54 protein-coding genes and 1 pseudogene (2 of these 55 only partly in view) are annotated in these 55905 nt (G+C 71.0%); 27 read left to right on the top strand and 28 right to left on the bottom strand.

All coding sequences use genetic code 11. From position 1 onward, the window contains the following. A protein-coding gene (locus GGQ54_RS15970; protein WP_179446251.1) for an ATP-dependent DNA ligase crosses the window boundary here: on the top strand, window positions 1-591 show its 3' portion. 504 nt of this gene lie to the left of the window's left edge; the window shows 591 of its 1095 coding nt (coding positions 505-1095); its start codon lies beyond the left edge, outside the window; it ends in the stop codon at window positions 589-591. Here GGQ54_RS15970 and GGQ54_RS15965 read toward each other — a convergent pair. Genes GGQ54_RS15965 through GGQ54_RS15950 form a run of 4 tightly spaced genes read right to left on the bottom strand, consistent with a single transcriptional unit; the run spans window position 578 to window position 5103 of the window. Next, window positions 578-1381, bottom strand: coding sequence for a GolD/DthD family dehydrogenase (locus tag GGQ54_RS15965; protein ID WP_343046000.1), 804 nt, complete (start codon window positions 1379-1381; stop codon window positions 578-580). The genes GGQ54_RS15970 and GGQ54_RS15965 overlap by 14 nt on opposite strands. Further along, on the bottom strand, window positions 1378-2469 hold the full coding sequence (locus GGQ54_RS15960) for a substrate-binding domain-containing protein (protein WP_179446669.1): 1092 nt from the start codon (window positions 2467-2469) through the stop codon (window positions 1378-1380). The genes GGQ54_RS15965 and GGQ54_RS15960 overlap by 4 nt, the downstream gene beginning before the upstream one ends. A gap of 37 nt (window positions 2470-2506) precedes the next feature. Next, a complete protein-coding gene (locus tag GGQ54_RS15955) occupies window positions 2507-3532 on the bottom strand; it encodes an ABC transporter permease (RefSeq protein WP_179446250.1) in 1026 nt (341 codons plus the stop codon). After that, window positions 3529-5103, bottom strand: coding sequence for a sugar ABC transporter ATP-binding protein (locus GGQ54_RS15950; RefSeq protein ID WP_179446249.1), 1575 nt, complete (start codon window positions 5101-5103; stop codon window positions 3529-3531). The genes GGQ54_RS15955 and GGQ54_RS15950 overlap by 4 nt, the downstream gene beginning before the upstream one ends. A 103-nt stretch (window positions 5104-5206) precedes the next feature. Between GGQ54_RS15950 and GGQ54_RS15945 the strand changes: the two genes are divergently transcribed. After that, window positions 5207-6160 carry a sugar-binding transcriptional regulator gene (locus tag GGQ54_RS15945; RefSeq protein WP_179446248.1) on the top strand — a complete coding sequence of 318 codons (954 nt, stop codon included), beginning with the start codon at window positions 5207-5209 and terminating at the stop codon, window positions 6158-6160. Window positions 6161-6172: 12 nt separating this feature from the next. On the opposite strand, the gene GGQ54_RS15940 is transcribed toward GGQ54_RS15945, so the two are convergent. From GGQ54_RS15940 to GGQ54_RS15925, 4 genes are all read right to left on the bottom strand, one after another. After that, window positions 6173-8272, bottom strand: coding sequence for an immune inhibitor A domain-containing protein (locus GGQ54_RS15940; RefSeq protein WP_179446247.1), 2100 nt, complete (start codon window positions 8270-8272; stop codon window positions 6173-6175). Between the two features lie 96 nt (window positions 8273-8368). After that, complete coding sequence (locus GGQ54_RS15935; RefSeq protein WP_179446246.1) at window positions 8369-9451, bottom strand: DNA polymerase domain-containing protein; 1083 nt, start codon at window positions 9449-9451, stop codon at window positions 8369-8371. Between the two features lie 26 nt (window positions 9452-9477). Then, window positions 9478-10143 (bottom strand): response regulator, encoded by a 666-nt coding sequence (locus tag GGQ54_RS15930; RefSeq protein ID WP_179446245.1) that lies wholly within the window; start codon window positions 10141-10143, stop codon window positions 9478-9480. Beyond that, window positions 10140-11300, bottom strand: a complete 1161-nt coding sequence (locus GGQ54_RS15925) for a histidine kinase (protein WP_179446244.1) — start codon at window positions 11298-11300, stop codon at window positions 10140-10142. The genes GGQ54_RS15930 and GGQ54_RS15925 overlap by 4 nt, the downstream gene beginning before the upstream one ends. A gap of 126 nt (window positions 11301-11426) precedes the next feature. Between GGQ54_RS15925 and GGQ54_RS15920 the strand changes: the two genes are divergently transcribed. From GGQ54_RS15920 to GGQ54_RS15900, 5 genes are all read left to right on the top strand, one after another. Next, on the top strand, window positions 11427-12329 hold the full coding sequence (locus GGQ54_RS15920; RefSeq protein WP_179446243.1) for an ABC transporter ATP-binding protein: 903 nt from the start codon (window positions 11427-11429) through the stop codon (window positions 12327-12329). Continuing rightward, window positions 12326-13114, top strand: a complete 789-nt coding sequence (locus GGQ54_RS15915) for an ABC transporter permease (RefSeq protein WP_179446242.1) — start codon at window positions 12326-12328, stop codon at window positions 13112-13114. Before GGQ54_RS15920 ends, GGQ54_RS15915 begins: the two co-directional genes overlap by 4 nt. Before the next feature lie 2 nt (window positions 13115-13116). Beyond that, complete coding sequence (locus GGQ54_RS15910) at window positions 13117-13884, top strand: ABC transporter permease (RefSeq protein ID WP_179446241.1); 768 nt, start codon at window positions 13117-13119, stop codon at window positions 13882-13884. An 88-nt stretch (window positions 13885-13972) separates the two neighbouring features. Continuing rightward, on the top strand, window positions 13973-14407 hold the full coding sequence (gene msrB, locus GGQ54_RS15905) for a peptide-methionine (R)-S-oxide reductase MsrB (protein ID WP_179446240.1): 435 nt from the start codon (window positions 13973-13975) through the stop codon (window positions 14405-14407). 91 nt (window positions 14408-14498) lie between these two features. Beyond that, the gene (locus tag GGQ54_RS15900) at window positions 14499-15494 is read left to right on the top strand and encodes a DUF368 domain-containing protein (protein WP_179446239.1); all 996 of its coding nucleotides are present in this window, start codon (window positions 14499-14501) and stop codon (window positions 15492-15494) included. A 33-nt stretch (window positions 15495-15527) separates the two neighbouring features. Here GGQ54_RS15900 and GGQ54_RS15895 read toward each other — a convergent pair whose 3' ends face one another. The 3 genes from GGQ54_RS15895 to hemE are packed head-to-tail and all read right to left on the bottom strand — an operon-like array spanning window position 15528 to window position 18182. After that, window positions 15528-16403, bottom strand: coding sequence for a ribonuclease HI family protein (locus GGQ54_RS15895; RefSeq protein ID WP_179446238.1), 876 nt, complete (start codon window positions 16401-16403; stop codon window positions 15528-15530). 19 nt (window positions 16404-16422) lie between these two features. Continuing rightward, window positions 16423-17109, bottom strand: coding sequence for a hydrogen peroxide-dependent heme synthase (hemQ, locus tag GGQ54_RS15890; RefSeq protein WP_343045998.1), 687 nt, complete (start codon window positions 17107-17109; stop codon window positions 16423-16425). Then, a complete protein-coding gene (gene hemE / locus GGQ54_RS15885) occupies window positions 17106-18182 on the bottom strand; it encodes a uroporphyrinogen decarboxylase (RefSeq protein ID WP_343045997.1) in 1077 nt (358 codons plus the stop codon). Before hemE ends, hemQ begins: the two co-directional genes overlap by 4 nt. Before the next feature lie 86 nt (window positions 18183-18268). Here hemE and GGQ54_RS15880 point away from each other — a divergent pair, with 86 nt between their 5' ends. Together GGQ54_RS15880 and GGQ54_RS15875 are read left to right on the top strand one after the other, a co-directional pair. Continuing rightward, entirely contained in the window at window positions 18269-18880 is a 612-nt protein-coding gene (locus tag GGQ54_RS15880) for a DUF3000 family protein (RefSeq protein WP_179446237.1), read from the top strand. Further along, window positions 18877-20235 carry an HRDC domain-containing protein gene (locus tag GGQ54_RS15875; protein ID WP_179446236.1) on the top strand — a complete coding sequence of 453 codons (1359 nt, stop codon included), beginning with the start codon at window positions 18877-18879 and terminating at the stop codon, window positions 20233-20235. Before GGQ54_RS15880 ends, GGQ54_RS15875 begins: the two co-directional genes overlap by 4 nt. Here the strand turns inward: GGQ54_RS15875 and GGQ54_RS15870 are convergent. Continuing rightward, window positions 20232-21107, bottom strand: a complete 876-nt coding sequence (locus GGQ54_RS15870; RefSeq protein ID WP_179446235.1) for an MBL fold metallo-hydrolase — start codon at window positions 21105-21107, stop codon at window positions 20232-20234. The genes GGQ54_RS15875 and GGQ54_RS15870 overlap by 4 nt on opposite strands. A 47-nt stretch (window positions 21108-21154) precedes the next feature. Here GGQ54_RS15870 and GGQ54_RS15865 point away from each other — a divergent pair, with 47 nt between their 5' ends. The 9 genes from GGQ54_RS15865 (at window position 21155) to GGQ54_RS15830 (ending at window position 31060) form a co-directional block, all read left to right on the top strand. After that, window positions 21155-21532, top strand: a complete 378-nt coding sequence (locus tag GGQ54_RS15865) for a helix-turn-helix domain-containing protein (RefSeq protein ID WP_179446234.1) — start codon at window positions 21155-21157, stop codon at window positions 21530-21532. A gap of 1 nt (window position 21533) precedes the next feature. Further along, window positions 21534-22055, top strand: coding sequence for a DUF1697 domain-containing protein (locus tag GGQ54_RS15860; protein WP_179446233.1), 522 nt, complete (start codon window positions 21534-21536; stop codon window positions 22053-22055). Window positions 22056-22115: 60 nt separating this feature from the next. Beyond that, window positions 22116-23315 carry a thiolase family protein gene (locus tag GGQ54_RS15855; protein WP_179446232.1) on the top strand — a complete coding sequence of 400 codons (1200 nt, stop codon included), beginning with the start codon at window positions 22116-22118 and terminating at the stop codon, window positions 23313-23315. Next, window positions 23312-25465, top strand: coding sequence for a 3-hydroxyacyl-CoA dehydrogenase NAD-binding domain-containing protein (locus tag GGQ54_RS15850; RefSeq protein WP_343045996.1), 2154 nt, complete (start codon window positions 23312-23314; stop codon window positions 25463-25465). The genes GGQ54_RS15855 and GGQ54_RS15850 overlap by 4 nt, the downstream gene beginning before the upstream one ends. 114 nt (window positions 25466-25579) lie before the next feature. Continuing rightward, complete coding sequence (locus GGQ54_RS15845; protein WP_179446231.1) at window positions 25580-27301, top strand: ABC transporter substrate-binding protein; 1722 nt, start codon at window positions 25580-25582, stop codon at window positions 27299-27301. A gap of 25 nt (window positions 27302-27326) precedes the next feature. Further along, the gene (locus GGQ54_RS15840; protein ID WP_179446230.1) at window positions 27327-28301 is read left to right on the top strand and encodes an ABC transporter permease; all 975 of its coding nucleotides are present in this window, start codon (window positions 27327-27329) and stop codon (window positions 28299-28301) included. After that, window positions 28298-29257, top strand: coding sequence for an ABC transporter permease (locus tag GGQ54_RS15835; protein WP_179446229.1), 960 nt, complete (start codon window positions 28298-28300; stop codon window positions 29255-29257). The genes GGQ54_RS15840 and GGQ54_RS15835 overlap by 4 nt, the downstream gene beginning before the upstream one ends. Beyond that, entirely contained in the window at window positions 29247-30128 is an 882-nt protein-coding gene (locus GGQ54_RS16765) for an ATP-binding cassette domain-containing protein (protein ID WP_218843905.1), read from the top strand. The genes GGQ54_RS15835 and GGQ54_RS16765 overlap by 11 nt, the downstream gene beginning before the upstream one ends. Continuing rightward, window positions 30125-31060 (top strand): ABC transporter ATP-binding protein, encoded by a 936-nt coding sequence (locus GGQ54_RS15830; RefSeq protein WP_343045995.1) that lies wholly within the window; start codon window positions 30125-30127, stop codon window positions 31058-31060. The genes GGQ54_RS16765 and GGQ54_RS15830 overlap by 4 nt, the downstream gene beginning before the upstream one ends. Here the strand turns inward: GGQ54_RS15830 and GGQ54_RS15825 are convergent. The 6 genes from GGQ54_RS15825 to GGQ54_RS15800 all read right to left on the bottom strand — a co-directional run bounded on the left by GGQ54_RS15825 (window position 31053) and on the right by GGQ54_RS15800 (window position 37936). Continuing rightward, the gene (locus tag GGQ54_RS15825; RefSeq protein ID WP_179446227.1) at window positions 31053-31610 is read right to left on the bottom strand and encodes a hypothetical protein; all 558 of its coding nucleotides are present in this window, start codon (window positions 31608-31610) and stop codon (window positions 31053-31055) included. The two genes, GGQ54_RS15830 and GGQ54_RS15825, sit on opposite strands and share 8 nt — an antisense overlap. Further along, entirely contained in the window at window positions 31607-32728 is a 1122-nt protein-coding gene (locus GGQ54_RS15820; protein ID WP_179446226.1) for a cytochrome ubiquinol oxidase subunit I, read from the bottom strand. Before GGQ54_RS15820 ends, GGQ54_RS15825 begins: the two co-directional genes overlap by 4 nt. Before the next feature lie 161 nt (window positions 32729-32889). Then, window positions 32890-33576: a response regulator gene (locus GGQ54_RS15815; RefSeq protein ID WP_343045994.1), complete on the bottom strand. Its 687-nt coding sequence runs from the start codon at window positions 33574-33576 to the stop codon at window positions 32890-32892. 3 nt (window positions 33577-33579) lie between these two features. Then, entirely contained in the window at window positions 33580-34734 is a 1155-nt protein-coding gene (locus tag GGQ54_RS17510; protein WP_179446225.1) for a histidine kinase, read from the bottom strand. A 13-nt stretch (window positions 34735-34747) separates the two neighbouring features. Further along, window positions 34748-36646: a 1-deoxy-D-xylulose-5-phosphate synthase gene (dxs, locus tag GGQ54_RS15805; RefSeq protein ID WP_179446224.1), complete on the bottom strand. Its 1899-nt coding sequence runs from the start codon at window positions 36644-36646 to the stop codon at window positions 34748-34750. Window positions 36647-36745: 99 nt separating this feature from the next. Beyond that, a complete protein-coding gene (locus GGQ54_RS15800) occupies window positions 36746-37936 on the bottom strand; it encodes an acyl-CoA dehydrogenase family protein (protein WP_179446223.1) in 1191 nt (396 codons plus the stop codon). A gap of 130 nt (window positions 37937-38066) precedes the next feature. Here GGQ54_RS15800 and GGQ54_RS15795 point away from each other — a divergent pair, with 130 nt between their 5' ends. The 5 genes from GGQ54_RS15795 to GGQ54_RS16755 all read left to right on the top strand — a co-directional run bounded on the left by GGQ54_RS15795 (window position 38067) and on the right by GGQ54_RS16755 (window position 41723). Continuing rightward, the gene (locus GGQ54_RS15795; protein ID WP_179446222.1) at window positions 38067-38828 is read left to right on the top strand and encodes a metallophosphoesterase; all 762 of its coding nucleotides are present in this window, start codon (window positions 38067-38069) and stop codon (window positions 38826-38828) included. A 9-nt stretch (window positions 38829-38837) separates the two neighbouring features. After that, window positions 38838-39251, top strand: coding sequence for an HIT family protein (locus tag GGQ54_RS15790; RefSeq protein WP_179446221.1), 414 nt, complete (start codon window positions 38838-38840; stop codon window positions 39249-39251). After that, window positions 39248-40096, top strand: a complete 849-nt coding sequence (locus GGQ54_RS15785) for a neutral zinc metallopeptidase (protein WP_179446220.1) — start codon at window positions 39248-39250, stop codon at window positions 40094-40096. The genes GGQ54_RS15790 and GGQ54_RS15785 overlap by 4 nt, the downstream gene beginning before the upstream one ends. Before the next feature lie 155 nt (window positions 40097-40251). Further along, window positions 40252-40833 carry an alanine:cation symporter family protein gene (locus GGQ54_RS17505; RefSeq protein ID WP_218843904.1) on the top strand — a complete coding sequence of 194 codons (582 nt, stop codon included), beginning with the start codon at window positions 40252-40254 and terminating at the stop codon, window positions 40831-40833. Between the two features lie 11 nt (window positions 40834-40844). Then, window positions 40845-41723 carry an alanine:cation symporter family protein gene (locus tag GGQ54_RS16755; RefSeq protein WP_218843903.1) on the top strand — a complete coding sequence of 293 codons (879 nt, stop codon included), beginning with the start codon at window positions 40845-40847 and terminating at the stop codon, window positions 41721-41723. A gap of 21 nt (window positions 41724-41744) precedes the next feature. On the opposite strand, the gene GGQ54_RS15775 is transcribed toward GGQ54_RS16755, so the two are convergent. Beyond that, the gene (locus GGQ54_RS15775) at window positions 41745-42668 is read right to left on the bottom strand and encodes an aldo/keto reductase (RefSeq protein ID WP_179446219.1); all 924 of its coding nucleotides are present in this window, start codon (window positions 42666-42668) and stop codon (window positions 41745-41747) included. Between the two features lie 62 nt (window positions 42669-42730). On the opposite strand from GGQ54_RS15775, the gene GGQ54_RS15770 reads away from it, so the two are divergent. After that, complete coding sequence (locus tag GGQ54_RS15770) at window positions 42731-43096, top strand: MerR family transcriptional regulator (protein WP_218843902.1); 366 nt, start codon at window positions 42731-42733, stop codon at window positions 43094-43096. A 110-nt stretch (window positions 43097-43206) separates the two neighbouring features. On the opposite strand, the gene GGQ54_RS15765 is transcribed toward GGQ54_RS15770, so the two are convergent. The 5 genes and pseudogenes from GGQ54_RS15765 to GGQ54_RS16745 form a co-directional block, all read right to left on the bottom strand. Further along, window positions 43207-46032, bottom strand: coding sequence for an aconitate hydratase (locus GGQ54_RS15765; protein ID WP_179446218.1), 2826 nt, complete (start codon window positions 46030-46032; stop codon window positions 43207-43209). A 118-nt stretch (window positions 46033-46150) separates the two neighbouring features. Further along, a complete protein-coding gene (locus GGQ54_RS16750; RefSeq protein ID WP_218843901.1) occupies window positions 46151-46378 on the bottom strand; it encodes a hypothetical protein in 228 nt (75 codons plus the stop codon). Window positions 46379-46943: 565 nt separating this feature from the next. Further along, window positions 46944-47135: pseudogene (locus tag GGQ54_RS17785) on the bottom strand (NAD-dependent epimerase/dehydratase family protein); the annotation flags it as partial. Window positions 47136-47205: 70 nt separating this feature from the next. After that, window positions 47206-48615, bottom strand: a complete 1410-nt coding sequence (locus GGQ54_RS15755; RefSeq protein ID WP_179446217.1) for a sulfatase family protein — start codon at window positions 48613-48615, stop codon at window positions 47206-47208. After that, complete coding sequence (locus tag GGQ54_RS16745) at window positions 48612-49361, bottom strand: helix-turn-helix domain-containing protein (RefSeq protein ID WP_218843900.1); 750 nt, start codon at window positions 49359-49361, stop codon at window positions 48612-48614. The genes GGQ54_RS15755 and GGQ54_RS16745 overlap by 4 nt, the downstream gene beginning before the upstream one ends. Before the next feature lie 81 nt (window positions 49362-49442). Here GGQ54_RS16745 and GGQ54_RS15745 point away from each other — a divergent pair, with 81 nt between their 5' ends. After that, on the top strand, window positions 49443-50630 hold the full coding sequence (locus tag GGQ54_RS15745; protein ID WP_179446216.1) for an MFS transporter: 1188 nt from the start codon (window positions 49443-49445) through the stop codon (window positions 50628-50630). 6 nt (window positions 50631-50636) lie between these two features. Here GGQ54_RS15745 and GGQ54_RS15740 read toward each other — a convergent pair whose 3' ends face one another. Together GGQ54_RS15740 and GGQ54_RS15735 are read right to left on the bottom strand one after the other, a co-directional pair. Beyond that, entirely contained in the window at window positions 50637-51734 is a 1098-nt protein-coding gene (locus GGQ54_RS15740) for a class I SAM-dependent RNA methyltransferase (protein ID WP_179446215.1), read from the bottom strand. After that, window positions 51731-53752: an amino acid permease gene (locus tag GGQ54_RS15735; RefSeq protein WP_179446214.1), complete on the bottom strand. Its 2022-nt coding sequence runs from the start codon at window positions 53750-53752 to the stop codon at window positions 51731-51733. The genes GGQ54_RS15740 and GGQ54_RS15735 overlap by 4 nt, the downstream gene beginning before the upstream one ends. A 99-nt stretch (window positions 53753-53851) precedes the next feature. Here GGQ54_RS15735 and GGQ54_RS15730 point away from each other — a divergent pair, with 99 nt between their 5' ends. Both GGQ54_RS15730 and GGQ54_RS15725 read left to right on the top strand, forming a co-directional pair. Continuing rightward, a complete protein-coding gene (locus GGQ54_RS15730; protein ID WP_246293518.1) occupies window positions 53852-54499 on the top strand; it encodes a potassium channel family protein in 648 nt (215 codons plus the stop codon). A gap of 55 nt (window positions 54500-54554) precedes the next feature. Beyond that, window positions 54555-55229 (top strand): potassium channel family protein, encoded by a 675-nt coding sequence (locus GGQ54_RS15725; protein ID WP_179446212.1) that lies wholly within the window; start codon window positions 54555-54557, stop codon window positions 55227-55229. A 24-nt stretch (window positions 55230-55253) separates the two neighbouring features. Here the strand turns inward: GGQ54_RS15725 and GGQ54_RS15720 are convergent, their stop codons facing one another. Together GGQ54_RS15720 and GGQ54_RS15715 are read right to left on the bottom strand one after the other, a co-directional pair. Continuing rightward, window positions 55254-55652: an OB-fold nucleic acid binding domain-containing protein gene (locus GGQ54_RS15720; protein WP_246292665.1), complete on the bottom strand. Its 399-nt coding sequence runs from the start codon at window positions 55650-55652 to the stop codon at window positions 55254-55256. A 31-nt stretch (window positions 55653-55683) separates the two neighbouring features. After that, on the bottom strand, window positions 55684-55905 hold the final stretch of the coding sequence (locus tag GGQ54_RS15715; protein WP_179446211.1) for a DUF3710 domain-containing protein. Its footprint extends 660 nt past the window's final position; the window shows 222 of its 882 coding nt (coding positions 661-882); its start codon lies beyond the right edge, outside the window — the gene reads right to left on this strand; the stop codon is at window positions 55684-55686.

Raw genomic sequence — 55905 nt, 5'->3', positions numbered from 1 at the left:
TTCGAGGGCAATGGTCTGGACGGCGTGATCGCCAAGTCACCGGACGGCCCCTACCTGCCGGGCGTGCGCGCGATGACGAAGATCAAACATCGCCGCGACGCCGACACCGTGATCGGGGGGTTCCGCCTGCACAAGAACTCCGCGCCCGGCCGACCGCTGCTCGGCGTGCTGCACCTCGGCCTGCACGACGAGCGGGGGCGGCTGGCCTGGGTCGGTGCCTGCTCCGGTTTCTCCCGCGATGCCCGCGAGCGGCTGCTCGAGGTGTTGCTGCCGCTCGCGCTGACGCCGGGTACGCCGGCCCACGCCGAGCATCCCTGGGCCCCCCCGACGCTGCCCGGGGATGCTCGGCGCCCGCAACCCGGTCCGCGCAGCGGCGGCCCGGACGAGGCCACCTATCTGCTCGCGCCCGAACTCGTCTGCGAGGTCTCCTACGACCACCTCGAGGACGACCTGCGCTTTCGCAGCAGCCCGGCCTTCGTCCGGTTCCGCCCCGACCGGCTGCCCGCCGAGTGCACGTTCGCCCAGTTGGAGGCGCGTCCGAGCACCGACCTGCGCTCGGTGCTCGGCGCCGGACCGGTCACCAGATCGTGAATCCCCCGTCGATCACCAGATCGGCACCGTTGATCATCGCGGCCGCGTCGCTGGCCAGGAACGCCGCGGCGGCGGCGATCTCGGCGGGCACGGCGAACCGGCCGACCGGGATCTGCGCCTGGTGGGCGACCCCCTTGGGGTTGTCCCAGGCGGCGATCCCGAGCGGTGTCAGCACCACGGTCGGCGAGATCGCGTTCACCCGGACCCCGCGACCGGCCCACTCCAGGGCGAGGACGCGGGTGAGGCCGATCACTCCGAACTTCGAGGCCGAGTAGGCGACGTGCTCGGCGATCGCCACCCGCGCCGCCTGGGACGCGAGGTTGATGATCACGCCCCGGCCGCGGTCCAGCATGCCGGTGCCGACGGCCCGGCACATCCGGTAGCTCCCGCTGAGGTTCACCGCAATCGTGGTGTCCCAGTCCTCCTCCGGCAAGGATTCGGCCGGTGCCAGCCGGGCGATGCCCGCGGAGTTCACCAGGATGTCGATCCCCGACAGGCGCTCCTCGGCGATGCTCACCGCTCGGGTGACCGATTCGGTCGATGTCACATCGCAGGCCACCGCGCTCGCGCGACCGCCGGACTCCCCGATCGCGCCCGCGGCGGACTCGGCGGCCCGCTCGTCGACGTCCATGATCACCAGATCGGCACCCGAGTCGGCGAACCGCTGCGCGATCGCCGCGCCGATCCCCGAGGCCCCGCCCGTGACGACCGCGCTGCGACCGGTGAGGTCGACGCGGATGTCGTCGGCCGGAGCGGCGATCTCGGTGATCAGCCCGGAACCGGCGCTCACTGCCCGCCCGGTTCCTGGCCGGGGATGCCCTCGTAGGCGATGTTGCCGGTCTTCAGGTTCTCCGCGGTCAGCTCGGGGATCTGGGACAGGAACTCCTGTCGGTTGGTGACCACGTGTTCCATCGCCACGCCGACATTGTCCTTCGTGATCCGCGGCATGATGTAGACCGGCTTGGTGTTGATCTGCTCCCCGCGGGCGATCGCCGCGGCGACCGCGAGACCCGCGGACAGCTCGACCGTGCCGTTCTGCAGCATCGTGCCGATGAACTCACCGGACTCCACCGCCTTCAGCCCGTCCTCGATGCCGTCGATGCCGACGATCGGCGTATCGGTCGCACCGGCCTCCTTCAGGGCCTGCAGCGCGCCGAGTCCCATGTCGTCGTTCTGGGCGACGACTCCGTCGATCTGGTCGCCATAGGCCGAGATCCAGTTCTTGGTCTTGTTCACCGCCTCGTCGCGCTTCCAGTTGGCGGTGTCCTGCGCGAGGACCTTGATGTCGGGATTCTCGGCCAGCACGTTCTCGATACCGGTCTGCCGGTTGATCTGGCCCGACTGCCCGAGCGGGCCCTGCAGGATCACGATGTTGCCGCGCCCGCCGAGCGCGTCGGCCATCATCTGCATCTCGTTCTCCCCCGCGAGCACGTCGTCGGGTTGGACGTCGCCTGCGACATCGGGATTGTTCAGCGAGGCGTTGACCGGGATCACCGGGATTCCGGCCGCATTGGCCGCGGCGACCTGCGGCTGCAGCGAGTCGGCCTGGACCGGGACCACGACGATCGCGTCGACGCCCGCGGCGATCAACTGGTCCATCTGGCTGGCCTGGGTGCTCACGTCGAGATTCGCCGAGTTCCACAACACCTCGATGTTGTTCGCCGCGGCATAGGCGTCCATGCCCTCCTTGCCGGCGGTGATGAACGAGCTCATGTCGTAGACGGTGACGCCGATCCGCAGCCGGTCGCCGCCCTCGCCGCCCTCACCCCCTTGGTTGCGCGTGGGGTCACCGGCGCCACAGGCCGCGGCCAGCAGCACCAGCGCGGCGGTGATCACCGCCACCAGTGGACGGGTGATCTGTCGGGTCCGTCGTCGCATCATGTCTCCTTCGTTGGTGGGCGTGTGGTGGGTACGGTCAGGTCCGGCGTTTGGCCGTCCAGACATCGACGGCAACCGCGAAGACGATCAGGACTCCCTTGATCACGTCCTGCCAGTACGCCGGGACCAGCAAGATGTCGAGGCCGTTGTTCAGGGTCTGGATCAGGATCAGGCCGAGCGCGGTGCCCCAGATCGATCCGCGGCCACCCATCAGGCTGGCACCGCCGATCACGACCGCGGCAATGGCATCGAGCTCATAGCCCTGGCCCAGATTGGGCGGGCCCGAGATCACCCGGGAGGCGAGCATCACCCCGGACAGGCCGGCGAGCACGCCGGAGATCACGTAGACGCTGAACAGGATTCCGCGGACATTCACGCCGGCGATCTCGGCCGCATTGCGGTTCCCGCCCACGGCGTAGACGCGCATCCCGTACGACGTCCGTCGCATCACGAACGCCAGCACGAGAATCCCGGCGATCATCACCAGGACCGGGATCTGCAGCCCGAAGATCGTCGTGTTCGCGATCGCGCCGAACTCCGGCGGCAGGCCGTTGATCGGGGCGCCGCCACCGATCGCGTACGCGACCCCCGAACCGGCGGTCAACATGCCGAGGGTGGCGATGAACGGTGGCACGTTCACCACCGCGACGAAGAAGCCGTTGATCGCACCCGCGAGCAGCCCGACCAGGACAGCCGTCAGCACGGTCAACAAGACCTGTCCCGGATTCGCCTTGGCAACGGCGGCGCCGGCCATCGCCGACACCGCGATCACGCTGCCGACGGACAGATCGATGCCGCCGGTCAGGATGACCAGGGTCTGGCCCAGCGCGATCAGCGCGAACGGCGCGGCGGCGATCAGGATCGTCTGCACGTTGTCGAGGCTGGAGAATCGCGCGCTGCGGTAGCTGAAGTAGCAGATCACCAGCAACACCACGATCAACATCGCGTTGCGCAGCAGCAGCCCGATCCACCACTGCCGGGAGAAGCGTCGCGCCTCCCCGCCCAGCTCGGTGCTGTCGGGCACCTGGTCGGGACCGGCGACCTGGCTGGTCGAATCGCTCATCGAACGTCCTCACTCCCGTGCTCGTCGTCGGTCGCCGCCCCGGTCGCGGCGGGCGGAGCTTCCTGATCACCCGTGGCGAGGGTGAAGATCCGGGCCTGGGCGTCGTCGGCACCGAGCGCCGCCCGATCCAGCTCGCCGGCGACCTGCCCGTCGGCGAGGACCAGCGCCCGGTGGGCGAGCCCCAGGATCTCGGGCATGTCGGACGACGCCATGATCACTGCGACCCCACCGGCGGCGAGGTCGGTGATGATGCGGTAGATCTCCGACCGCGCGCCGACGTCGACACCGCGGGTCGGCTCGTCGAGCAGCAAGACATCGATCTCTCCGGTCAGCCAGCGCGCGAACACGACCTTCTGCTGATTTCCCCCGGACAACGTGCCGACCTCCTGGCCGAGGCCCCGCGAACGGAGCCGGACCGAGGTCATGGCCTGTTGGACGGCCTGGGTCCGCGCCCGCGGCCGCAGCACGCCGCCGCGCGTGAATCGGGCGAGGTGGGGCAGGCTGCCGTTGTCCAGCACCGACATGCCGAGGACGGCACCCGAGGCCTTGCGGTCCTCGGGGACCATCGCCAGGCCGCGCCGGATCGCCGACCGCGGCGCGCCCCGAGCGAGGGTCTTCCCGTGCACCCGGATCACGCCCGCATCGCTTCGGCGTACCCCGAAGATCGCCTCCAGCAGCTCGGTGCGACCGGCGCCGACCAGCCCGGCCAGGCCGACGATCTCGCCGCGTCGCACCTGAAGGCTCACCGGCCCGCCGGCGCCGGTGACGTGCAGGCCGTCGATCTCGAGCACGACATCCTCGCCGGCGGGTGTGATGTCGGGGAACAGGGTGCCGAGTTCGCGACCGATCATGGCGGTCACGATGTCCTCGTCACTGACGGCCGCGATCGGCTGGTCCATGATCAGACTGCCGTCGCGCAGTACCACGACCCGGTCGGCCAGCGCCCGGATCTCCTCCATCTTGTGGGTGGTGTAGATCATTGCCACGCCCTGGGAGCGCAGCCGCCGGACCACGCGGTAGAGCTGCTCGACCTCTCGCTCGGAGATCGCCGACGTCGGCTCGTCCAGCAGCAGGACCCGGGCCCCGGTGTGGGTGGCCTTGACGATCTCGATGATCTGCTGGATGCCGACCGGCAGCCGGCGCATCGGCGCCGTGACGTCGATCTCGACGCCGAAGTCGGCGAGCGCGGAGCGGGCGGCCTTGATCATCGACCGCCGGTCCAGCAGGCCGAACCGGTGCAGCTCACGGCCGACGAAGAGATTCTCATAGACCGACTGCTCGGGGATCGAGGCAAGCTCCTGCGGGACGATCGCGACCCCGGCCCGGTGGGCGTCGGCGACGCTGCCGTGCAGTTCGTGCCCGTCGACGCTGACGCTCCCGCCGTCTGCCCGGTACTGACCGGAGGCGATCTTCAGCAGGGTCGACTTGCCCGCCCCGTTCTCACCGGCGAGTGCCGTGACGGTGCCGGGCTCGAGGTCGAGGCCGACGCCGGTCAGGACCGGCACGCCGCCGAACCCCTTGGTCACGTCCCGGACCGACAGCACCGGCGCCACGTCGCCTCCCCGCCTCATTGCGATCTGCTCATGTGAGCGCCCCATGTCCACATGAGTGCTCGTGCGTGGTGTCGACGCTAGATTGCACACTGGAGCGTGTCAAGAGCCTTATGATGCTCATATGAGCATGGGGGATGCGGCCCGGCCGACGGTCGCGATCGACGAGCAATTGCTGATGGCAGAGGTGGCGCGCCGCTACTTCTGGGAGGGCCGCACCCGCGTCCAGATCGCGACCGAGTTCGGGCTGTCCCGGTTCAAGGTGGCACGCCTGATCGAGGCGGCACTGCGTACCGGGATCGTGCGGATCGAGATCGCCATGCCGCAGGCGGTGGATGCCGAGCTCTCGGTGAAGCTGCGGGAGCGCTACGGGCTCGACCGGGCCCTCGTCACCACGACCGCGGGCACCTCACCGGAAGTCATCCGCGACGCGCTCGGCGCGGCCGCGGCGCGGCTGCTCGGTGACCTTGTCGGTGAGGGCGACGTGCTGGGCGTGACCTCGGGCCGGACGATCGACGCCACCGTGCGCCACCTGACCAGCCTCGCCGGGTGCGAGATCGTCCAACTGACCGGCATGAGCGGGAATCTGGACGAGAATTCCGTCGAGGTGCTGCGCCGGGTGGCGGCCGTCTCGGGCGGGGCCGCGCACAGCATGTACGCCCCGCTGACGGTGTCGACACCGGAGGCGGCGGCGGCCCTGCGCGCGGATCCCCGGGTGCGGCAGGCATATGCCAGGTTCGGCGACGTGACCATCGCCCTCGTCGCCGTCGGCTGCTGGAGCCCGGCGGACTCCCGGTTCCACGACGAGGTGAGCGACGCCCACCGCTCCGAACTGCTCGCCCGCGGAGTGATCGCCGATGTCGGCGGCGCGCTGATCGACGCCGCCGGACGACCGGTGACGGACTTCGACGACCGGGTGCTCGGTCTGACCGTCGATCAGCTCGCCGCGATCGACCAGGTGATCGTCGTCGGCGGCGGCGAGCGCAAGGCGCCCGCCATCCTTGCCACGCTGCGCGCGGGGATCGTGAACACCTTGATCACCGACGGCGGTGTCGCACGCTATCTGCTCGCCGACTGATCATTCCTCAACTCAGCCGGCGGCGCAGTCCGAGGTCGCCCGCGCACCGGGCCGGCCCTCCGAGGCGGCGGAGAAGGTGATCACCGCGGCCGCCGAGGCGCCGGGCTCGCGGACGGCGTACCCCTGCACGGTGACGGTCTCCCCCGGCGCGGCGGCGACGAACTCGTTCGGCACCACCGCGCGCCAATTGCTGCCGTCGGCGACATCCCCCGATACGCGGTAGACATCGTCGGCGAAGTCGGCATCGCGGGCCGCGCGCCCGGTGTTCGTCAGCGTGAACGTGCAGCGGACCACCTCGGTGTTCAGCGGTTCGGCCGCTGCCGCGCTGGCCGTGACCCCGCGGCGCTGGGGCCCGGCCCCCTCCAGCGAGCGCACGGCGAGGTCATAGCTCAGCACGCCCCGCTCGTCGCGGCTCGTGCCCAGGACGTAGAACCGCAGGCCGTTGCGGCGGTCGGTGTACTCGGCGGCCGATCCGGACCCGGCACCGGCCTTGAACAGCCCGTCGTTGAGCTGGCGATGATCACCGCGAGTCATCGGCACCGGCGTACCGCTCGCGTCGACGTAGTCGGTCAGTCCGATGTCGTCGGGGTTCGCGTCGATCACCCACTTGCCGGGATTCGCCCAACGGTCGTCCTTGGTCTTGGCCAGCAGCACGCCCGAGTCGGCGGTGAAGGAGTCGCTGCCCATCCGGTCGACGACCTCCAGGGTGTAGGCGTCATAGCCGCCGCCGTCGCAGCGCCACTCGTTGCGCGGCCCGCCCGCCCCCTGCGAGACGCAGGTGGAACGGTCCCCGCCGTCGAGGCCGATGACCATTCCGGCCGCATCGTCGGGGCCCTGGACGGCGCGCGCCTGCACCCGAGTACGCACGATGCCCTTCGCGGTCAGCTCCGAGCGGTTGGTCCGGACCACCGCGTCCTTGTCCACCATCTTCAGGGTCATCTTGTCCCGCAGCATGAGCTGCGCGCCCATCACCGCGCCGCGGTCCGACGGCACGTGCCAGCGTTCGTGCTGCCCGCCCGGCCCGTTGAACGAGCCGCGACTCAACATGTCCCACACGCCGGACGCGTCGCGTCTCGGGTCGGCGGCATAGGGGTTGCCGTAGTTGTCGCCGATCGACAGGTTGTGACTGAGCTCGTGGGCATAGACCGCGGCGCCGGAGGACTCGGCCTCGATGGAGGTGGTGCCGCTGGCGTTGGGCCACATCGACGCCGCGGACTTCCACGAGGTCCAGTCGACATAGCGGGTGTCGGCCCATCTCGGGGCCTCCTTGCCGGTCTCGGCCGCCACGGCCTCGCGCCACTCCGGCGGCGGGCCGAGCTCGTCCGGGATGTCGGCGGGCGAGGCGTACCGCTTCTGGCCGAATTCCAGCCAGGTCGCCGATTCGTCCATCCCGGCGCCGACATAGAACACGTTGTCGAACTCGCCGATGGGATCGTCCATCCCGGTGTCGGCTCTCCACTCGGCCAGCGCATCGCGGCGGAAGTCGCCGTTGCACTTCAGCGCCTTCGGGCACTGGGTCTCCGGCGGACCACCGGCGCTGAACCCGGCGAAGTGGTACTGGTAGGACTTCTTCGGCAGCCGGTACGGGCCGAACGGCACGAGTTCGACGCCGTAGCGGCCGGCGGAGGTCTCCATCCAGTACTCGTTCAGGGTGTGGCCACGATTCAGCTCCGAGGGCTTGTTCAGGAAGTCGGCAAAGAACTGCGGCACGTCCTCGCGGGGCAGGTCGCTGACCAGGTCCGGGTTGCCCCACGGTGTCGAGCCCTTCGGCTGGGTGACCTGGAACGGCTCGTCGGGGTAGTCGAGCAGCACGATCGCCGCGCGCCACTTCTTCACGGTCGGCTCCCGGCCCGGGTCGGACCAGTCGGCGCCCGGCGTGGCGACGTAGTCGTCCCAGGTGAGCTGGTCGAGATCGGCGACCTGCTGCGGATCGATCGGCGCCACGCCCGGCGCGATCTCCGACGCCGGCTCGATGGCGATCCGCGGACCCCCGGGCAGGGCGTGCGCCGGGGCGGTGCCGGCCAGCAGGCCGGCGAGCGCGGCGACCGCGACCAGCCAGCGGATCGGACGACGGGCGAACAGCCGCGGACCGGGTGACGATGCTCGGAACATCTGGGGGCCTCCGGGATCGGGTCCTTGCATGCTAGACATCCGACCTCATCCGCGCAGGTATTCACCGCAATCGGGCAGCGCTCGCCTCGCGCCGTTCTACTTCTCGATCCGGTTCCCGTGCTCGTCCCAGTGCGCGGCGACCTTCTTGCTGGGCTGCACGCGCGGCGGCTCGCCCGGCTGCTTGGGATAGTCGGGCGGCCAGTTCAGCTCGCCGCCGGGCAGGTTCTCCCACAACTCCAGCAGCGGCTCGATCGAGTACGCCGCATCGTCCATCCCCGCCCACGGGTCGCCGTCGGCGAGGTAGTCGGGAATCGTCGTCAGGTTGTACTCGCCCGGGTCCGTCACCTCGGCCAGGTGCTGCCAGGTCATCGGCGTGCTGACCGGGGCGCCGGGACGCGCGCGCAGGCTCCAGGCGCTGGCGATCGTCCGGTCGCGCAGGTTCTGGTTGTAATCCAGGAACAACCGGGCGCCCCGCTCCTCCTTCCACCAGGCGGTCGTCACGCCACCATCGCGGCGCTCCAGCTCGCGGCCGAGACCGATCGCGGCATGGCGTACCTCGTCGAAGCCCCAGCGCGGCTCGATCCGCACGTAGATGTGTACGCCGCGATTGCCGCTGGTCTTCGGATAGCCGCGCAGCCCCAGCTCCTCCAGCAGCTCGCGCGCGACGGCGGCGACCCGTTGGGCATCGGCGAATCCCGTGCCCTCCTGGGGATCGAGGTCGATCCGCAACTCGTCGGGATGATCGACATCGGGCCGGCGTACCGGCCAGGGGTGGAAGGTCAGCGCACCCATCTGCGCCGCCCAGACCAGCGACGCCGGCTCGGTCGGGCACAGCTCGTCGGCGGTACGCCCGCTCGGGAAGGTGATCTTGACGGTCTCGACGTAGTCGGGCGCCCCCTTCGGCAGCCGCTTCTGGTAGAAGCCGTCACCGTCGCGATCCTGCGGCCCGGTCGCCAGCCGCATCCCCTCCCGCCAGCCGTCCGGCCAGCGTTCCATCGCCGTCGGCCGCTCGCCGATGCTGCGCAGCATCACCTCACCGACCTCGGCGAAATAGCGGCAGACATCGAGCTTGGAGATGGCGGGGGTGCGCTCCGTCGCCTCGTAGACCACGCGGTCCGGGCTGGACACCCGGACCTCGCGTCCCCCGACGACGAGCTCCGCGGCGGGCGTCTTGGCCATGGGGCCAACCTAGTGCCGGGGCGTGGTCACCCGCGCTCGACCAGCCCGTGCCGGTACGCGAAGATCGCGGCCTGGGTGCGATCGCGCAGCCCGAGCTTCGCCAGCACCCGCCCGACGTGGGTCTTCACCGTGACCTCCTCGACCGTCAGGGCCGCCGCAATCTCGGCATTGCTCAGCCCGTCGGCCACCAGCAACAACACCTCCCGCTCCCGCGGGGTGAGCTCCGCCAGCCCGGGCGGCGGGCGCCTCGGCAGATCGCGGCGCGCCGGATCGGTGAAGTGCCGGATCAGCCGCCGGGTGGTCGCGGGCGAGACCACCGCGTCACCGCGGTGCACGTGCCGGATCGCCTGCAGCAGCTCGGCCAGCGGGGTGTCCTTGACGAGGAACCCGCTGGCGCCCGCCTGCAGCGCATCGAACACGTGCTCGTCGAGATCGAAGGTGGTCAGCACCAGGACCCGCGGCCCGTCGGCCCGTCGCGAGATCCGGGCGGTCGCCTCGATCCCGCTCATCCCCGGCATCCGGACGTCCATCAGCACCACATCGCAGGCGCATCGGTCCAGCAGCGCGAGCGCCTCCCGCCCGTCGGCGGCCTCACCGACGATCCGGATCCCCGGCTGGGCGCCGAGCGCCATCCGCAGGCCGGTCCGGACCAGTTCCTGATCATCGACCAACACGACCCGGACCGGGCTCATCCGGACCCCCGCACCGGCAGCGCCGCCACCACCTCGAACCCGCCGCCGGCGCGTGGCCCGGCGCGCAGCCGCCCGCCCAGGGCGCCGACCCGCTCCCGCATCCCGATCAACCCGTGACCGGCATCCTCCCGGTCCGGCTCCGCCGGGCCGGTTCCGTCGTCGCGCACCATGATCGACAACTCGTCACCGGTACGCCGCAGGCACACCTCGACCGCGCGCGCCGTCGGGGCGTGTGTGCGGACATTGGTCAGGGCCTCCTGCACGATCCGGTACGCGCCGAGCTGCACACCCGCCGGCAGCTCCGCACTCCCGGCGGCGAGCGTCATCCGGACCGGTACGCCGAGCGCGACCGACTGTTCGACCAGCCCACGCAACTGCCCGATCCCCGGCAGCGGCGCGTGACCGGTCGGTTCGGCGCTGCGCAGGACGCCGAGCATCGAGCGCAACTCCTGCATGGCGCTGCGGCTGCTGTCCTCCAGGCTCCGCAGGGCCGACCTGGCCTGCCGGGGGTCGGTGTCGATGCAGGAGGCGGCGCCCGCCGCGAGCAGGCCCACCGCGCTCAGGTTGTGCGAGACCACGTCGTGCAACTCGCGCGCGATCCTGATCCGTTCGGCCACCGCGGCGGCCTCCACCTGCGCGTGCCGCTCCTGCTCGGCCTGCTCGGCCCGCGCCCGCAGGCTCGCCAGGTGGTCGCTGTGGGTGCGCGCCAGCGTCCCGGCGAACCAGGCCACCAGCACCAGCCCCAGCAGGGACAGCAGGTCGCGCGGGCCCAGGAAGTACTCCCCCAGGCGCGGCGCGACCGCGGCGATCACCCACCCCGCCACGGCCGCGGCGGCCGGGACCGACCACCGCCAGGACCGAAGCCGCGCGACGCCGTAGAGGCCGGCCAGCAACATCACGTCGGCGGCCAGCAGGCCGACGCCCGCCAGCAACTGGAGCGCGGCCACCGCGACGATGGCGGCGAAGGCGGCGACCGGCCGGCGGCGACGCCAGAGATAGGGCAGGCACAGGCCGAGGGGGATCAGCAGGGCGGCGTACCCGCCCGGCCCCGCCCCGAATCCCTGGATGGGCAGGTTGTAGGCGAACACAGCGGACGCGACCAGGCCGTCGGTGATCATTCCCGGCCACCGCCCGGTCCGGTCCCGCGTTCTCGTCACCGCCTCCACCATCGCGATGCTAATCCCCGGGCGGCGGCGGGTGATCAAAGATCCTCCTTGGGTAGGAGGCCGAAGATCCTGCCCACGGGCGACGATCCGCGCGCGTGATCACAGCACGCTGGATCCATGGACACCGTGACGACCGCGAACCTGACCAAGAGGTACGGCAAGCACACCGTGGTCGAGGGGCTCGACCTGCAGATCCCGGCCGGCTGTGTGTACGGCTTCCTCGGGCCGAACGGGTCCGGTAAGTCGACCACGATGAAGCTGTTGCTCTCCCTGGTCCGGCCGAGCGCGGGCGAGGTGCGCATCCTGGGCGAGCCGATGACCCGCCGGACCCGGCGCCGACAGCTCGCCCGGATCGGTTCGCTGATCGAGGCGCCGCCGGGATATACCCACCTCACCGGCGCCGAGAACCTGCGGCTGGTCCGACGCGCCCTCGGGCTGAGCGCCGACAAGATCGACTGGGCGGTGCGGACCGTGCGGCTGGATCGGCAACTGGACAAGAAGGTCGCCAACTACTCGCTCGGCATGAAGCAGCGCCTCGGCATCGCCATGGCACTGGCCCGGCAACCCAGTCTGCTGATCCTCGACGAACCGACCAACGGGCTCGACCCGGCGGGCATCGAGGAGATTCGGGAACTCCTCGGCAACCTCGCCCGCCGCGGTGTCACGGTGATGGTGTCGAGCCACCTGCTCGGCGAGATCGACAAGACCGCCGACCGGCTCGGCATCATCTCCCGCGGCCGGCTGGTCTTCCAGGGCACCCGCGCCGACCTGTTCGCCGCGGCCACCCCGGCGGTGTTGATCGACACCCCGGTTCCGGCGCGCGCCGAGGAAGCCCTGCGCGGCCGGATCGCCGCCTCCACGCTCGCCGGCGGCATCCGGATCGAGGGCATCGACAACGCGGTCACCGCGCGGGTGGTGGCCGACCTGGTGCGGTCCGGCGTACCCATCCACGGCGTCCGCCGCGAGGAACAGTCCCTGGAGGACGTGTTCTTGAACCTGACCAGCGGCGGCCGGCTGTGATCGCGACCACCGAGGCCCGGCGGTCGGCCGGCGTGGCGTCGCGGTCGGCGGTGCTGATCAACGAGCTGGCCAAGCTGCGCCACCTGCGCATCGGGATGCTCGCCGCCGTGCTCGTCGTCGCCCAGGCGGGCGTGGTCATGCTGACGACCGTGTCCAGCGCCGAGTTCACCGACCCGGCCACCAGGGACTGGACCGTGGTGCTCGCCGGGCTCTCCCGGTCCGCGCCCCTGCTCTGCCCGCTGTTGATCGCCGTCATCGCCAGCCGGTTGATCGACATCGAGCACCGCGGCAACGGCTGGCTGATGAACCAGACCAGCGGCACGGCCCCCGGCGCCCTGTGCCGGGCCAAGCTGATCATCGGCGCGAGCATCCTCACCTGCGTCGCGATCGCCACCAACCTCGCCATCCTGGGACTGGGGCGGCTTGCCGGCATCCGAACCGCGGTGCCGGCGGGGCTGTGGGCGGGGTACGCCGCCTGCGCCCTGCTGATCAACATCGTCGTGCTCGCCGGCCACCTGCTGCTGGCGGCGAAGATCGGCAACCAGCTCGTCACCCTCGGCATCGGCCTCGTCGGCACGGTGATCGGAGTCTTCGCGACCGGCCTGCCCGTCTGGTTCGCCCACGCCACGCCGTGGGGTTACTACTCGCTGGCCGAGGCCGCGCGCTACCAGGACGGCCACCTGATCATCCGCACGCCGGACTACCTCGGCGTGCTCGTCATGTTCGTCGTCGCAGCCGCGCTGTTCGGTCTTCTCACCAACGCATTCGACCGCAGGGAGGGCTGATCATGGCCACCGATCTGTTCGCCGGCGTCGCCACCGAGCTGGGCAAGCTCAGGCGCTCGCTCGGCTGGAGCGTCGTGGTCGGGCTGCCCGTGATCATGGTCTTCGCGGGCGCGTTCACCACCGTCGTCTCCGGCGAGCCGCTCGCCGACGGCTGGCACACCCTGTGGCTGCGGTCGCTCGTGTTCTACGGTCTGCTCCCGCTCACCCTCGGGCTCGCCATCCTGGCCTCGCTGGCTTGGCGCACGGAACACCGCGACGGCAACTGGAACGCCCTGATGACCACGCCGGTCCCGTCCTGGCAGATCGTGTTGTCGAAGACTCTGGCCATCGGCCTGCTGGCGGCGGCCATGCAGGTGCTGCTGCTGCTCGTCGTGATCGCCGCCGGCACGCTGCTGTTCGGCCTGCCCGGCATGTTGCCGGCGCGCTACTTCGCCATCACCGCGGTCCTGATCATCGCCACGCTGCCGGTGGTCGCCCTCCAGTCGGCCCTGTCGCTGGCGATCCGGTCCGTCGCCGTCCCCGTGGCCATCGCCGCCGCCGGGGCGGGCGTCGCGGCCGTCGCGCTGATGGCGAAGCTGCCCGGGGTGGCGTACCTGCTGCCCTATGCGGTCACCGCGCGCAGCACCCAACTGGCCACCGGCACCTTCGGCGACAGCGGCCGGCTCACCGCCCCAACCGTGGTCGCGCTGCTGATCGCGAGCGTGCTGCTCACCGCTGCCGTGACCGTCCTCGCCGCCCGGTACCTCGACCGCCGCGATGTGCACGCCTGACGACGTGAGCCGCGGGACCGGTGGAATACGCTGGTCCCCTCCCGCGTTGCACCGACGGCACGGTTTGCCCGGACGGAAGGAGTTGATCATGACCAACACCCCGCAGGATGCCCCGAAGCTGAAGGTCCTGAAGACCGAGGACGAGTGGCGGGCCCAACTCAGCCCCGACGAGTACCACGTGCTCCGCGAGGCCGGCACCGAGCGTCCGTTCGTCGGCGAGTACACCGACACCAAGACCGAGGGCGTCTATCGCTGTCGCGCCTGCGGCGAGGAGCTGTTCCGCAGTGACACCAAGTTCGACTCCCACTGCGGCTGGCCGAGCTTCTACGCCCCGACCGGCAATGAGGCGATCCGCTACATCGAGGACCGCTCGCTGCCCGGCATGCCGCGCACGGAGGTACGCTGCGCCGCCTGCGACTCCCACCTCGGCCACGTCTTCTCCGGCGAGGGCTACGGCACCCCGACCGATCTGCGCTACTGCATCAACTCGCTGAGCATGACCCTGGAGCCGGCGCAGGGCTGAGTCCCGCGTCGGCGCCGCTGCGCCGCGAATGGGGAATCGGCGTCGACGCGGCTAGGCTGACCGCTCAGTACCTCCCACCCCCACCGGAGTCATGACGTCCAGCGCGCGCCCACTCACCCCGGCCGACCGTGCCGGCTCCTCCCGACCCTCGCTCCTCGGCCTGCTCGGCAACTGGCTGCGCGGCATCCTGATCGGCATGGCCGAACTGGTACCCGGCGTCTCCGGCGGCACGGTGGCCCTGGTCGTCGGCTGCTACGACGACCTGATCGGCTCGGCCGCGAAGGTGGTGCGCGGCTTCGTCTCGCTGATCCGCCCGCCGCACGGACAGACGCGGGGCGCGGCGTTCAGGTCCGAGCTGGGCGACGTGCGCTGGTCGCTGGTGATTCCGGCACTGATCGGCATGGGCACCGCGATCGTCGCACTGTCCGGGATCATGCACGGTTTCGTCGAGGACTCCCCCGAACTGTCCCGGGCCCTGTTTGCCGGGATGGTGCTGGCCAGCCTGCTGGTGCCGATCTCGATGCTGCGTACCCAGACCAGGGCGCCCGGCGGCGCGGGCCGACGCGTCCTGGAGTTCGCCGTGGTCGCGGCCGCAGCCGTTGCCCTGTTCCTGCTGCTCGGCCTGCGCGACCCCGCCCGGTCGGCGACCGAACCGCCGCTGCCCCTGGTCTTCCTCGCCGCCGCGATCGCCATCTGCGCCCTGGTCGTGCCGGGCGTCTCCGGTTCCTTCCTGCTGCTGGCGATGGGCCTGTACGCGCCGACCCTGGCCGCGGTCAGCGACCGCAACGCGAGCTATCTCGGTGTCTTCGCCCTGGGGGCGATCGTCGGCCTCGCCACCTTCGTCCAGGTGCTCAGTTGGCTGCTCCGCGAGCACCGGCGCTGGACCCTGCTGGTGATGCTCGGCCTGATGGCGGGTTCGCTCCGGGCGCTGTGGCCGTGGCAGGGCGCCGACGGTTCGTTCCGGGCGCCCGGGCCCGACCCGTGGCCGGCCGTCGGACTCTTCGTCCTGGGCGTGGCGGTGGTCCTGGTCCTGTGGCTGGTGGAGCGCCGGATGACCCCGCAACCGAAGCCGGCCCGCGCCGCCTGAGGGACTCCCGCTCGGGATTCCCCACTCAGGTGCTCAGGGCTCGCGCGTACCCTGCGCGAACACCTGCCGCCAGCCCGACGCGGTACGCCGCCACACCGAGCTGCGCAGCCGACTCTCCCCCGGTTCGACCGCGCGCCAGACCAGCAGCATCACATCCTGGCCGAGCGGGCGTGCCTCCAGCAGTTCCAGGCTCGCGTCGCAGGCCGGATCCGCGGCCAGGGCATCGATCATGTCCGCCCGGTTCCACAGGCGGCCCGACGCGCCGATCTCGACCCACTCGGGCGCGAGCAGCGCGGCAAGGCGGCCCACGTCGCCGCGTACCGCCGGATCGAGCAGCTCGCGTTCCGCCGCCACCACCTGCTCGGTGTCGGTGGGCTCCAGTGCGAACAGCGCCTCGGGCTCGCTCTCGCCGGCGTCGCCGGCCGGGGCGGGCGTACCCGCAACCGGCTCGCCGCCGAATCCGGGGCCGGCGTCCGGGCGCCCACCGCGCTGGTACGCCGATGCGGCCGCCCGGGCTCGCTCGTCGGCCGCCTCGTTGAGCGCGTGCCCGGCATGGCCCTTCACCCACTGGAAGTCCACGGTGCGGCCGGTCATCGCGATGTCCAGTTCGCGCAGCAGCTCCTGGTTCAGTACCGGCTTGCCGTCGGCCTTCTTCCAGCCGCGGCGCTTCCAGTTCGCCATCCACTTGGTGATCGCGTTGATCACGTACTGGCTGTCGCAGAGCACCAGCAGCGGCTCGTCGCTGCCCGCGGTGGCCCGCAACAGGTCCAGCACCGCCATCAGCTCGCCCATGTTGTTGGTGCCGTGGGCCCAGCCGCCGGCGGCCCAGCGGTCGGTGTCGATGAACCAGCACCAGCCCGCGGGGCCGGGATTGCCCAATGCGGAACCGTCGGCGGCGGCGACGATCATCGTCGCGGACCCGCGGCGATCATGAGCCGGCCGCCGACCAGCTCGTCACGATGTCGGCGAGTTCGCGGCGCCGACCGGTGAAGAACGGCACCTCCTCGCGGGTGTGCCGGCGGGCCCGCGCCGCGCGCAGCGCCCGCATCAGATCGACGATCCGGTGCAGCTCGTCGGCCTCGAAGGCCAGCATCCACTCGTAGTCGCCCAGCGCGAACGCGCTCACCGTGTTGGCGCGGACATCCGGATAGTCGCGGGCCAGCATCCCGTGCTCGCGGAGCATGTCGCGCCGCTCGTCGTCGGGCAGCAGGTACCACTCCAGCGACCGGACGAACGGGTAGACGCAGACGAAGTCCCTGGCCTGCTCGCCGGACATGAACGCCGGGACGTGGCCCTTGTTGAACTCGGCGGGCCGGTGCAGCGCAAGCTGGGACCAGACCGGCTCCAGGAACGCGCCCAGCTCGCTGGCCCGGAGCGCCAGGTAGGCGTCCTGCAGCGTCGCCGAGTCGGGCGCATGCCACCAGACCATCAGATCGGCATCGGCGCGCAGCCCCGCCACGTCGTACCAGCCCCGGATGTCCAGGTCGGCGCCCTCGGTGGCCCGCGCCACCCGTTCCAGCGCGTCGGCGGCGGCCTCGGCCGGCGGTGCCGCGCCGCGCGCGAACACCGACCACATGGTGTAGCGGATCGTCTCGTTGATCTCCCGCGCCTTCACCGCTCGCCCGCTCCTGCCTGTTCGGCCGCGCGTAGTTGCGCGGACTCCGCGTGGACCAGCTCGACGATACGCGTGAGCACCGCGGGGTCGGTCTGCGGTGGCACGCCGTGGCCGAGATTGAAGATGTGGCCGGGCGCGTGGGCGCCGCTGCGGATGACCCGGCGGACCCGCTCTGCCAGGACCGGCCAGGGTGCGCCGAGCAGCGCCGGGTCGAGATTGCCCTGGACGGCGTACCCGCCGCCGGTGCGTCGCGCCGCCTCGGCCAGCGGCACCCGCCAGTCCACGCCGATCACGTCCGCGCCGGCCGCGGCCATGTCGGACAACAGCTCGCCGGTGCCGACCCCGAAGTGGATCCGCGGTACGCCCGGGTGCTCGCGGCCGATCTGCGCCAGGATCGCCGCGGAGTGCGGTGCGACGTGCTCGCGATAGTCGGCCGGCGCCAGCGAGCCGACCCAGGAGTCGAAGAGCTGGACCGCCGCCGCGCCGGCGGCCGCCTGGGTGGCGAGAAAGGTCGCCGACATCCGGGCGAGCTTCTCGCACAACTCGGCCCAGACCCGGGGCTCGGCCGCCATCAGCGCCTTGGTCCGCGCGTGATCGCGGCTCGGACCGCCCTCCACCAGATAGCTGGCCAGCGTGAACGGTGCACCGGCGAAGCCGATCAGCGGCACCGATCCGAGCTGCTCGGTCAGCGCACCGACCGCCTCGGTGACGAAGCCGAGCGCGCCCGGGTCCAGCTCCGGCAGCGCCCGAACGGCGGCGAGATCGCGGATCGGCTCGGCGATCACCGGACCCGTCCCCGGCACGATGTCGAGGTCGATTCCGGCGGCGGCCAGCGGCACCATGATGTCGGAGAAGAAGATCGCCGCATCGACGCCGTGCCGGCGGACCGGCTGCAGGGTGATCTCGGCGACCAGCTCGGGCCGCCGGCAGCTCTCCAGCATCGTGGTGCCCTCGCGGACCGCGCGGTACTCGGGCAGGGAGCGCCCCGCCTGTCGCATGAACCACACGGGTACCGGTCCGTCGGTCTGTCGGCCGGTCGCGGCGCGGACCAGCGACGAGTCATCCCACTGCACGGGTGCATCCTGCCGCGCGCCCGCCAGCCCGTCGAACCGGCGCGTCGGGCGCACCGCCGCGGCCGACCTTGCCTAGGCTGGGGCAGGTGGCGGCGATCAACGGCAGTGAGGTGACGCCCGCGGCATTCCAGCGGGCCTGTGCGGAGCTTGCCCGGGCGACCTGGCGCGCCGAGGTGCGCATCGAGGACATGCCGGCGCCGCAGCGGATCGCTCCGCACGCCGTGGCGATCAGCGCCGATGTGGTCCGGCCGGACGCACCCGGCGGCGAGGAGGCCGACATCGCCAACGGCCGGCTGATCCTGCTGCACGATCCCGCGGGCAACGGCGCCTGGGACGGCACCTTCCGGCTGGTCACCTTCGCCCGGGCCGAGATCGACGCCGAGATGGTCGCCGATCCCATGATCAATCCGGTCGGCTGGTCCTGGCTGACCGAGCCGCTGGAGAGCCGCGACGTGCGATTCACCAACCCCAGCGGCACCGTGACCAGCGTGTCGAGCCAGTCCTTCGGGCAGCTCGGCGACGAAGAATCCCGTGCCGAGATGGAGATTCGGGCGTCCTGGACGCCGCTGCTCGACGACGGCGCGGGGCTCGCGCCGCACCTGGCCGCCTGGCAGGACCTGCTGTGCACCATGGCGGGCCTGCCCCCACTGCCGGAGGGCGTCGTGATGATCACCGACCGCCGCCGCGGGGCGCGGTGAGCACGGCTCCGGACGCACCGGGCGCGTCGACCGCCGACGAGGCCCCCACCGCCGCCGCCGAGCCCGACAACCCGACCAAGCCCGACGACACGACCAAACCCGACGACCCGACCAAGCCCGACGACACGGCGGGCGAGGAAGCCCCGCAGCTCCCGCTGCTGGCCGAGCCGGCCGACGGCGTACCCGCCGTCGTCGACACCGACGCCGCGTTCGCCGCCATGCTGGAATCGCTGGCGGGCGGCACCGGGCCGGTGGCGGTCGACGCCGAACGCGCACAGGCCTACCGCTACTCCGCGCGCGCCTACCTGCTGCAACTGCGCCGGGCCGGCTCGGGCACCCATCTGGTCGACCCGTTGCCGTTCGCCGAACGGGACTGGGCGGGGCTCGGCGGCGTGATCGGCGACGCGGAATGGGTGATCCATGCCGCCTCCCAGGACACCCCGTCCCTGGCCGAGCTCGGACTGGTGCCGTCGCGGCTGTTCGACACCGAGCTCGCCGGCCGGCTGCTGGGCAAGCCGCGGGTCGGTCTCGGCGCGCTGATCGAGGAGACCTTCGGGCTGCGGCTGGCGAAGGAACACTCGATGGCCGACTGGTCGGCGCGCCCACTGCCGGAGGCATGGCTGAACTACGCGGCCCTCGACGTCGAGCTGTTGGTCGAACTGCGGGACCGGCTGACCGAACAGCTCGCCGCGGCCGGACGCACGGTCTGGGCCGAGCAGGAGTTCGCCCACCTCGCCGCGCGGGCGGCCGTGCCGGCCGAACCGCGCACCGATCCGTGGCGACGCACGGCCGGGATCCATCAGTTGCGCACGCCCGCGCAGCTCGCCGTGGTACGCGAACTCTGGCTGACCCGCGACGAACTGGCGCGCCGCTACGACAAGGCGCCCGGCAAGATCGTCGCCGACAAGGCCATCACCGAGCTGGCCGCCGATCGCCGCCCCGGGCGCGCGGCGCTGCGCGGCGTCGACGGCTTCAAGCGCAGGATGGCCCGCCGGTTCGAGACGAACTGGTTGCAGGCGATCGAGCGTGCGCTGGCGCTGCCCCCCGCCGAGCGACCGCCCGTGAGGGTGAAGAGCGATGCGTTGCCGCCGCCGCGCAGTTGGGCCCGCAGCCGCCCGGAGGCCTATACCCGTTGGCTGGCCGCCCGCGACGCGATCAATGCGCTGGCCGGCGATCTCGGCGTGCCGGCCGAGAACCTGATCACTCCCGCACACTGGCGCCGGGTCGCCTGGGCCCCGCCGGAACCGGCCGACGCCACCACCATTGCCGCCCAACTGGAACAGCTCGGCGCGCGACCCTGGCAGCGCGTCCTGGTTGCACCGGCGCTCGCCGCGGCCTTCCAGCCCGCCACCTAGAGGCCGGTACGCCAGGCAGCGGCGCGCTGGTGGTCATGCGCGGGCACGACGGGCAACTGCTCCTGGAGCACGTGCAGGCGATGCAGGGCACGCCAGGTCAGCTCGCGGTCTTCGTCGGCCAGGCACCCGGGATAGCCCGACCTCTGCCGCAGCTCGTCGATCTGCAGCCCGTGCCAGGCGGTGTCGCCGACCAGCAGCACCGGTCCCCCGTCGGTCGCCAGCAGGACGCCCACGCTGCCCGGGGTGTGCCCGGCCAGATCGACCAGGCGTACCGTCCCATCGCCGAACAGGTCGTGGCTGCGGTCGAAGGTGAGGATCGGCGGGCCGTCGAGGGAGAACTCGAGCAGTTCCCGCCCGGCCAGCCCCCGGCGTACCCCACCGACGGGCGCCCGCTCACCCTCGGCGGCCCACGCGATCTCGTCCGCGTGCATCACTGCCGGCAGGCCCGGCAGGTCGAGGAGGCCCGACACATGGTCCCAGTGCGCGTGCGTGCTGTGCGCCAGGTCCGGGTCGATACCGGCCTCGCGCAGCGCGTCCATGGTGGGCAGCAGGTCACTGGGCGGTTGCACCGCACGCCGCAACATGGGTTGAAGCTCGCGCATCACCTGACGATTCACCTCCCGCGGGAACGCCGGGTCGAGCAGGATGGTCGCCTCCCGATGATGGATGACGAACGACTGCAGACTGAGCTGGTCGGCGCCGGCCAGCCGCTCGAACGTCAGCCTGCTCGGTACCGGCCGCGGACGCTGCCGCAGGGTCTGCAGCCGCACGGTGCCGCGGGCCGGCGGCAGCGGTCGATCGGCGAGGGCCGCGTAACGCGCGAGCAGACGGCGATCGCCGCGGCGCGGTGCGACCATCGAGCGTACGTACATGCGCGAGACGCTAGGACTTCAGGTCGACCTGAAGGCAAGCTTGCCCTATGCGCATCTCCGCCGCGGCCGACCTGGTCGGCGTACCGACACATGTCCTTCGACACTGGGAGGACGAGGGCGTCCTGGCACCCTCCAGATCCGGCACCAACCAGCGCGAGTTCAGCACCCAACAGGTCGACGCAGCGCGTATCGTGCATCGCCTGCGCGAGGCCGGGGTCGGGATTGCGCAGATCCGGGAACTCCTGCCCGCGCAGCGATCCCGCCGATCCGAGCTGCTGTCCGCCGAGGCGGACCGGCTGGACCGAAGCGCCATCCGGTCGGCCGCCGCAGCGAGGTTCCTGCGCCACGTCGGCCGGTGCCGCCACCCGGTGATCGAGGACTGTCCCGAGTGCCGCAGCTACGCGACGTTCGAGCGGACCGGCTGAGATGGCCGGACGCACCTACGCGGCGCTGCTCCGCGGCGTCAGCCCGATGAATGCGCCGTCCGCCGCGCTGCGCGAGGCCTTCGCGGCGGCAGGCTTCGCCGACGTGCGCACGGTGATCGCCAGCGGCAATGTCGTCTTCACCGCCGGCACGCGACTGTCGCCGGCGACCATTCGCCGCCGGGCGGAGGACGCGCTGGAGGAGCGGCTGGGCCGCCGGTTCCTGACCATCCTGCGCCCGATCGAGGCACTCCGCGGGCTGCTCGCCGCCGACCCGTGGCAACAGTGGCCGGTGCCGGACGGCGCGAAGCGGGTGGTCACCTTCTTCCTCGCGGAGCCGGAGACGGTGCCCGAGCTCCCGCTGGCCCGCGCCGGCGCCACGCTGTACGCCGTGCGCGGCGCCGAGGCGTACTGCGCCTACGTGCCGAGCGCGCGGGGCGGGGAATTCATGGGCGTCATCGAGCGGACATTCGGCAAGGACATCACCACGCGGACCTGGGACACCGTTCGCCGCATCGCACGCTGACTCCGGCGGATCGCCGGCACCGCTTCCACTCGGAAGTTACCAGCAGGTAATGTTGCCCGCATGCCACGTGAATCCCGCGATGTCGTCTTCGTCGACGGCGTGCGCACCCCCTTCGGCAAGGCCGGCTCCCTGTACGCCGAGACCCGTGCCGACGACCTGGTGGTGGACTGCGTACGCGAACTGCTCCGCCGCCACCCCGAGCTACCCCCCGAACGGGTCGACGATGTCGCGATCGCCGCGACCACGCAGACCGGCGACCAGGGTCTGACCATCGGCCGCACGGTCGCGCTGTTGTCCGGACTGCCGCGGTCGGTCCCCGGTTACGCCATCGACCGGATGTGCGCGGGCGCGATGACCGCCGTCACCACCACCGCGGCCGGGATCGCGTTCGGCGCCTACGACGTCACGATCGCCGGCGGCGTGGAGCACATGGGCCACCACCCGATGGGCGAGGGCGTCGACCCGAACCCACGCTTCCTCGCCGAGCAGCTCGTCGATCCCGAGGCGTTGATCATGGGCAACACCGCCGAGAATCTCCATGATCGTTTTCCCGAGATCACCAAGGAGCGGGCGGACGCGTTCGCCGTCGCCTCGCAGCAACGGGTCGCGCAGGCGTACGCCGACGGGGTGATCCAGCCGATGCTGGTGCCCGTCGCCGCGCGCAGCAGCGAGCTGGGCTGGGGGCTGGCGACCGCCGACGAGCCGCCCCGCCCCGACACCACCCTCGAGGGACTGTCCGGGCTGAAGACGCCGTTCCGCCCCCACGGACGGGTCACGCCGGGCAATGCCGCGGGCCTGAACGACGGCGCGACCGCCTGCCTGCTCGCCTCCGCCGATGCGGCACAAGAGCTCGGTCTGCCGGTCGCCATGCGGCTGGTGGGGTACGCCTTCGCGGGCGTCGACCCGGAGGTGATGGGTGTCGGGCCCGTGCCGTCGACCGAGAAGGCGCTCGCCCGGACCGGCCTGAGCATCGACGACATCGGCGCGTTCGAGATCAACGAGGCCTTCGCCGTGCAGGTGCTGGCCTTCCTCGATCACTTCGGCATCGCCGACGACGATCCCCGGGTGAACCCCTACGGCGGTGCCATCGCCCTGGGCCACCCGCTCGCCAGCTCGGGCGTACGGCTGATGATCCACCTGGCGAAGACGTTCGCCGACCGTCCCGACATCCGCTACGGCATCACCACCATGTGCGTCGGCCTCGGCATGGGCGGCACCGTGATCTGGGAGAACCCGCACTTCACCGGAGGCGACAAGTGAGCGAGAGCACCGTGACCGACGAGATCCTGTCCGGGCCGGCGCTGGACGACGCGCTTGCCCTGGCCGCCGAGCAGACCACCGACGAGGTCGTCACGCACGCCCTCAGTCGCGACGTCGCCCTGCCGGGTGGCGCCGGCACCCTGGTGTTGATCACCCTCGACAACGGGTTGGACCACAACCGGCCGAACACCTTCGGCCCGGCCGGCCTGACCGAGCTGAACGCCGCCATCGACGCCGCCGCCGCGCGCACCGACATCGTCGGCATCGCCGTCACCGGCAAGCCGTTCATCCTGGCCGCCGGCGCCGACCTCTCCCAGGTCGGAAAGATCACCGACCGCGAGCAGGCGAAGCTCGTCGCCCGGATCGGGCACGGCGTGTTCGACAAGCTGCACGCGGTGGAGGTCCCGACGTTCTGCCTGATCAACGGGCTCGCCCTCGGTGGCGGCCTGGAGATCGCGCTGCACTGCGACTACCGGACGATCAACGCGGCCGCTCCGGCACTGGGTCTGCCCGAGTGCTTCCTCGGCCTGCTGCCCGGCTGGGGTGGGCTGTGGCTTCTCCCGCACCTGATCGGCGCGCCGGGCGCCACCAAGGTGATCATCGAGAATGCGCTGAGCCAGAACCGGATGTTGAAGGCGCCGCAGGCCCACCAGCTCGGCATCGCCGACGCGATGTTCGAGGGCGCGGACTTCCTGGAGCGTTCGCTGGACTGGGTTGCCCGGGTGATCACCGGCGAGGTGACCGTGCAGCGGCGCGCCGTGGACACCGGCCAGGAGTGGTCCGACGCGGTCGCGAAGGCGCGGGAGTTCGCCGACTCCAAGGTCGGCGGCGTGGCGCCCGCCCCCTACCGCGCGCTGGACATCCTGGCGGCCAACGCGACCCGGGATCGGGCCGCCGGGTTCGCCGCCGAGGACGACGGGCTGGCCGATCTGATCATGGGCGACGAGCTGCGCGCGGGGCTGTACGCCTTCGATCTCGTCCAGAAGCGCGCCAAGCGCCCCGCCGGGGCCCCGGACAAGGCGCTGGCCCGCAAGATCACCAAGGTCGGCATCGTCGGAGCCGGGCTGATGGCGAGCCAGTTGGCGATGTTGTTCGCGCGGCGGCTCGGCGTACCCGTCGTGATGTCCGATCTCGACCAGCAGCGGGTGGACAAGGGCATCGGCTATGTGCACGGCGAGATCGACAAGCTGCACGCCAAGGGCCGCCTGAACCCGGACAAGGTCAACCGTTACAAGGCGTTGATCTCCGGCACCACCGACACGGGCGATTTCGCCGACTGCGACTTCGTGATCGAGGCGGTCTTCGAAGAGCTCGGGCTGAAGCAGCAGATCTTCGCCGACCTGGAGAAGATCGTCTCCGCCGAATGCGTGCTGGCCACCAACACCTCCTCGCTGTCGATCACCGAGATGGCGTCTGGCCTGGGCCATCCCGAGCGGGTCGTCGGCTTCCACTTCTTCAATCCGGTCGCGATCTTGCCGCTGCTGGAGATCATCCGCGGGCGCGACACCGACGACGCGACGCTGGCCACCGCCTTCGCCGTGGCCAAGCAGTTGAAGAAGAACGCCGTCCTGGTTGCCGACGCGCCGGCGTTCGTCGTCAACCGGGTGCTCACCCGGATGCTGTCGGAGATCACCGCGACCCTGGACGAGGGCACCGACTTCGAGGTCGCCGACCGCGCGCTCGCGCCGCTCGGCCTGCCAATGTCGCCGTTCGTGCTGCTGCAACTGGTCGGCCCGGCCGTTGCGCTGCACGTCAACGAGACCCTGAACGCGGCATTCGGCGATCGGTTCCCGGTCTCGCAGAATCTCCGCCGACTCGTCGAGGCCAAGCGGTCCGGCATCTACGACTACGACGACCAGGGCCGGCCCTTCGTCTCCGACGAGACGCGCGCCCTGTTCACGGTCGGCGACCAGCCGAGCACGGAGGAGCAGGTCCGCACGCGGGTCGAGGACGCGCTGGCCGACGAGATCAGACGAATGCTGGACGAGGAGGTCGTCGCGGACGCCCGCGACATCGACCTGTGCCTGATCCTCGGCGCGGGCTATCCCTTCCACCTGGGCGGGATCACGCCGTACCTGGACCGCTCCGGGGCGGCCGAGCGCGCGACCGGGCGGCGGTTCGCCGAGCCCGGGGTGGCCTCCCTCGCCTGAGGCGGCGGACGGCGTCCATGATCCGGACGCCGTCCGCGGCCGGACGCGGGAGTCCTACGTTTCCAACTGGCTCAGTGGCGCACTGGGTGCCGGACGTCCCAGGAGTCGGAACAGATGAGAACGAAGCAGGGTCTGGTCGTCGTCGTCGCCGCGGCGCTCGCACTGGCGCTCCCGCTCGGCGCCTGCGCGGCCACGGCGGAGGACAGCCCGACGGCTCCGCAGGCGGATCTGACCACCCTGCGGGACGAGGTGATCCCGGCCACCGATCCGGGCCGCAGCCCCGCCAACGCGAACCGCCGCACCGACACGTTCGTCTCGATGATCCTCAAGCCCGGCGGGGTCTTCCTGCCCGGCTTCTACGAGAACGGCTGGGACGGCAACGCGATCGTGCCGATCTTCGCCTCCCTCGTCGTGCGCGACGAGTCCGGTCAGCCCAAGCCCGACCTGGCGGAATCCTGGGAGATCTCGCCGGACAACCTCACCTACACCTACCACCTGCGGGACGGGCTGACGTTCAGCGACGGCTCGCCGCTGACCGCCGATGACGTCGCGTTCACCCTGACGCTGCTCAACGACCCCGCGTACTCCGGCTACATCGACTTCTCCGACATCGTGATCGCCGGCACGGACGAGTTCCGCAACGGCGACGCTCCCGGCCTGTCCGGGATCACGGTCATCGACCCGCGCACGATCACGATCACCACCGAAAGGCCCAATCCGCTCGCCCTGACCATCCTCGGCGGTCCGGTGATCTCGAAGGCCCATTACGGCAAGGGGTACGCCAAGGGCAAGCTCGACTACCTGCGCGACCTGTACGCCAAGCCGCTCGGCGCCGGGCCCTACCAGCTCGACCGGTTCGTCGAGGGCCAGGAGGTCCGGTACACGGCCAACCCGCACTACTACGGCGGCCAGCCCCCGATCGCGCACCTGATCTACAAGGTGTTGCCCAGCACCGACGCGGCGCTGCAGAACTTCCAGAACGGCGACATCGACCAGGGCGGGTTCGGCAGCGATCCGGCGGTCATCGACGAGCTGAAGGAGCTCGGCTACGCCACGATCAACACCAGGGTGATCCCCGACATCGGCCAGATCTGGGTGAACAACTCGAACCCGGCGCTCGCCCCGACGCAGGCCCGCCAGGCGCTCAACTACGGCCTCGACCGGCAACAGATCGTCGACGCCAGGTTCAAGGGGCTCGGCCAGGTGGCCGACACCTACGCGGCGCCGCCGCTGTGGTCGTACACGACCGAGGGTGTGACCCGCTACGACTTCGACCCGGACCGGGCCGGACAGTTGCTGGACGAGCTGGGCTGGGTCCGGGGCGCGGACGGGATCCGGGAGAAGGACGGCAAGAAGCTGACGCTGTCCTACATCACCACCAAGCCGGACGATCCGGTGATCCCGATCGGCGAACAGAACTACACCGCGCTCGGCATCGATTTCGTCCCCGAGGTGCTCGACTCCAACACGGCGTTCGCGCGCTTCAACTCGGGCGACTACGACCTGGCCGGGTTCCGCACGGAGGGGCTCGCCGACCCGGACGATGCCGTGCGCGAGTTCGGCACCAACGACCCGAACATCAACCTTTCCCGCTACCGCAATCCCGAGGTCACGCGGCTGGTCGCCGCGGGGGTCGGCACCTTCGACGAGGCCGAGCGCAAGAAGATCTATGCCGAGCTCTACCAGCGCCTCAGCGAGGACCCGCCGACCATCCTGCTCGACTACCGCAAGTCGATCTCGGCGTACAACGCCCGGGTGGAGGGCGCTGACGCCTTCCGGACCGGCGGCGAGGACGCGGCGCAGGCGCTCGCCAAGTTGAAGATCAGGTCGAGCTGAGCGCGCCCGGCCCGACCGCTCGGCGATGATCGGCTACCTGACCAGGCGCCTCGCCACGATGCTGGCGCTGCTGTTCGGCGTGTCCGTGCTGGTGTTCTGGCTGTTCGCGCTGATGCCGGGCGATCACTTCTCCGGCAACCGATCGCTCACCCCGCAGCGGGTCGCGGAGCTGCGGGCGCTCTACGGGCTCGACCAGCCGGTCGTCGTGCGCTACGGCATCTGGCTGCGCAACCTGTTCCGCGGCGACCTCGGCTACTCCCTGGAGTACAACCGGCCGGTCGCCGAGGTGCTCGCGCCGCTGCTGTGGAACTCGTTCCTGGTGGCCTTCGCTGCGTTCGTGCTCACCTGGCTGATCGCGCTGGTCACCGGCGTGCTCGCGGCGACCCGGCAGTACTCGTGGTTCGACCGGCTGGTCACCGTCGCGCTGTTCGCCTCGCTGTCGGTGCCGTCGTTCTTCCTCGGGCTGATGATGATCAAGATCTTGGCCATCGACCTGCAACTGTTCCCGGCCGGCGGGATGCTGGACACCGGCAGTCTGACCAGCGGGCCCGCGCGGGTCGTCGAGATCGTGCACCACCTGGCGCTGCCCGTCGCGATCCTGACCTTCCTCGGCGCGGGGTCGCTGACCCGCTACTTCCGCTCCGGCATGCTCGAGGTGCTGCGTGCCGACTTCATCCGCACCGCCCGGGCGAAGGGTCTCGGCGAGCGGGCCGTGGTGTTCTCCCACGCCCTGCGCAATGCGCTGCTGCCGGCCATCACCCTGCTGGCCTTCGAGCTGCCCGCCCTGTTCTCCGGGGCGATCATCACCGAACAGATCTTCAACTGGCCCGGCGTCGGCCGGCTGCAGATCGAGTCGGTGCAGACCCGCGACTACGACGTGCTGATGACGCTCACCATGCTGCTCGCGCTGCTCACGGTCGTGGGCAGCTTCCTCGCCGACGTGTTGTACGCCGTGGCCGACCCGCGGATCCGGCTCGTGGCAAAGGTGCGGCACGGATGACCGAACAGCACCTGCCCCTGCTCGCCACCGCGCCGGCCCCCGCCGGCGCTCGCCCGCCGCGGCCGGTCCGCTCACGTTCGCTGTGGTCGCAGGCCATCGGGCGATTGCTGCGGACCCCCGTCGCCGTCGTCGCGCTCGCCGTCCTGGTTCTGATGTTGTTGTTCTGCTTCGTCGGGCCGCTGATCTCTCCCTACACCGGCGACGAGATCAATCTGCGGATCGCCGAGCACGTCCCCACGATGGACCACTGGCTGGGCACCGACGACTACGGCCGCGATGTCGCCACCAGGCTGATGCTCGCGGGGCGGATCTCGCTGACCATCGGCCTGGCGTCCATGCTGCTCTCGCTGGTGCTCGGCGCGGTGCTGGGGATCGTGTCCGGCTATTTCCGCGGCGTGCTCGACCTGGTGTTGATGCGGCTCGCCGACCTGCTGATGGCCCTGCCCGGGCTGCCGCTGCTGATCGTGCTGGCCGCCTTGTTGTCGGAGTTCAAGGTCGCACCGGAGGCCCGGATCTACCTGGTGACCGTGCTGCTCAGCCTGATCGGCTGGCCGAGCATCGCCCGGCTGGTGCGGGGACAGGTGTTGTCGCTGCGCGAGGAGCCGTACCTGCGCGCCGCCGAGGTGCTCGGGCTGAGCACCCGCTCCAAGCTGTTCCATCACCTGCTGCCGAACGTATTGCCACTGCTGATCGTGGTCGCCACCCTCAGCGTCGCCTCCGGCATCCTGAGCGAGTCGGCGCTGAGCTTCCTCGGGCTCGGGGTGATGGCCCCGAGCGCCTCCTGGGGAAACATGATCACCGCGGCGAACAATCTGATCGACTTCCGGCAGCACTGGTGGCTGTGGGTGCCGCCCGGGATGGCGCTGTTGATCACGGTGGCGGCGATCAACGTGCTCGGCGACCGGTTGCGCGACGCGTTCGACCCGCGGAGCGGGGGTGGCTCGCGTGGCCGATGAGGAACCCCTGCTGACGGTGCGCGGGCTGCGAACGGAGTTCCCCGCGCCCGGCGGGACGCGCGCAGTCGTCGACGATGTCGGCTTCACCGTGCGCCGTGGCGAGGTGGTCGGCCTGGTCGGCGAGTCCGGCTCCGGCAAGAGCGTCACCGCGATGTCGCTGATGCGGCTGGTCGCCGAGCCGGGCCGGATCGCGGGCGGGAGCGTCCGCTTCGCCGACCGCGATGTGCTCGCGTTGCGGCGCAGCGGACTGCAACGCCTGCGCGGCGGCGACATCGGGATGATCTTCCAGGAGCCGATGCACTCGATGAATCCGGTGTTCACCATCGGCCGGCAGGTGATCGAGACGTTGCGCGCGCACGAATCGATCGGCCGCCGCGAGGCCTATGACCGGGCCGTCGAATGGCTCGATCGCGTCGGATTGGCGCGTCCCGACCGGCTGATGCGCAGCTACCCGCACGAGCTGTCCGGCGGGATGCTGCAGCGGGCGATGATCGCGATGGCACTGTGCTGTCGCCCGCGGCTGCTGATCGCCGACGAGCCGACGACCGCGCTGGACGTCACCATCCAGGCGCAGATCCTCGACCTGCTGCTCGACCTGCGCGACGAGACCGGGATGGCGATGCTGTTCATCACCCACGACCTCGGCGTCGTGGCCCAGGTCGCCGACTCGGTCCTGGTGATGTACGGCGGACGGATCGTGGAGCGCGGCGACGTGTTCTCGATCTTCGACGATCCGCAACACCCCTACACCGATGCCCTGCTGCGGACCAAGCCGGTGCTCGGCCAACGGCTGGACCGCCTGCCGACGATCTCCGAACAGGTACGCGAGGCGACGCTGCGCGGCCCGGCCGCCGAGGAGCCCGCGTCGTGACCGGCTCCGACGCCCCGCTGATCGAGGTCACCGACCTCGTCAAGCACTTCGGCGACCGCGGGTTCGGCCGCCGCCGCGACCAACTCGTCCGGGCGGTGGACGGGGTCAGCCTCACCGTCGCCGACGGGGAGCTGGTGGGGCTGGTCGGCGAATCCGGCAGCGGCAAGACCACCCTCGGCCAGACGGTGCTGCGGATGCACGAGCCGACCTCGGGCGCGGTGCGGTTCCGCGGGACCGACCTGTCCGGGCTGTCGCGCCGCGAGCTCACCCGGCTGCGGCCCCGGATGCAGTACATCTTCCAGGATCCGTTCAGCGCCCTGAATCCGCGGCTGCAGATCGCGGACGCGATCGGCGAACCGCTGCTGCGGCACGGCCGCGCCACCCGCGACGACGTGCGGGATCGGGTACGCGAGGTACTGGCGCTGTGCGAGATGGGCCCGGACAGCCTGGACCGCTTCCCGCACGAGTTCTCCGGCGGCCAGCGGCAGCGGATCGTGATCGCCCGCGCGATGGCGCTCGAACCGGAGTTCGTGGTCGCCGACGAGCCCGTCTCGGCGCTCGACGTGTCGATCCAGGCCCAGATCATCAACCTGTTCAGCGACCTGCGCGAACAGCGCGGCACCGCGTTCTTGTTCATCTCCCACGATCTCGGCGTGGTCGATCACCTGTGTACCCGGGTCGCGATCATGTACCGCGGCGTGATCGTCGAGTCCGGCACCCGCGACCAGTTGTTCGACGACCCGGCCCACCCCTACACCCGCGAACTGCTGGCCGCAGTGCCGACCCCGGATCCGCGGCGGCGCCGGCGCGGTGAGCGTCGCCCGCGCCGCGAGTGGGACCTGCCCGCCGCGCCCGGTGCGCCCACCTGGCGCGATGTCCCGCTCACCGACCTCGGCGACGGGCACCTCGTCGCGCTGCCCGAGCTCAGTTGATCCGCGCGTCGGCAGGCGGCCGGGCGCCCTCGGCCCACCGGAAGTAGGAGGCCGGCGGCAGCCGCACCAGCCCGACCTGGATCACCAGGCCCGCCACCAGCACCGGCAACAGGACGAACCCGAGCAGATCGCCGGGCGGGCCCGCGTCCGGCGGGCCGGTGCTCACGAGCGCGGCGACCAGCGCGACCCCGAGCACTGCCGCGCCGACGACCTGGGCCGACGCGCCGACCGCGATCAGCACCCGCGCCGGCAGCCCCGGCCCCAACCGGGGACCGGCCCACAGGAACAGGTCGCGCACCATCCAGCCCGCGATGTAGGCAACCGCTCCCCCGCCCGCGGCCTCCAGCAGCGGGTGGGCGAGATCGGGATGGACGCCGTTGACCATGCCGATCACGGCGATCACCCACGCCTCGGTGCCCAGGAAGATCGAGCCGAGGCGGGTCAGCCGGGCGGCGCCCCCCGCGGCGGGCGCGCTCAGGCAGACCAGGATCGTCCGCCCCTCGGCGAGCACCGCCAGCACCACGGCCGCGGCGACGACCACGCTCGTCATGATGCGACGACCGTCGTCGGATGACCGCGCAGGACCCGGCGGAAGACCAGCCACGCCACCGCCAGCGTGACCGCGGAGAGCACCGCGAAGACCGCCGCGAGGGTCAGCATGGCCGGCGTACCGATCGGACTGGCCGCCTCCTGCACGGTGACCCGCCCCACGATGAACCACGGCTGGCGGGACAGCTCGCGATAGATCCAGCCGATCAGCAGGATCGGCATCGGCACCCACAGCCCGATCCGCAACAGGGCCAGCCATCGTTTGCCGCGGAAGATCGCCCCGTTCAGGGTGAGTGGCCCCAGCACGAACCAGGTCAGCAACCAGATCGCCATCCCGGTCAGGATCATCACGCTGGCGAGCGCGTGCAGCCAGTCCGGCTCATCGGTCGGTACGCCCTCGGGGCGAGCCGCGTCGAACTGCGCGAACCCGGCGACGGCCAGCGGCGGACTGGCCAGCGCCGCGATCCCGACCCCGATCCGGATCAGTCGGCGACCGGGCACGCTCAGCGGGTCCGTTCGCAGCCAGTTCGCCCCGAAGGTCGCACACCAGAAGGCGCCGATGATCAACGAGCTGGCGGCGATGTGGATCAGTGGCCAGACCGTGGCCGGCCGGTCCACCAGTGCCCAGAAGGCGGCGGGCGTGAGCTGCGGCGTCGGGATCGGGTCGTGCAGATAGGAGTTCGCGGTGACGATGAAGATCATCGACGCGTACGCCGTGATCGTGATCCCCCAGAAGACGGCTGACTGCAGCCAGAGCGGGATGATCTTGCGCCCGGCCAGCCAGACGCCGAGCAGCGTGGACTCCAGGAAGAATGCGACGACCGTCTCCAGTGCGAGCAGGCCGGCGATCGGCCCGTACTCGTCGGTCCCCGGGCCGGTCCACAGCATCGCCATCTGCAGCTCCATCACCAGCCCGGCGACGATGCCGATGCCGTAGTTGGCCACATAGATCCGGGCGAGCAGGTCGATGATCGGCGTGGGCTGCCGACGGCCGCGGAGCGCGGAGAGCGTCGACAGCACCGCGATGATCGGGGTCAGGCCGAGGGTGGTGGCGACAAACAGGTAGTGCACCGATGCCGTGGTCGCGAACAGCAGTCGGGCGATGGTCAGCTCAGCCACGGGCGAGTGGGTCCGGGTTGCGCGTCATGACGTCCATCCTGCGCCCGGCAACACCGGCCACAACAGCGGACATGATCAACAGTTGCGCAGCCCGGAAGCGATGCCGGGCATTGATCCGGATCAACCCCGATTCGTTCCGCGGTCCGACCCGGCGGCGCTGCTCAGACGAGTCCGCCGGCGTGGGCCAGCACGACCAGCGCCACCCGATCGCGGCAGTCCAGCCGGGTCAACAGCTTGCTGACATAGGTACGCGCGGTGCCCGGACTCAGCGACAGTTGTACGGCGATCTCGTCGTTGGACAGGCCGCGCCCGACCCAGGCCAGCATGTCGCGCTCGCGCCCGCTGAGCCCGGCGATCCGCCGCTCGGCCTCGGCCGCGCGGGCACGCCCGGCGAGGGCTCGTCGGACCACCAACCGGGTGGCGGCAGGATCGAGCACCGCCTCCCCGGCGTGCGCCCGGCGTACGGCTGCGTGCAGTTCGGCCGGCTCGAGGTCCTTGCGCATGAATCCCGCGGCGCCCGCCTCCAGCGAGTCGAACAGCAACTCGTCGCTGTCGAAGGTGGTCAACATGATCACCGGCACTGCGGCTGTGTCGTCGCGGGCGCGGAGCGCCTGCAGCGCCCCGATTCCGTCGAGCACCGGCATCCGGATGTCCATCAGCACGACATCGATCCGCCCGCCGTCGGCCGCACGCAGCGCCTCCAGCGCCTCCGCTCCGTTCGCGGCTTCCGCGGTGACCACGATTCGATCGCCGCGGTCGTCCCCCTCCGCACCGAGCTCGAGCAGCGCCCGGATGCCGGCCCGGACCATCGCCTGGTCGTCGACCACCAGTACGCCGATCTCGCTCACCGATCAATCCTCACACGGATAGCTGGCCGCCACCTCGAACCGGTCCGGCTCCGCCGAGATCGTCACCTCGCCGTTGACCAGGATCGCCCGTTCGCGCATCCCCGTGATCCCGGACCCGGGTTGCCAGTCCGCCGCCGCTCCCCCGTCGTCGACCACCCCGACCCGCAGCCGGCCGGGCTCGCGAACGATGGCGATGTCGACCCGCCGGGCGCGCGAGTGCCGCTGGACGTTGGTCAGTGCCTCCTGGACCAGCCGGGTCGCGCTGGCCTCGACCAGCGCGCCGACCGAGCCGAGCTCTCCGCTCCGGGTCAGGGAAACCTCGGTCCCGGCTTCGCGCAGCGCCTCGATCGCCACCTCCACATCGGCGAATCGCGGCACCGGAAGCCTGGACCGCTCCAGCGGTGAGCGGAGGATCGCCACGACCTGGTCGACATCGCGGCGGGCGCCGCGCGCGACGCTTCTGATCATGTCCAGGGCGGCCCGGGCGCGTTCGCCGTCGGTGCCCAGCACCGCCCGGGCGATGCTCGCCTGCTGCGCGATGATCACCAGCGCGTGGCCCATCCCGTCATGGATGTCGCGGCTGACCCCGCGCCGCTCGGCCTCCACCCGTGCCTCCACCTCGCGCTCGTGCACGGTACGCTCCAGCGCGATCCGCCGCCCGAGCTCTGCGTGCCACCGGTTGCGGAAGAGCAGCGCATCGCCGACGGCGAGGCCGCCGACCAACACCGCGGCATCGGTCAGCAACTGGTTGCCGAGGATCTGCGATCCCTGACCGAGCGCGAACAGGCGTACCCCGAAGGCCACCAGCAACAGGCCGGCGCCGACGATCGCGGCCGCCCGGACCCGGCCGCGCTCGGCGGCATTCACCACCGCCGGCACCAGCAGGATCGCGAACCCGATCGGCGGCCGGCCGGTGGCGTAGTAACCGAAGAGCAGCGCCGCGGAGATCACGAGCGCCGCGACGGGCCAGCGCCGGCCGGCAAGGAGCAGCACAGCTCCCATGCCCGGGGCCAGCAGCCAGGCGGCCCAGGTGATCGGCAGGTCGCCCGGCCGGGCCGAGACACTGACCAGGTTGATCGCCGTGAAGATCGTCCCCGCCGCGACCAGCGCGATCGTCAGCCAGCGGGCCTGGGGCGCCGCCGCGGCCCTCCCCCGCACCCGGTACGCCCGCTCAGCGCAGGGGCGCGACGGGATCGGAGTCGCTGCTGCTGATCGCCTCGACGGCGTACCTGGCGATCTCCTGCGGATTCAGCCCGCAGTCCTCCAGCAGCTCATCGCGCGAGGCGTGATCATGGAACTGCTGGGGGATCCCGAACTCGCGCAGCGGGACCGTCACGCCGGCGCGGCGCAGCTCCTGGGCCAGACGCGACCCGAGCCCGCCGACCTCGCCACCGTCCTCGATGCTGATCACCAGATCGTGGCGGGCGGCCTCGGTGATCAGCGCCCGGTTCACCGGCAGCGCCCGGACCGGATCGATCACGGTGGTGCCGATGCCCTGATCGGTCAGCCGCGATGCGACCTCGGTCGCCACCCGGCACATCGGGCCGTAGGCCACGACCAGCACCCGGGCGTCGGCCCCGCGTACCAACACGTCCATGCCCTCGTGCTGCTCCACCGCCGGCAGCTCCTCCGGTACGCCACCGCGCGGGAACCTGATCATGGTCGGCGCGTCGGCGATCTCCGCCGCCGCCTCCAGCGCGCCGGTCAGGCGGACCGCATCCCGGGGCGCCCACAGCGAGAGCCCGGGCACCAGGCCGGCGATCGAGGTGTCCCACATGCCGTGGTGGCTCGGCCCGTCGGGGCCGGTGATCCCGGCCCGGTCGAGGACGAAGGTCACCCCCTGGCGGTGCAGCGCGACGTCCATCAGCAGTTGGTCGAAGGCGCGGTTCAGGAAGGTCGAGTAGATGGCCACCACCGGGTGCAGGCCGGCGCTGGCCAGGCCCGCGGCCGAGGTCACCGCGTGCTGCTCGGCGATGCCGACGTCGAAGGTCCGCTCGGGGAACTCGTCGGCGAAGCGGTGCAGTCCGGTCGGATAGAGCATCGCCGCGGTCACCGCGACGACGTCCGCGCGGCGCCGGCCCAGGTCGAGCATCGCGTCGGCGAAGACGCTCGTCCAGCTCTGCGTCGTCTTCGACGACAACGGCGCACCGGTCACGGCGTCGATCTGCCCGATCGAGTGGAACTGGTCCTCCACATGGTCCTCGGCGGCCTTGAACCCGCGACCCTTCTGGGTCCGGACGTGCACGATCACCGGGCCGCCGAAGCCCTTTGCCTGCTGCAGCGCCTGCTCGACCGCGCCGATGTCGTGGCCGTCGATCGGCCCGACGTACTTCATGTCCAGGTCGGCGAACAGGCCCTGCGGCGCGAGCACATCCTTCAGTCCGGCCTTCATGCCGTGCAGCCACTCATAGGCGGTCCGGCCGATCCACGGGGTACCCGAGATGCTGCGGCGGACCAGGTCCAGGACGTCTTCGTAGCGGCGGTCGGTACGCACCGCGCCGAGCGCCTGCGCGATCCCGCCGACCGTCGGGGTGTAGGACCGGCCGTTGTCATTGGCCACGATGATCAGTGGCAGGTCGGGATCGGCGGAGATGTTGTTCATCGCCTCCCAGGCCATCCCTCCGGTGAGCGCCCCGTCGCCGACGACCGCGACCACGGTGCGATCCTCGCCGCGCAGCCGGAAACCCTTCGCCATCCCCTCGGCCCAGGACAGTCCGGCCGAGGCGTGCGAGTTCTCGACCCAGTCGTGCGGGCTCTCCGCCCGGCTGGGATAGCCGGCCATGCCGCCGCGCTGGCGCAGGGTCGGCAGGTCTCCCGTCCGGCCGGTGAGCATCTTGTGCACATAGGCCTGGTGCCCGACGTCGAAGACGATCGGATCGTTCGGGGAGTCGAACACCCGGTGCAGGGCGATGGTCAGCTCGACCACGCCGAGATTCGGCCCGAGGTGGCCGCCGGTCCGGCTGACCGCATGGATCAGCGTGCCGCGAATCTCCTCCGCGAGCCGCTCGAGCTCGCGACCGTCGAGGTCGCGCAGGTCCTGCGGTCCGCGGATGCGATCGAGAAACGACATGACGACCAGTCTAGGAGCGCTCGCCACGCTCCGTGTGCAGTACGCATCGAACGACGGTCCCCGATCCGTTCCCGATGCCCACGAGCGGCGCGGCCGACATCAGCGGAAGGCCGACTCCCCGGTCAACGCCTGCCCGATCACCAGCGTGTGCATCTCCGGGGTGCCCTCGTAGGTCAGCACGGACTCGAGGTTGTTGGCGTGCCGCATCACCGGATATTCCAGTGAGATGCCGTTGGCACCGAGGATGGTACGCGCGGTGCGGCAGACCTCGATGGCCGCGCTGACGTTGTTCAGCTTGCCGATGCTGACCTGTTCCGGGCGGAGCCCGACCTCGTCCTTGCGGCGTCCCAGGTGCAGCGCGAGCAGCGTACCGGTCCAGACGGCGAGCGCCATGTCGGCGAGCTTGGCCTGGGTGAGCTGGAAGCCGGCGATCGGCCGGTCGAACTGGCGGCGCTGCTTGGCGTAGTCCACCGCGGACTCCAGCGCGCTGCGGGCCGCGCCCATCGCGCCCCAGACGATCCCGTAGCGGGCCTCGCTGAGGCAGGACAGCGGGCCCTTCAGCCCGCGTACCTCCGGCAGCACCGCCGAGTCCGGCAGCCGCACGTCGGACAGCACGATCTCGCCGGTGACCGACGCCCGCAGGGAGAGCTTGTGCTTGATCTCGGGCGCGCTGAAGCCGGGCGTGTCGGTCGGCACCACGAAGCCGCGGATGCCGCCGTCGGCCTCCCCGGCGTTGGCCCAGACCACCGCCACATCGGCGATCGGCGCGTTGGTGATCCACATCTTCGCGCCGTTCAGTACCCAGTCGCTGCCGTCGCGCCGCGCGCGGGTGGTCATCCCCGCCGGATCCGACCCGTGGTCGGGCTCGGTCAACCCGAAGCAGCCGATCGCCTCGCCCGCGGCCATCCGCGGCAGCCACTCGTTCTTCTGCTCCTCGCTGCCGAACCGCCAGATCGCGAACATGGCCAGCGAGCCCTGCACCGACACCAGCGAGCGCAGGCCCGAGTCGATCGCCTCCAGCTCCAGGCACGCCAATCCGTAGTCCACCGCGCTGGCACCGGCGCAGCCGTAGCCCTCCAGGTGCATCCCGAGTACGCCGAGCGCGCCCAGCTCCTTGGCCAACTGACGCGCCTCCGGCAGCTCGCCCCGCTCGTACCACTCCGCGATGTCCGGCAGGACCCGCTGCTCGCCGAAGCCGCGGACGCTGGCCGCGATCGCGCGCTCGCTCTCGCTGAGCTGCGAGGCGAGGTCGATCAGGTCCAACGGGTCGGTGGTGGTCCTGCTGCTCACGAGGGTGCTCCTTCTGCGTCATGCCCGGCTGCGTCATGCCCGGCTGCGTCGTGCCCCGGCGGGTGCGGTGCCCGGTCGGGGTCAGCCTACGGGGGCGCGGATCGCGCGGGCCGGTGGCTACGCTCGGCCCGTGACCCTCATCGTGCAGGTCTCCGACACCCACTTCGACAACAGTCCCGCCACCGCGCAGCGCAATGCGCGGGTCTGGGACTACCTCGAGGCGCTGCCGTTCGATCCCGAGCTGGTGCTGCACACGGGCGATGTCACCGATCACGGGCTGTCCAACGAGTACCGGGAGGCGGCGCGCCGGGTCGCCGGGCGGCACCGGGTGGCGGCGATCCCCGGCAACCACGACCGGCGTACCGACTTCGCCGAGGGGCTGCCCGGCGTGACCGCCGATTCCGATCCGGCCGGCCCGCTCGACCTCGCGGTCGAGCTGGCGGAGCTGACGGTGATCGCGTTGGACTCGACCGTCCCGTCGGCCGACGGCGAGCGGATCGACCACGGCCATCTGGCGGAGTCCTCGCTGATCTGGCTGGACCGCCAGCTCGCTGCCCGCCCCGCCGGGCGGACCGCGCTGGTCGCGCTGCATCATCCGCCGGTCGCGCTCGGGCACCCGACCATGGACGCGATCCGCCTGGACAATCCGGACGATCTGGCCGACGTGCTGAACGCGCACCGCGACATCGCCGGCATCGTCTGTGGGCACGCGCACACGGCCACGGCGGCCACCTTTGCGGGGCTGCCGGTGCGGATCGCGCCCGGTGTGGCGTCCACGATCACGCTGGAGGGCGAGCCCGGGGAGCTGCTGAACCGCGATCTGCCGCCGGGCTTCGCGTTCCACGAGGTACGCCCGGACGGCACGTTGATCACCCAGTTCCGCCATCTGTGAGCGCGTCCGATGGACCTCTTCTGCAAGATCATCGCCGGCGATGAACCCGCCGAGATCATCGCCCGCGACGAGCACACCATCGCGTTCCTGGACCACCGGCCAGTGTTCGCCGGCCACACGCTGATCTGCCCGGTACGCCACATCGACACCCTGCTGGAGCTGCCGCCGGCCGAGATGGAGCCGCTGCTCGCCGCGGGCCAGCGCATCGCCCGCGCGCTCGGCGACGGGCTCGGCGCGCAGGGTACGTTCGTCGCGATGAACAACGTGGTCAGCCAGTCGGTGCCGCACCTGCACCTGCATGTGGTGCCGCGCACCAAGGGGGACGGGCTGCGCGGGTTCTTCTGGCCCCGCACCAGGTACGCCGACGGCGAGGCCGCGGAGGTCGCCGCCCGGATCCGGGCCGCGCTGCCGGGAGCGGAATGACCCGGCGCCCGCGGGCGCTCGCCGCGCTCGCCGCGGCCATCGGGCTGGCCCTGATCCTGCTCGGGTTCGCGATCCGGCCGCCCGCGCCCGGCCCGCCCCCCGACTATGCGCCCGCGCCCGAGGTGAGCATCGAACACGACGGCGGCCGACCGGACGGGGAGTCCGGCGGCGAGACCGGGTCGGAGCGGTCGGCGCCGACGCTGGATGAGCGGCTCTACTCGGCCGGCGCATTGCCCGCCGTCGACTGCCCGCGGCCCGCGGTCGGCGATACGTCGGCAGACGGGTTGCGCGAGTTCGCCGAGAATGCCGTCGACCGCTGCCTGATGCCCGCATGGTCGCCCGCGCTGCGGCGGGTCGGCGTACGGCTCGATCGGCCGGTGATCAAGATCGTCACCACCGCCGAGGCGAGTTCCCCGTGCGGCCCGATGAGCAGCAAGAATCTCGTGCTCGCGTTCTACTGCACCGACAACGCGACGATCTATCTGTTCACCGACGGGGCGCGGCGCTACGCCGAGCGGGCGGACTGGCTGCCGATGACGGTGCTGGCCCACGAGTTCGGACACCACGTGCAGCGGGCCACCAACAGTTGGCCGGTCGACGACGCCGCCTCGACCGGGGCATTGCGGCGTACCGAACTGCAGGCCGAGTGCCTGGCCGGCGTCTGGTTCGCCGAGGGCAAGGACAATATTCGCGACTTCGCCCTCGGGCCCGTGCTGGGCCGCTACGTCGGCAACGAGACCCACGGTTCGGTGGAGAGCCGGCGGCGCTGGTTCCGCGCCGGATTCGAGTCCGGCGACACCGACGCCTGCCGCACCTACACGGCGCCCGCCGACCGGGTGGGTTGAGGCCATCCGCGGCATGTGCGGCAGCAGAGGGCCAACCCCGCCGTCGTGTCGTCAGTTATCGCCCTCCACACGCCCCACCGGGCGGCGATACCTCACGACGAGATCGCCGAGCGGGCGGGTGGACCCGGCACACCCGGTGGCCTAGCGTGCTGGTCATGGACGCACTCGAGAGCATCATCGGCGATGTCGGCGACACCTTCTGGACGTGGCTGGTTCTGCCGGTCGTGGTGCTGCTCGGCATCTACTTCACCGTACGCACGGGGGTCGCGCAGATCCGGCTGCTCCCGGCGATGATCAAGACGCTCGGCAACAAGACCCCGCCGGACGCCTCGGGCAAGGCGCAGTCCATCAGCTCCTTCCAGGCCTTCACGGTCTCGGCCGCGTCGCGGGTCGGGGTCGGCAACATCGCCGGCGTGGGCACGGCGATCGCGCTCGGCGGCCCGGGCGCGGTGTTCTGGATGTGGCTGATGGCGGCGATCGGTGCCGCCTCGGCGATCATCGAGTCCACGTTGGCGCAGGTCTACAAGGTCAAGGACGAGCCGTTCGGCTTCCGGGGCGGTCCCGCCTACTACATGGAGAAGGGCATCGGCAGCCGAGCGATGGGAATCGCCTTCGCGATCGTGCTGGTGATCTGCTTCCCGTTCGCGTTCAGCTCGCTGCAGGCCAACACCATCGCCGACGCGGTCACCTCCGCGGCCGGCGTCGAGGGGATGGGATCAACCTGGGCATCGGCCTAGCGCTGGTCGTGATGACCGGCCTGGTGATCTTCGGCGGCCTGCGCCGGATCGCCAACATCACCGACAAGATCGTGCCGGTGATGGCGCTGCTCTATCTGGGCGTCGGGATCGTCATCGTCGCGATGAACATCGAGAACGTGCCGGGCATGGTGGTCGCCATCGTCCGGGATGCGTTCACCCCGAACTCCGTGACCGGCGCGGCCGTCGGCACGGTGATCCTGCTCGGCGTGAAGCGGGGCATGTTCTCCAACGAGGCCGGCCTCGGCTCGGCACCGAATGCCGGCGCGAGCGCCGCGGTCACCCACCCGGTGAAGCAGGGCCTGGTGCAGTCGCTCGGCGTCTACTTCGACACCATGATCGTCTGCTCGATCACGGCGTTCATCATCCTCTCCGCCACCCCGGATCTGAGGGGTGCCGGCGAGGGCATCGCGCTGACCCAGAACGCGATGATCAACAACCTCGGGCCCTGGGCCGGCGTGCTGCTCGCGGTGATCATCTTCTTGTTGGCGTTCAGCTCGATCCTCGGCAACTACTACTACGGCCAGTCCAACATCGAGTTCATCACCGGTGAGAACCGGGTCGCCCTGACCACCTACCGGGTCCTCGCACTGCTGGCCGTCCTGGGCGGTGCGCTCGCCTCCGCGTCGCTGGTCTGGACGATTGCCGACCAGATCATGGGCGTGATGGCCCTGATCAACCTGATCGCGCTCGCCCTGCTCTCCGGGGTCGCCTTCAAGATGCTGAAGTCCTACACCGATCAGTACCGGCGCGGTGAGGACCCGATCTTCACCGTCGAGGAGTTCGCACCCAAGGGTGACGTGTCGTTCTGGCAGGACGAGGAGCAGGTCACCGGCTACCCGCCCAAGGGCGCGCCGGCCCGCCGACGCTGACCCGCCACCCCCCTCGTGTGGTCAGTGGTCCTCGCCCGGATCCCGTCCGCCCGAGGCCTCCTCGATCCGGCGTACCTGCTCGGCGGTCAGCTGCACCTCAGCGGCGCCGAGGTTCTCCTCCAGATGCCGGATTGAGGTGGTGCCGGGGATCGGCAGCACGTTGGGCGCCCGGTGCAGCAGCCAGGCGAGAGCCACCTGGGAGCCGGTGGCCCCCAGCTCACGCGCGATCTGATCAAGGACACTGCCGGCCCGCGCCAGGTCGCCGATGGCCAGCGGAAAGTACGGCAGGAAAGCGATTCCGAGGTCGGCCGCGTGATCGATCACGGGGTCACTGGTGCGCGCGGAGAGGTTGTATGCGTTCTGCACCGACGCGATCGGCGCGGTCGTGCGTGCCTCGTCGAGCTCAGGAACGCTCACCTCGGACAGCCCCAGGTGGCGAATCTTCCCGGCAATCCGGAGCTCGTCGAGCGCGCCGACCTGCTCGGCGACCGGGTACGCCGGGTCGAGGCGATGCAGCTGCAACAGGTCGATCCTCTCGACCCGCAGCCGCCGCAGGCTCAGCTCCACCTGTTGTCTGAGGTACGCGGGGTTGCCCACCAGCACCCACTCGGTGGGTGACGGGCGGGTGAGGCCCACCTTGGTGGCGATCGACACGTCCTCGGGATAGGGGTGCAGGGCCTTCGCGATCAGTTCCTCGTTCTCCCCCAGTGCGTAGGCGTCGGCGGTGTCGATCAGCTGAACGCCGAGCTCCACTGCTCGCCGCAGCAGGGTGATCGCGTCGGCCGGGTCGGCGGGGGGTCGCCAGATCTGGGCGCCGGCCTGGGTGCCGTCACCGGTGGCGTCGGTGAGCCGCATCGCGCCGAGCCCGATCCGGCGTACCCGAAGATCGCCGCCGATCCGGAAGAACTCATCGACGGGCTGTGTTGCATCATCAATAGCGGTCATGAAACGGAGGCTAGGAGCTGACGTCAGCGTCAGGTGCAAGCCGGTTCGGAGAGGATCTTTCGATGACAGATCGGCACGAGCGAACGATCACCATCGGTGAGCTGGCCGCGCGGACCGGGCTCAGCGTCCGAGCGGTGCGCTACTACGAGCAGCACGGCCTGCTGCCCGCGGTCCGCACCAGCGCCGGTCACCGCCGCTTCGACCCGGAAGCGGCCGAGACCGTACGCCGGATCCGCCTCTTCCTGGATGCCGGCCTGCCGCTCGCGATCGTGGCCCGGGTGCTGCCCTGCTTCGAAGGCGGCGACCGGCTGGCCTCCTGCGTCGCCGACTATCTCGACGAGCACATGGATTCCTTGGCTCGGCGGATGGAAGAACTGGACGAGCAACGCGGCACCCTGCAGAGACTGCAGGAGCTCGTCGTCGCCTAGGTGTATCTGTCGCCCGCGGCGGCCGGGGCCACACCCTCCTTGTCGTCAGTTGTCGCCGCCCGGACGCACTGCCGGGCGGCGACAACTGACGAAGGGATCGCGGGCGGCGATCAGCCCTTGTTCTTCAGCGAGCGCAGCACGTACTGCATGATCCCTCCGTTGCGGTAGTAGTCCGCCTCGCCGGGGGTGTCGATGCGTACCACCGCGTCGAAGGCGGTCTCCTTGCCCTCCGGCGAGGTCGCGACGACCTTGACGGTCTCGGGGGTACGCCCCTCGTTCAGCTCGGTGATCCCCGAGATGTCGAAGGTCTCCTCGCCGGTCAGGCCGAGCGACTCCGCGCTCTCCCCCTCCGGGAACTGCAGCGGCAGCACCCCCATGCCGATCAGGTTCGACCGGTGGATCCGCTCGTAGGACTCGGTGATCACCGCCTTCACCCCGAGCAGCGCGGTGCCCTTGGCGGCCCAGTCGCGCGACGAGCCCGAGCCGTACTCCTTGCCGCCGAGCACCACCAGCGGCGTACCGGCCGCCTGGTAGTTCTCCGACGCCTCGAACACGGTGGTCACCGGCGCGTCGGCCTGGCTGAAGTCGCGCGTCACGCCGCCCTCGGTGCCCGGCGCGAGCTGGTTGCGCAGCCGGATGTTGGCGAAGGTGCCGCGGATCATCACCTCGTGATTGCCGCGCCGCGACCCGTAGGAGTTGAAGTCGCGCCGCTCGACGCCATGCTCGGTCAGGTACTTGCCCGCCGGGCTGTCCGTCTTGATCGCACCGGCCGGCGAGATGTGGTCGGTGGTCACGGAGTCGCCGAGCTTGAGCAGCACCCGGGCACCGGAGATGTCGGTCACCGGCTGCGGCTCGGCCTGCATGCCCTCGAAGTACGGTGGGCGCCGGACATAGGTGGAGTCGGCGTCCCACTCGAAGATCTTGCCCTCGGGCGTCGGCAGGCTGCGCCACTCGTCGTCGCCGGCGAACACATCGGCGTACCCCTTGGTGAACATCTGCGCGTTGATCGCGCCGCCGACGACCTCGTCGATCTCCGCCTGGCTCGGCCAGACATCCTTCAGGTAGACGGGGTTGCCCTGCTCGTCGGTGCCCAGCGGGTCGTTGAACAGGTCGATGTCCATCGTGCCGGCCAGCGCGTACGCCACGACCAGCGGCGGGCTGGCCAGGTAGTTCATCTTCACGTCGGGGTTGATCCGGCCCTCGAAGTTCCGGTTGCCCGAGAGCACCGAGGTGACGGCAAGATCGTTGTTGTTCACGGCATCGCTGACCTCGGGGATCAGCGGCCCGGAGTTGCCGATGCAGGTGGTGCAGCCGTAGCCGACCAGGTTGAAGCCGAGCTTGTCCAGATAGGGCGTGAGACCGGCCTTGTCGTAGTACTCCATGACGACCTTCGAGCCGGGCGCCAGCGTCGTCTTCACCCACGGCTTGCGGGTCAGGCCCTTCTCGATCGCCTTCTTCGCCACCAGCGCGGCGCCGACCATGACGCTCGGGTTCGAGGTGTTGGTGCACGAGGTGATCGCGGCAATCGTCACCGCACCATGATCGATCTCGAAGCTCGATCCGTCCTCCAGCGTGACGGTGGTCGGCTTGCGCGGGCGGTCCAGCTCGGCCGAGGTGTCGTACTCGACGGGCTTGGCCGAGTCGTCGACATGCTCGTCGCCCGGGCCGTTCTCGGTCGGGTCGGAGGCGATGAAGCTGCCGTCCACGCCGACGTCGTAGCCCTTGACCTGCTGCGGTTGATCATCGTCGACGTAGTCGCCGATCACCTCGCGGAAGGCGCTCTTGGCATCGGCGAGCAGGATCCGGTCCTGCGGGCGCTTGGGGCCGGCGATCGACGGCACGACGGTGGCCAGGTCGAGCTCCAGGTACTCCGAGTACTCGGCCTCGCGCTCCGGGTCGTGCCACAGTCCCTGGGTTTTGGCATAGCTCTCGACCAGGGCGATCTGATCTTCGTCGCGGCCGGTCAGGCGCAGGTAGTCGGTGGTGTGATCATCGATCGGCCAGACGGCGATGGTCGAGCCGAACTCCGGGCTCATGTTGCCGATGGTGGCGCGATTGGCCAGCGGCACGGCGCCGACGCCGGCGCCGTAGAACTCGACGAACTTGCCGACCACGCCGTGCTCGCGCAGCATCTCGGTGATCGTCAGCACCAGGTCGGTCGCGGTCGCGCCCTCCGGCAGCTCGCCGGTCAGCTTGAAGCCGACCACGCGCGGGATCAGCATCGACACCGGCTGGCCGAGCATCGCGGCCTCCGCCTCGATGCCGCCCACGCCCCAACCGACGACGCCGAGGCCGTTGACCATCGTGGTGTGGGAATCCGTGCCCACACAGGTGTCCGGGTACGCCTGCAGCACGCCGTCGACCGTGCGCGGATAGACCACCTTGGCCAGGTGCTCGATGTTGACCTGGTGCACGATGCCGGTGCCGGGCGGAACGACCTTGAAGTCGTCGAAGGCGGTCTGGCCCCAGCGAAGGAACTGGTAGCGCTCGCGGTTGCGGCCGTACTCGATCTCGACGTTGCGCTCGAAGGCATCCGGGCGACCGAAGACGTCGGCGATCACGGAGTGGTCGATCACCAGCTCGGCCGGCGAGAGGGGGTTGACCTTGGCCGGATCGCCGCCGAGATCGGCGATCGCCTCGCGCATGGTGGCGAGGTCGACGATGCACGGTACGCCGGTGAAGTCCTGCATGATCACCCTGGCCGGGGTGAACTGGATCTCCTTGCTGGGCTTGGCCTTCGGGTCCCACGAGCCCAGCGCGCGGATGTCGTCGGCGGTGATGTTGGCGCCGTCCTCGGTGCGCAGCAGGTTCTCCAGCAGGACCTTCAGGCTGTAGGGCAGCTTGTCCGCACCCTCGACGGCGTCCAGCCGGTAGATCTGGTAGCTGGTGCCGTTGACGTCCAGCCGATCCTCGGCCCCGAAACTGTTCACGCTCATTGTGCAACTCCCGGCTCGGAAACTCTCTCGACGTCAAGATACCACGGTATTCGGGCGGCTCGACGGTTCGCCGGTCAGTCTGCCGCAGGCCCGGCGTACCGACCCATGCAGGGCACCCTCACTCGCCCCGCGGCGGATCGGCGTCGATCGCGCGCCGAACGGCCTGCTCCTCGGCGTCGCTCAGCCCCGCCGCGCGCTCGTCCGTGCGTGTCTCCTCGTGGGCCAGCGCGGCGGCCAGCGTGTCGCGCAGTGGTCGGCAGGCGAGGCCCGCAGCCCGGGCGCGCGCGGTGTCCAAGGTGGCGAACCCGCGCATGGCCGGGTCGTCGATCCACAGCGGCAACGACATCGGCCCCATCCAGGCCGCGACGCCGAGCGCGGAGAGCCGGGCCGGCGCGACGGGTCGGGCCGGCGTCGCACCGCCGGCGACCAGCGCGGCGGTGCGCAGGACCTCGGCCAGGTCGGTTCGGCCCCGTCACATTGAAGGTGCCGTCCAGCCGGCGCTCGGCCGCCGAGACCAGCCAGCCCGCCAGGTCGCGCACGTCGATCATCGCGCACGGGCACGCCGGATCGTCCGGGACGATCACGTCCGGCCCGCTCGGGTGCGCGAACCGCCACGGCCAGTAGCCCGACCGTCCCGACCAGTCCTCCGGGCCGCCGATCAGCCCGACCCGCGCGATCGTCGCCGGAGTCGGCCCTGCCCGCACCGCCTCCTCGCACGCGACCTTGGCGTTCCCGTAGGACTCCATCGACTCCATCACGTCCCCGGGCAGGGCAGACAGGGTCGCGGCGGACTCGTCGCGATCGAGCTCGCTCGCGTCGGCATAGACATTGGCCGAGGAGACGAAGACCCAGTGCCCCGCGGTCAGGGCGCCGACCGCGCGGCGCACCTGCCCGGGCTGGCGGGACACGTCGATGACCGCGTCCCACCCCTCCCCCGCCACGGGCGCGAGGCCCGCCGGGTCGTCGCGGTCCCCGGCCACGAAGCGCGCCCCGGGCGCGACCGAGGCACTCCCCCGCGCCAGGCAGGTCACCGCGTGCCCGCGCGTGATCGCGTCGACGGCGACCGCGCGGCCGAGCATCGCCGTGCCGCCCAGAATCAGCATCTTCACCGGGTCAGCCAAGCCGGTCCGGCCGCCCGCGCCAGCCCCTCTGCCCACGGCGAAAAGCGCGCCGTCACCTGCGCGCGGACGCGGCCATCTCCGCTCGCCACGCCTCATGCAGAGCGGTCAGGCGCTCACGGACGCGCGGATACGTCTCCGACAGGTCGGTCCGCTCGCCCGGATCCCGACCCAGGTGATGCAGCGCCACGCCCGGCTCGATGCCCGCGTGCTCCACGGTGTTGATCGCATCGACGTGCGCGCCGGCATCGATGGAGCGCAGCTTCCACTCGCCCTCGCGGACCGCCCATTGGAAGCCGGTGTCGAAGTGCAACACCTCGTGGCCGGCGCCCTCGCCGCGCAGCACGGGGGCAAGATCGATTCCGTCGGTCTCGCGCACCTGCTCGCCGGTGAGTCCGGCCGCGGCGGCGAAGGTGGGCAACAGGTCCAGGCTGCTGACCAGTTCCGCGCACGCGCCGCCCGCCGGTACGCCGCCGCCCACCCAGCGGACCAGGAACGGGACGCGGACGCCGCCCTCGTAGAGGGAGTACTTGCCGCCCGCGAGCGGCGCATTCTCGGCAAAGTTGCAGGTCGAGCCGCCATTGTCGGTGAGGTAGACGACCAGCGTGTCCTCGGCGACGCCGAGGGTGTCGAGTTGATCAAGCAGGAGGCCGATCTCCTCATCCATGATCGCCAACTGGGCGGCATAGTAGGCGCGGCCGTTCGGATCGTTCGGCCAGATCGCCCCGTCGTACCAGTCGAGATAGTCGTCGACGGCCGGATCAAGATCGGCGAACGGCGGCAATCCCCTCTCCCGCAGCACCTCCGCGGGGAGCTGGCCGTTGAAGTTGTGCACCGCGTTGAAGGCAACCATGGCGAAGAAGGGCCGCTGGTCGGCGACCGCGCGGCCGATGAAGCCACGGGTACGCTCGCCGAGCTCGCGGGTCAGATGCCGCTCGATCTCGGCCTCGGTCTCGCCCGATTCGTCGGCGGCCAGCAGCGGGCCGACGCCGTGGCGCCACGCGGCCGGGCCGTAGCGTTCCTCCGCCGCGCGCGAGTGGTGCAGGTAGTGCAGCCGGCCCATCGACTGGCCGGCGAGCCCGTAGAGCGACTCGTCGAAGCCGTGGTGGGGCGGGCAGGCGCGATCGCCCCGGCGTTCCTGGCCGTAGTGCACCTTGCCGAAGTAGCCGCACCGGTAGCCCGCCCCACCCAGCACCTCGGCGATGCTCGGTCGGTCGTCCCCGAACGAGGACGTGTCGAACCAGTACGCACCCCATCGTTGCTGGTGGACGCCTGCCATCAGCCCCGCCCGCGACGGGCTGCAGATCGGTGCGGTCACATAACCCTGGGTACAGGTCGTGCCGTCCGCCGCCAGGCGATCCAGGTGCGGAGTGGCGATGTCGTCGCGCAGGCCGAGGGTGCTGCGGTCGGCGTACCCGTGATCGTCGGAGAGGATCAGGACGATGTTCGGCGCCACGGCACTCATGCGGCGCGCTCATCGACGCGACGGACCAGCCAGGTCTCGCCGTCGATCTCATGCGCGATGTATCCCTGCTCGCGCCACCAACCCGGGCGCGCCGCCGACCCGTCCATGCGGATCCGGACCTCGGCGTAGCCGTCGATCCGGGCCCGCTCGGCGACGGCCCGCAACAACACCTCGCCCGCGCGCTCGCCGAACCCGCCCTCGCCCAGCACCAGCCGGTCGAGGAGCAGTTCGTGCTCGCCGCCGGAGACGACCACGACGCCCACCGCCCGACCCTCGCGTTCGGCGAGCCAGCACTCCCGCTCGGCGAGCAGCGGTGCGAACTCGGCCGCCGCGCGCGGGCGCGTCCGTCGCGACCCGGCGGAGACCAGGTCGGCGATGAGCTCGAGGTCGTGCGCGCTGGCGAGCCGGAGCCGGATGCCGTCGCCGTCGGGGCGGGCGGCCGAGGCGATGATCGAGTCCAGCACGCCGGGGAATCGCTCGGCGAGCTCGGGGGCGCGCAACTGCACGAAGCGCTGCCGGCCGCGCAGCGAGGTACGCGTGATCCCCGCCTCGCGCAGCACCCGGTAGTGGTGCGACAGCGTCGACTTGTGCACGGCGAGGTCGGCATTGATCGCCCCGCAGGACTCCACGCCGACCCGGCTCAGCCGCTCGACGATCGACAGCCGCACGGGGTCGGCGACGGCGGCGAGCAGCTCGGGCAACTCGACATCGCCCGCGTCGGGGTGGAAGAGCTCTTCGGGGACCACGCCCCGAGCCTACCCGACGTTTGTTGCATGATCTTCCAATCATTCGCTAGTTTGACGCTCATCCAACTGTTCGGAGAAGCCATGTCGGATCAGCCCCGCCCACCGCTGCTGCTGCTCGCGCTCGTCACGTTCGTCGTCGGCACCGACGGCTTCGTGATCGCCGGGCTGCTGCCCCAGATCGCCGCCGACCTGCACGTCACGCCGGCGCTGGCCGGGCAGCTGGTCACCGCATTCGCGCTCACCTTCGCCGTCGCGGCGGTGGTGCTGAGCGCGGTCACCGGCGCCTGGGACCGCGGGCGGGTGATGATCATCGGGCTCTGCGTGCTGGCGGCCGCCAGCGTGGGAACCGCGCTCGCGCCGAACTTCCCGCTCGCACTGCTCGGCCGCATCGTCGCCGCGCTGGGGGCCTCCGTGCTCACCTCCGCGGCGGCCAGCACGACCGCTGCCCTGGTCGCGCCCGAGCGCCGGGGCCGGGCGCTCTCCGTGGTGATGGGTGGGCTGATCTCGGCATCGGCGATCGGCGTACCGCTCGGCCTGCTGATCGGCCTGGCCGGCTGGCGGGCGACGCTGGTCGCCATCGGCGTGTTGGCGTTCGGGGTCGCCATCGCCATCGCTCGCCGGCTCCCGCCGGTCCGCCTCCCGTCAACCTCGCTCGCCAGTCGGCTGGCCCCGCTCGGCCGCCCGGCGGTTCTCCGCGTCGCGGGCGCCACGTCGCCGCTGCTCTGCGCCATGTACGCCGTCCACACCTATGCGGCCGTCCTGCTCGCGCCGACCCATCCCGAGCCGTGGATGATCATCGCCGCGCTGACCGGCTTCGGGATCGCCTCGGTGATCGGCAATGCCATCGCCGGCCGGCTCGTGGACCGCCGTCCCGCCTGGCTGGTGATCGGGGCGGTCGCGATCGGTTTGATCGCCGTGGACGCGCTGGGCACGTTCACCCTCGGCTCCGGGATCGGCTCAACCGTCTGGATCGTCGCGCTGGCCCTGTTCGGTGGTGCGATCACGGTCCCCCAGCAGCTCCGGCTGCTCCGCATCGACCCGACCGCGGCGCCGGCCCTGCTCGCGCTCAACTCCACCGCGATCTACGTCGGCGCGGCCGCCGGCGGCGCGCTCGGGGGCCTCGCCTTGACCTGGTCGCCGCCCGCGGTGCTCGGCGCCGCGGCACTCAGCGCGGCGGCCGGTCTGCTGCTGATCATCGCCGACCGGCCGTGGCGCGACGAGGCGCCGCGCGGAGCAACCGCGCCGGCGGCCAGCGGCCGGGCGGCCTGAGACCGATCAGGCCGGGCCGGGTTCGAGGATGGCGACGGCCTCGATGTGCTGGGTCTGCGGGAACAGGTCGAACGCGCGCAGGCTGCGCACCCGCCAGCCGCCGCCGAGCAGGTAGCCCAGGTCGCGCCCCAGCGCGGCGGGATCGCAGGCCACATAGGCGATCGCGCGCGGCCGGCGGGCCACCGCCCGCTCCAGCACGCGCCGGCCGGCACCCTTGCGTGGCGGGTCGAGCACGACCAGGTCGGTGCGCGCGGGCAGCCGGTCGAGGACCCGTTCCACCGGCCCGGCGCTGAACCGGACACCCTCCAGATCGGCGAGGTTGCGCCGCGCCGCCTCGACGGCGTCGCGTGCGTACTCCACGCCCCACACCCGGACGCCGCGCGCCGCCAGGGCGCCCGCGAACAGGCCCACCCCGCAGTACAGGTCGAACGCCCGCTCCCCCGCGCGGGGTTCCAGTCCTTCCAGCACGGCGGACACCAGCGTGTCAGCCGCGGCCGGGTGCACCTGCCAGAAACCGTCGGCGGCGACCCGCCAGTCGCGCCCCGCGGCGCGCTCCACGACCTCGGCGGGCCCGGTCGGTACGCCGTCGACCATCAGCACCGGGTCGGGCGCGGCGATCCGGCAGCCGCCCTCGGGCAATGGCACCACGTCGTGCGAACGGTGTCGCCGCATCCCGGTCCGGCCGTCATCGTCGGTCACCAGCCCCAGCCGGGTACGCCACCCCCAGCGCGGCTCGACCGCCTCGACCTCGCCGGGCCAGGCGTACCCGCCGAGGCGCTGCAACTGCTCGCGTACCACCGCGGTCTTCCAGGCCACCTGGCCGGCGGCCGAGACATGCTGCAGATCGCAACCGCCGCAGCCGCCCGGCCCGGCCACCGGACAGGCCGGCGAAACACGTTCGGGATCCGCCTCGAGCACCTCCACCGCATCCGCGCGCCAGAACCGGTCGTGGGAATCGTCGGTGATCGCGACCCGGACCAGCTCGCCCGGCAGCGCGTGCCGGACGAAGATCACCCGGCCATCCACCCGGGCGACACAGTGCCCCCCGTGGGCGACCGGGCCCACCCGGACCGGGCCGACGATCTCTCCCGGCGCGGCCGTCATTTCTGGCTGGGATCGTCGTTTCCGACGGTCCCGGTGAGCCGGAACGCCATCGGGTCCTCCCGGGCGAGCCGATCGCGGCGGCCGCTGGAGGACTCCAACTGGTAGGGCACGGAGGTGATCATCACGCCCGGGGTGAAGAGCAGCCGCGCGCGCAGGAAGAAGGCGGTCTGGTTGTGCAGCACCCGCTCCCACCAGCGCCCGACCACGTACTCGGGGATGTAGACGTTCACGACGTCACGAGGGCTCTCGGTCCGGATGCCGTTGACGAAGTTCAGCACCGGATTGACCATCTCGCGGAAGGGCGAGGCGACCACCTTCAGCGGCATCCCCACCCCGGTGGCCTCCCACTCCCGCACCAGCGCCTCGGTCTCGTCCGGGTCGATCGCGACGGTGATCGCCTCCAGCGTGCTGGGCCGAGACGCCTTGGCGAAGGCCAGCGCGCGCATGGTCGGCTTGTGCACCTTGGAGACCAGCACCACGGCGTGCACCCGGCTCGGCAGCAGCCGCTCGTCGTCGCTGGTGATCGCCAGCTCGCGGGCGGTGGCCGCGTAGTGGCGGTTGATCCCCTTCATCATCGCGAAGATCACCAACATGGCGATGATGGCGATGTAGGCGCCGTGGGTGAACTTCGAGATCAGCACCACGACGAGCACGGTGCCGGTGCACACACAGCCGACCAGGCTGATCACCCTCGAACGCATCACGGTGCGTCGCTCGCCCGGGCCGAGGTCACCCCGCAGTTGCCTGTTCCAGTGCCGCACCATCCCGAACTGGCTGAGCGTGAACGACACGAACACCCCGACCACGTAGAGCTGGATCAGCGCGGTGACGCTGGCATTGAAGACGAGTACCAAGACGATGGCCAGCACCGCCAACGCGACGATCCCGTTGCTGTAGGCCAGCCGGTCGCCGCGGGTGTGCAACTGTCGGGGCAGGAACCCGTCGCGGGCCAGGATCGAGCCGAGCACGGGGAATCCGTTGAACGCGGTGTTGGCGGCCAGGAACAAGATCACCATGGTCGCGGCGATGACGAAGTAGAAGGCCGGCCGGAAGTCGGCGAAGATCGCATCGGCGAGTTGGGCGATCGCGGTGTGGGCCTCGAAGTCGATCGGTACGCCGTCGCGCGCGAAGGTCGAGTTGCCGTCCTCGATCAGCTTCAGCCCCGTCAGATTGGCCAGCGTGATCACACCGAGCATCATCGACACCGCGACCAGCCCCAGCAGCCCGAGCGTGGTGGCGGCATTGCGGCTCTTCGGCTTCCGGAATGCGGGCACCCCGTTGGAGATCGCCTCGACACCGGTCAGCGCGGCACAACCCGAGGAGAACGCCCGCATCAACAGCACCGCCATCGCGATGCCGGCGAACGGGACGTAGTCGGGCTCGCCGATCACCTGCAGATCGGTCGTCTCCACCGAGATGTCGTGGCCGAGCGCCAGGATCCGGAACAGGCCGATGCCGACCATGCCCAACACCGCCACCATGAAGGCATAGGTCGGGATCGCGAACAAGGTGCCGGATTCGCGTACCCCGCGCAGGTTGATCGCGGCCAGCACGCCGATCAGCACCGCGGCCAGAATCCCCTCGTGGCCGGCGATCCACGGAAAGATCGCCCGAGCGTTCTGGACGCCGGAAGAAACCGACACCGCGACGGTCAGCACATAGTCGACGAGCAGCGCCGAGGCCACGCCGAGGCCGGCATTCGCGCCGAGATTCTCGGTGGCCACCTCGTAGTCCCCGCCGCCGGAGGGATAGGCGCGGACGTTCTGTCGGTAAGACGTGATCACGATCAGCATCACCGCCGCGACCACGATGGCGACCGGCCAGGAGAAGGCGAAGCCCGCCAGGCCGGCGAGCGAGAGGGTGAGCAGGATCTCGTCCGGGGCGTAGGCCACCGAGCTCAGGGCGTCGGAGGCGAACACCGGCAGCGCGACCCGCTTCGGAAGCAGCGTCTGGTGCAACTGGTCGCTCGGCAGCTTGCGGCCGACCAGGACCCGCTTGCCGACATCGGACAGGTTCACGGGTGGTCACCCTAGACCCGCGCGCCAACATCTCCGATTCGCCGCGGTGGACACGAGACACCGTCCTCGCCCACGATGAACATCGTGCACATCGTCATCATGGGCTGCGGCCGGGTGGGATCCGGACTCGCGCTCGCGCTGGAGAAGCGCGGCCACTCGGTCGCGGTGATCGATCAGAACGTCGACGCCTTCCGCCGGCTCGGCCCCGAGTTCGGCGGCCGGACGGTGAAGGGCGTCGGATTCGACCGGGCCGTGCTCACCCAGGCCGGGATCGAGCAGGCGGACGCGTTCGCGGCGGTGTCCAGCGGAGACAATTCCAACATCCTGTCCGCCCGCGTGGTACGCGAGATCTACGGCGTCGACAATGTCGTCGCCCGGATCTATGACCCCGGGCGCGCCGCCGTCTACGAACGGCTCGGCATCCCGACGGTGGCCACCGTGAAGTGGACGACCGACCAGGTTCTGCGCCGGCTGCTGCCCGAGGGGTCCGAGCCGGTCTGGCGCGACCCCACCGGCGCGGTCCGGCTGATCCAGGTGCACGCGAATCCCGCCTGGGTCGGCCACACGGTCGGCCAGATGGCCGACGCGGCGCGATGCCAACTGCCGTTCCTGCAGCGGATGGGCAGCGCGCTGGTTCCGGAACGGTCGACCCACTTCCAGGACGGCGATCTCGTCTATGCGGCCCTCACCCGGGACCGGGTCGCGGAGGTCGAGTCCGTCCTCGAGGCCGAGCCGCCGCGCGACTGAGGCCGGCGTACCCACAGATGCAGATGATCAGCCCATTCGAGACGAGGACGAGCCGATGCGCGTGACGATTGCCGGGGCCGGGAATGTCGGCCGTTCGATCGCGACCGAGCTGACCGAGAACGGCCATCAGGTGTTGCTGATCGAGAAGGATCCGCATGCCTTCAAGACCGACTCGGTGCCCGGCGCGGAGTGGCTGCTCGCCGACGCCTGCGAGCTGTCCTCGCTGGAGGAGGCCGGGCTGGAGTCCTGCGACGTGTCCATCGCGGCGACCGGGGACGACAAGGCCAATCTGGTGCACGCGCTGCTGGCCAAGACCGAGTTCAGCGTGCCGCGGACGGTCGGCCGGGTGAACCATCCCCGCAACGAGTGGATGTTCGACGACGAGTGGGGCGTGGACGTCGCCGTTTCCACGCCCCGGCTGATGTCGGCGCTGGTCGAGGAGGCGGTGGCGGTCGGCGACCTGGTCCGGTTGCTGACCTTCCGTCAGTCCAATACCGATCTGGTCGAGATGACCCTGCCGGCCGACAGCCCCTGTATCGGGCGACGGGTTGGCGACCTGGAGTGGCCGGCGGACGCGGTCCTCGTCGCCGTCATCCGCGACGGACGAGCGATGGCCCCCGAGCGCGAGGGTGCGCTCGAGGGCGGTGACGAGTTGTTGTTCGTCACGGCCCAGGAGGACGAGAGCGCCCTGGCCCGCATGCTGGCCCCGAAGCTCGGCGACATCGACTGAACGGCGCCGGGCCGGTACGCCGGCTCAGTTCGGGGTGCTGATGATCTCGTAGCTCGGGTTGTACAGCACCCGGCCGGTCTGCTGGCAGCTCACCCGACCGGTGACCCGGAGCACGGTGCCGGCCTCGATCCCGCGGATCTCGCGGCGGCCCATCCAGACCAGTCGGGCCTGGCCCGAGCCGTCGTCGAGATCGGCGACCAGCCGTGGCGTACCGCCTGCCGGCGCGAGCGTCAGGCAGGACACCGTCCCGGTGAGGACGACCTCCTGACGGTCGGTGCAGTCGGCGACCGGCGTCGCGCCGTCGCGCGCGGCAGCCTCGCGACGGTCCTGGGCGACCAACTCGTCGTTGGAGGATGTGAAGCGGCGCAGCGCCCGGGTCAGCGGATTCCCGGAGCGACGCCTGGACGTGGTTTCAGCATTCATGACAGCGGCCTCCTCGGGCCGACGGTGGTGATCAACCTGCGGGTTGGTCGGCGGGCGGACCCATCCCTTCCGGGATCGTCATCAACAAGACCTCACCGGAGCGTTGCGGTCCGTCGCCGCGGCGGACCACGACATCGCGGAAGGCGTCGTAGAACGGCAGCACCGGGTCCTCCTCGAGCGCTTCGCTGAGCGCGGCTTCTCCATAGAGTACTCCGCGCAGGGCCCAGCGCGGCCCCTGTGCCATCCAGGTCCG

Origin of the sequence: Naumannella cuiyingiana (assembly GCF_013408305.1) — a bacterium.
In the GTDB taxonomy this organism is placed as follows: Bacteria; Actinomycetota; Actinomycetes; order Propionibacteriales; family Propionibacteriaceae; genus Naumannella; species Naumannella cuiyingiana.
The sequence above is the reverse complement of the archived record's forward strand: the minus strand, read 5'-3'. Positions and strand labels throughout refer to the sequence as shown.

What these genes read in the sequence shown, in the direction of transcription:
- GGQ54_RS16755 (WP_218843903.1), top strand. Translation starts at nt 40,845, where the DNA reads ATGACCGGCCTGGTGATCTTCGGCGGCCTGCGCCGGATCGCCAACATC.
- GGQ54_RS15950 (WP_179446249.1), bottom strand. Translation starts at nt 5,103, where the DNA reads ATGAGGCGGGGAGGCGACGTGGCGCCGGTGCTGTCGGTCCGGGACGTG.
- GGQ54_RS15770 (WP_218843902.1), top strand. Translation starts at nt 42,731, where the DNA reads ATGACAGATCGGCACGAGCGAACGATCACCATCGGTGAGCTGGCCGCG.
- GGQ54_RS15845 (WP_179446231.1), top strand. Translation starts at nt 25,580, where the DNA reads ATGAGAACGAAGCAGGGTCTGGTCGTCGTCGTCGCCGCGGCGCTCGCA.
- GGQ54_RS15930 (WP_179446245.1), bottom strand. Translation starts at nt 10,143, where the DNA reads ATGAGCCCGGTCCGGGTCGTGTTGGTCGATGATCAGGAACTGGTCCGG.
- GGQ54_RS15790 (WP_179446221.1), top strand. Translation starts at nt 38,838, where the DNA reads ATGGACCTCTTCTGCAAGATCATCGCCGGCGATGAACCCGCCGAGATC.
- GGQ54_RS15920 (WP_179446243.1), top strand. Translation starts at nt 11,427, where the DNA reads ATGGACACCGTGACGACCGCGAACCTGACCAAGAGGTACGGCAAGCAC.
- GGQ54_RS17505 (WP_218843904.1), top strand. Translation starts at nt 40,252, where the DNA reads ATGGACGCACTCGAGAGCATCATCGGCGATGTCGGCGACACCTTCTGG.
- GGQ54_RS15745 (WP_179446216.1), top strand. Translation starts at nt 49,443, where the DNA reads ATGTCGGATCAGCCCCGCCCACCGCTGCTGCTGCTCGCGCTCGTCACG.
- GGQ54_RS15740 (WP_179446215.1), bottom strand. Translation starts at nt 51,734, where the DNA reads ATGACGGCCGCGCCGGGAGAGATCGTCGGCCCGGTCCGGGTGGGCCCG.
- GGQ54_RS15785 (WP_179446220.1), top strand. Translation starts at nt 39,248, where the DNA reads ATGACCCGGCGCCCGCGGGCGCTCGCCGCGCTCGCCGCGGCCATCGGG.
- GGQ54_RS15755 (WP_179446217.1), bottom strand. Translation starts at nt 48,615, where the DNA reads ATGAGTGCCGTGGCGCCGAACATCGTCCTGATCCTCTCCGACGATCAC.
- GGQ54_RS15865 (WP_179446234.1), top strand. Translation starts at nt 21,155, where the DNA reads ATGCGCATCTCCGCCGCGGCCGACCTGGTCGGCGTACCGACACATGTC.
- msrB (WP_179446240.1), top strand. Translation starts at nt 13,973, where the DNA reads ATGACCAACACCCCGCAGGATGCCCCGAAGCTGAAGGTCCTGAAGACC.
- GGQ54_RS15730 (WP_246293518.1), top strand. Translation starts at nt 53,852, where the DNA reads ATGGGCTGCGGCCGGGTGGGATCCGGACTCGCGCTCGCGCTGGAGAAG.
- GGQ54_RS15840 (WP_179446230.1), top strand. Translation starts at nt 27,327, where the DNA reads ATGATCGGCTACCTGACCAGGCGCCTCGCCACGATGCTGGCGCTGCTG.
- dxs (WP_179446224.1), bottom strand. Translation starts at nt 36,646, where the DNA reads ATGTCGTTTCTCGATCGCATCCGCGGACCGCAGGACCTGCGCGACCTC.
- GGQ54_RS15765 (WP_179446218.1), bottom strand. Translation starts at nt 46,032, where the DNA reads ATGAGCGTGAACAGTTTCGGGGCCGAGGATCGGCTGGACGTCAACGGC.
- GGQ54_RS15895 (WP_179446238.1), bottom strand. Translation starts at nt 16,403, where the DNA reads ATGATCGTCGCCGCCGCCGACGGTTCCGCATTGGGCAATCCCGGCCCC.
- GGQ54_RS15910 (WP_179446241.1), top strand. Translation starts at nt 13,117, where the DNA reads ATGGCCACCGATCTGTTCGCCGGCGTCGCCACCGAGCTGGGCAAGCTC.
- GGQ54_RS15935 (WP_179446246.1), bottom strand. Translation starts at nt 9,451, where the DNA reads ATGGCCAAGACGCCCGCCGCGGAGCTCGTCGTCGGGGGACGCGAGGTC.
- GGQ54_RS15835 (WP_179446229.1), top strand. Translation starts at nt 28,298, where the DNA reads ATGACCGAACAGCACCTGCCCCTGCTCGCCACCGCGCCGGCCCCCGCC.
- GGQ54_RS16750 (WP_218843901.1), bottom strand. Translation starts at nt 46,378, where the DNA reads ATGTCGTTGCCGCTGTGGATCGACGACCCGGCCATGCGCGGGTTCGCC.
- GGQ54_RS15855 (WP_179446232.1), top strand. Translation starts at nt 22,116, where the DNA reads ATGCCACGTGAATCCCGCGATGTCGTCTTCGTCGACGGCGTGCGCACC.
- GGQ54_RS15720 (WP_246292665.1), bottom strand. Translation starts at nt 55,652, where the DNA reads ATGAATGCTGAAACCACGTCCAGGCGTCGCTCCGGGAATCCGCTGACC.
- GGQ54_RS15940 (WP_179446247.1), bottom strand. Translation starts at nt 8,272, where the DNA reads ATGTTCCGAGCATCGTCACCCGGTCCGCGGCTGTTCGCCCGTCGTCCG.
- GGQ54_RS15725 (WP_179446212.1), top strand. Translation starts at nt 54,555, where the DNA reads ATGCGCGTGACGATTGCCGGGGCCGGGAATGTCGGCCGTTCGATCGCG.
- GGQ54_RS15775 (WP_179446219.1), bottom strand. Translation starts at nt 42,668, where the DNA reads ATGACCGCTATTGATGATGCAACACAGCCCGTCGATGAGTTCTTCCGG.
- GGQ54_RS15955 (WP_179446250.1), bottom strand. Translation starts at nt 3,532, where the DNA reads ATGAGCGATTCGACCAGCCAGGTCGCCGGTCCCGACCAGGTGCCCGAC.
- GGQ54_RS15945 (WP_179446248.1), top strand. Translation starts at nt 5,207, where the DNA reads ATGAGCATGGGGGATGCGGCCCGGCCGACGGTCGCGATCGACGAGCAA.
- GGQ54_RS15860 (WP_179446233.1), top strand. Translation starts at nt 21,534, where the DNA reads ATGGCCGGACGCACCTACGCGGCGCTGCTCCGCGGCGTCAGCCCGATG.
- GGQ54_RS15870 (WP_179446235.1), bottom strand. Translation starts at nt 21,107, where the DNA reads ATGTACGTACGCTCGATGGTCGCACCGCGCCGCGGCGATCGCCGTCTG.
- GGQ54_RS15960 (WP_179446669.1), bottom strand. Translation starts at nt 2,469, where the DNA reads ATGCGACGACGGACCCGACAGATCACCCGTCCACTGGTGGCGGTGATC.
- GGQ54_RS15825 (WP_179446227.1), bottom strand. Translation starts at nt 31,610, where the DNA reads ATGACGAGCGTGGTCGTCGCCGCGGCCGTGGTGCTGGCGGTGCTCGCC.
- GGQ54_RS15900 (WP_179446239.1), top strand. Translation starts at nt 14,499, where the DNA reads ATGACGTCCAGCGCGCGCCCACTCACCCCGGCCGACCGTGCCGGCTCC.